This is a genomic window from Ruegeria sp. AB8 (assembly GCF_056542605.1).
In genome coordinates this window covers 112,873-169,735 of sequence record NZ_JBQGAB010000009.1, presented here as the reverse complement: position 1 = coordinate 169,735, position 56,863 = coordinate 112,873, and the positions used below count along the sequence as shown (strand labels likewise).

Below are 56,863 nucleotides of genomic sequence, written 5' to 3'. Positions count from 1 at the left end.
TGATCGTCGGTTGTACGGATATATGCCTTTTTGACGCCGGCGTATCTTGCGGACAGAGCCAAAGGGGTGTCCTGAGGCCGGATTGGCTGAGGGCACATTCGTGCCAGCGCATATTGGGTCGTGCCGGTCGGGCAGTCGTGATAAAACAGATCCTGCACCCGGTCGGGATGGACGGTGTAGGACAGGCCGTCGGCAGATTTGTCCACGGCATCTACAATCAGTTGCCGGGGCGCGCGTTTTCGCATCTCGACCATCGACAAACCGTCGTGCGGCACATACGCGCAAAGATAGATCAGGCCCTGCATCGCGTTTGGCTGAGCCTCGGCGGCGGCGCTGATCGGATATCCGCCCCAGGAATGCCCGACGATGAGTGTTTCCGGTGTTGTGGCCGCCAGAACAGCGTCCCGACACCCGTCCAGCGTAACGTCGCAGATGCGGGTCGGGTCGGAACCGTGGCTGGGCAGATCGATGGCATGGGCGGAATGCCCCAGACGTTCAAGTGCGGGTATTAGATCGCGCCAGCACCATGCGCCATGACAGGACCCGTGGATCAGCAAAAAATCCGCCACAGTCGTCTCTCCTTCAGATATGTCCGACATCGGACAGGAAGCGTCGCAACAAGGCGGCGTATTGCTTGGGGTGTTCGACACAGGGCAGATGTCCCGCCTTGCGCATCAGTTCAAACCGGGAGCCGGGGATCAGGTTGACTGTTTCTCTGACCAGGTCGGGCGGGGTCGAGCCGTCCTCGCTGCCGGCGATGCCCAATGTGGGCAGGCGCAATCCGCTGGTCGGCGTATAGAAATCGGTGCCCGATATGGCGGCGCAGCACCCCAGATAACCTTCGACCGGTTGGCGAACCATCATGTTGCGCCACAGCAGATGATCCGCCGATGTGCGATAGGCCTTCGAAAACCACCGTTCCATCGTTGCATCGGCCAGCGCTTCGATTCCGCCAGTTCGCACCGCAGCCATGCGGCCCTGCCAGATGGCGGGGGTCGCAATCTTGGCGGCGGTGTTTGAAAGAACCAGCGCGCGGACCTGATCCATCCTTTTGACCGCCAGGCCTTGGGCGATCATACCGCCGATGGACAGGCCCACGAATACGCAATCCCGGACACCAATATGGTCCAGAAGGGCCTCGGTATCCCTTATCAAGGCGCCCATCGAATACGGGCCGGGAGGCTGCGAAGACAATCCGTGACCTCGCTTGTCGAAACGGATGATCCGCAGGCCATCCGGCAGATGCGGCAGGACGCTGTCCCAAAGGCGCAGATCGGTCCCAAGGGAATTGGCAAACACGATTGGTGCCCCGTCCGGGTTGCCGTCCGTGCGGTAATGCAGTTGCACGTCACCAAGATCGGCGATTTGCATGATTTCGGTCCCTGTCGATTCAGAGTTCGGGGTCAACTTGCACGGATTGCCGCCCGCTGTCAGGTCAGGAATTCCAACGCCTGGCCAAAAACTTGCGGATCGGCATTTCCGCCGGATGCCACCACAATCACCGCGTCGCCCTGGATCTCGTCCTTTCGGAACAGGGCTGCCGCCAGCGACACGGCCCCGCCCGGTTCCAGCGCGATCTTGAGGCGCAAAAACGCCTGCGCCATTGCCCGCAGGGCTTCTTCCTCGGATACCACTAGCCCGGGACCGCACAAACGCTGAAGGATCGGAAAGGTGATCTGGCCGGGTTGGGGGGTCAGGATTGCATCGCACAGATTGCCCGCTGCCGCCGTGTTCTTTTCGATGCGGCCGCTTTCCAACGATCGTTTGACATCATCAAAGCCTTCCGGCTCGCACGGGCGAACCCGCAGGTCAGGCGCGTGTTTTTCCAAAGCCAAGGCAATGCCCGATGACAGGCCGCCGCCGCCGCAACACACCAGAACGTCCGCATTGGCAACCCCGGCTTCGGCCGCCTGACGCGCAATCTCAAGCCCCGTGGTGCCCTGTCCGGCGATTACTTGCGGTTCGTCGTAGGGCCGGATCAGCGTCAACCCACGCTCCTGCGCCAGACCTTCTCCGATCTCCTCGCGGCTTTCGGTTGTGCGGTCGTAGAGAACAACCTCGGCCCCCAATGCGCGGGTGTTTTCGATCTTCAGCCGTGGCGCGCCTGAGGGCATGATGATGACCGATGATATTCCGTGCCGGGACGCGGCCAGCGCAACCCCCTGCGCATGGTTGCCCGAGGAATAGGCGATGACGCCGCGCTGCCGGTCACTTTCTTCCAGCGCCGAGATTGCCGACCATGCGCCGCGAAACTTGAAGCTGCCGGTATGTTGCAGGCATTCGGGTTTCACCAGCACACGCCGGCCTGCGATTTCGTCCAGAAAGGGCGAGGTCAGGATCGGTGTTTCCCGCACATGTCCCCGCAGTCGGGTGGCGGCGGCTTCGATCAGATCAATGGTGCTCATGCGGCGTCCAGTACTTTGCGAATGACGGTCAGCGAAGGGGGCTCGTCCAGAAAGGGAACATGCCCGCGATCCGGCACCTCAGCCACGATAAGCCCGGGGTGACGAGTTTGCATTTGGGTAAGTGTTTCCCTTCCCAGAATGTCCGAGTTTGCGCCACGGATGACACCAACCGGCAAATCGCGCAAGGCCTCGAACAACGGCCACAAATCCGGCGCCACCCCGGCAGCGGCCTGTTCGATCAGCGCGGTCCGCAAGGCGGGGTCGTAGCGCAACGACAGATGCCCGCCCTGATCTTCGTACTGAAACTCGGCCTGCCGTCGCCAGATGCTCAGAGGGACACTGGGGAAATGAGGGTCCATAGCCTGTTTCAGTTGCCGTGCCGCCTGATCCAGTGTTCTGGAAACCGGCGGTTTGCCAACGTATTCCATGATCTTGGCAATGCCTGCAGGTTCAATGACCGGGCCGACATCGTTCAGGATAACGCCGGCCAGCAGGTGGCGATGGCTGATTGCCAGCGCCATCGCGATCAAACCGCCGCGGGACGTCCCCAGAATGACCACCCGGTCGAGGGCCAGATGATCCAGCAATTCGATTGCGTCCAGCGCCTCGCGCTGGATGTTGTAGTTCGCGTGGTCCGGGTCATGATCGGAACGACCGCGCCCGCGATAATCCATCGTGATCATGCGGCAATCGGCCATATGGGGCGCAAGGAAAGAAAAATCCCGACCATTGCGCGTCAATCCGGCCAGACACAGGACCTGAGCGCCTGTGCCGTTGTCCTCATAGTAAATGCGCTTGTTGTCCGAGGTCGTGAAAAACGCCATCAAAGACCGGCCAGCTTTGGGATCGAAGTCAAGTCGAACAGAATATGAGCAGGAGCCCACGGCAATCGGTCCTGGGGTTCGCCTGCACGGTTGACCCAGGCAGTCACGAACCCGTATCCGCTGGCGCCGGCGGCGTCCCAGCCATTGGAGCTGACGAACAGGACCTGATCGCGTTCACAGCCAAAGCGTTGCTGCACAAGATCGTAGACTTTCGCATGTGGTTTGAAGACACCAACAGTTTCGACCGACAGAACGTCGTCCAGCAGATCGCCAACGCCGGCCGACTGCACGGCACCTTCCAGCATCGGCGGAGATCCGTTGGACAGGATGGCGGTCTGTAAACCACCCGCTTTCAATGCCTTCAGCATCTCGGGCACTTCCGGATAGGCCTGCAGTTGCCAGTACAAATCTAGTAGCCTCTGTCGCAGGGCGGCATTGCCATCTAGCCCCGTGGCTTCCAATGCCCAATCAAGCCCGTCCTGCGTCACGTCCCAAAAATCGGCATGCGCGCCTGTTATCGCCCGCAACCAGGTATATTGCAGTTGTTTCAGGCGCCAGAAATTGGCCAGCTCGGGCCATTTCTGCTGTAGCGCCTCGAACTCCGGTTCACCTGCGGCCAGCCTTGCGGCGGCGGTGACATCGAACAACGTACCATAGGCATCAAAAACACAGGTGGAAATTGCCATCGGACCCTCACTGCCATTCGGCGGCAGGTTGGCACAGGAGTTTTGTGGGTTAAAGGGGCAAGGGTTTACATTATCGTGTCATACCCTAGGTTGACCGGTTCATTCCTTACGCGGTCGGAGTTCAATATGACTGAAATCAAACAAGGCGACACAGTGCGCATCCATTATACCGGCACCTTGCTGGACGGATCCGTCTTCGACAGTTCCGAGGGGCGCGATCCGCTTGAGTTCGTCGTTGGCTCGGGCCAGATCATTCCCGGCCTCGACACGGCCATGCCGGGTCTGGCGGCAGGCGACAAAAAACGGGTCGAAATCGCCTGTGTGGAAGCCTATGGGCCGATCAACCCGGCGATGCGTCAGGCCATCCCGCGCGAAGGCATCCCGGATGATATTCCGCTGGAGCCTGGTACTCAGCTGCAGATGCAGACGCCTGACGGGCAAGCCTTGCCTGTTACCGTTGTGGATGCAGATGAGGCCACCGTTACTCTTGACGGGAACCATCCCCTGGCGGGACAGGACCTGATCTTTGAGATTGAGGTGGTTTCGGTAAACTGACCGGAAAAGGCGAAAAGACCGTCAGCCTGCAATCATGCCGATAAGGCGATCCACAGCTTCACGCACCGGTGACTGAGTCAAAAAGACAAACAGCACCAGAAGGGATGTCAGCGTCAGTAACATGACACGACCCCGATTGGTCAGGAGTCCCGACTTGCGCCGGACCTGAGGTCCGCGCGCGTTGTTTGCTATGATCTGGTCTAGCTTGCTCATAAGCCAATCCCTGCCGCCGAAAGATGGTCAAATCTAGGCGTCGGCAGGGAAAGATATGGTCACATCGCCTCGGGCTGCGGCATTCCAAGGATATGGAAACCGCCATCGACACGGATGATCTCACCTGATGTGCAGGACCCGGCGTCCGACGCCAGATAAACCGCAGTGCCGCCCACGGCCTCAAGCGTCGCGTTCGATCGCATCGGCGCGTTCTGATCGCAGAACTTGTAGGTCTTGCGCGCGCCGCCAATTGCGGCCCCGGCCAGCGTTTTCATCGGCCCGGGAGAGATTGCGTTGACGCGAATACCATCAGGGCCGAGATCATTGGCCAGGTAGCGGGTCGCCGATTCCAGTGCCGCCTTGGCCACACCCATCACGTTGTAGTTGGGAACAACCTTGTTAGACCCCTGATAGGTCAGGGTCAGCAAGGTGCCGCCATTGTCCCTCATAAGCGGATATGCCCGGCGCGCGACCTCGATAAAGGAATAGGCCGAGACATCCAGCGAGTGTTTGAAGTTCGCGCGGGTCGTGTTCAGAAACCGGCCGGTCAGTTCGTTCTTGTCGGAATAGGCGATGGCGTGCACGACGAAATCGATGGTCGGCCATCGCTCACCCAGCTCGCCAAAAGCGCGGTCCAGCGAGGCGTCGTCGGTGACGTCCGCATCTACCATGAAATCGCTGCCGAGGCTTTGTGCCAGCGGCTCCAGACGCTTTCCGAACGCGTCACCCTGATAGGTGAACGCCAGTTCGGCCCCGGCCTCATGCATCGCCTTGGCAATGCCCCACGCAATCGAGCGGTCATTTGCCACGCCCATGATCAGGCCGCGTTTGCCCTTGAGAAGATCCGACATCATAGTCACCCGTTATACCTGGACAGGATCATGGAGCCGTTGGTGCCGCCAAAGCCGAAGCTGTTGGTCATGACAGAGTCCAAACCTGCGTTTTCAACCACTTGAGTTGCAATTTCACCGGGCAGGATGCCGTCGGAAAGTGTGTCGACATTGATCGACGGAGTAATAAAGTCATTTTGCAGCATCAAAAGGCAGAAAATCGCCTCAAGCGCGCCGGCTGCGCCTTGCGCATGGCCCGTCATCGATTTGGTCGACGAAATCGGCGGTACGCTGCCCTCACCGAAGATACGGCGAACGGCCTCAACCTCGCCCACATCGCCGACCGGGGTCGAGGTGCCGTGGGCGTTGATGTAATCGACCTTACGGCCTTCGGGCAGGGTGGACAGGGCCAGGCGCATCGCACGCTCGCCGCCTTCACCGGACGGTGCAACCATGTCATGTCCGTCGGATGTCGCGGCATAACCCGTGACCTCGGCATAGATCTTGGCGCCGCGTGCCAGTGCGTGTTCCAGGTCTTCCAGAACGACGATGCCGCCGCCGCCGGAAATCACGAAACCGTCACGGTTCTGATCGAATGCACGCGAGGCTTTTTCGGGGGAGTCGTTGTATTTGGAGGACATCGCACCCATCGCGTCGAACAGACAGGACAGGGTCCAGTCCAGTTCCTCGCCGCCGCCTGCAAACATCACATCCTGCTTGCCCAGCATGATCTGCTCCGCCGCGTTGCCGATACAATGCAGCGACGTCGAGCAGGCCGACGTGATGGAATAGTTGATACCCTTGATTTTGAACGCTGTCGCAAGGTTCGCCGAAATTGTCGAGCACATGCATTTCGGCACTGCAAAGGGGCCGATCCGCTTTGTCGCACCGTTTTTCAGCACAGTCTGATGCGCCGTCAGCATGGCGCTGGTCGATGGTCCACCGGAGCCTGCGACAAGACCCGTACGCGGGTTGACGACCTGGTCTTCGGTCAGGCCGGCGTCTTCAATCGCCTGGCTCATGGCGATGTGCGCGTATGCGGCGCCGGGGCCCATGAAACGAAGGGTACGCTTGTCCACATGCTCGGCCACGTCGATCTTGAGCGTTCCGGCGATCTGGCTGCGAAATCCGTGTTCGACCATCTGTTCGTTGGCTTCGATCCCGGATTTACCTGCCTTGAGCGAGGCGAGGACCTCTTCGGCATTGTTGCCGATCGAGGAAACGACCCCCAGACCGGTGACGACGACGCGACGCATATGCGTACTCCTGTATTCCGTTCCTTGTTACCAGTCCGTCAGCCGCGTTCAGCTTTCAGACAGCGCAACCTTCATGTCCTTGACCTGATAAATCACTTCGCCGTCGGCTTCGACCCGGCCATCCGCCACACCCATGGTCAGACGGCGGGTTTGCACGGCTTTGGTGAAATCCACATAATATGTCAGCATCTTGCGGTCGGGGCGCACCATTCCGGTCAGCTTGACCTCGCCCACGCCCAATGCGTATCCGCGCCCCTGCCAGCCGCGCCAGCCCAGATTGAAGCCGGTCAGCTGCCACAGCCCGTCCAGACCCAGACAGCCTGGCATGATCGGGTTGCCGGGGAAATGGCAGTCAAAGAACCACAGGTCAGGATTGATGTCGAATTCTGCCACCACATGGCCTTTGCCATGTTCGCCGCCATCGCCGGAAATGTCGGTGATCCGGTCCATCATCAGCATCGGTGGGGCAGGTAATTGCGCGTTTCCGGGGCCGAATAATTCGCCACGGGCGCATTTCAGCAGATCATCCTTGTCAAAACTGCTCGGGAATTGGGCCATTCTGCCGCCTCTCCTGCCAGGGGTCCGTTCGTTATATCTGGCCTCGTCTAGCACCCGTTTGCAAGGGCCTGCAAGAGTTGTGGTCCATATCATGTCGCGCTCAGCCCATTCTTTGCGAATGAATTTCATTTGAAATTGTGGGGGCGAAGCACTTATATGTAAGACAGCCAGAATTGCGGGTATCGGAAATCATGACACCTCAAAGCCAGAACAGAGCCACGACTTGGCTTGTAGACGCCGGATTGCGCCCGACGCGCCAGCGTGTTGCTTTGGCCGAGCTGCTTGTTGGCGACGGAAGACACCGTCACGTCACCGCCGAAAGCCTGTTTGATGCGGCCAAGAAAAATGGCGACGCGGTGTCGCTGGCGACCGTGTACAACACGCTGCGCGCCTTTTGCGACGCCGGTGTTCTGCAGGAAATCACCGTGGACGGGTCAAAAAGCTATTTTGACACCAACACGCATGACCACCCGCACTTCTTCTGGGAAGACGAAGGCCGGCTGAGCGATGCGCCCTCGGATCAGCTGGTGATCCAGCGTCTTCCCGAAGCGCCTGAAGGGGTCGAGATCGCGTCGGTTGACGTTGTTATCCGCCTTCGCAAAACGCAGTAACACCTCTTAACCGCCGAGTTCAGCCAGAGCCTGTTCCGCCTTTTGAACATTGCTGTCCGCCGGACCTATTCCGTGACGTGCCAGAACCACGGGTTCTGCCGCTTCCGGGTTGGATATCGGCTTGCTGGTCAGCGGTCGCCCGTCATAGCTGAAATTGCTGTGCGGGATGGCGTAGCTGATTGCGATTCCCTCGCCGTGGGCGGCAAGGCTGCGCTGGATTTCCAGCGAGGCCGCGCGGTGCGCGACGGTGGGCGACAACCCGTTTTGCCGGAACAGGCCCAGCACATGCTGCGCCGACAAACCCTCCTGAGACAGGATTAGGGGGTGCGATTCCAATTCCTTCAGTGAAATTGTGTCGTTGCCCGTCAGAATATGCTCGGGCGGCATCACCGCGTGGGGGATGTTGTCGAACAGGATGCGCCGCGAGAAACCGGCATCCATGCTCAGCCCATAGGTCAGGGCAATGTCAATGCGCCCGTCTATCATTCCCGAAATCAGCCCCTCGAATCCGTCCACCTGATAAGTGATCGCGACGTCAGGCAGGGCATTCCGAAGTAGGTGCAAGGCCGGAGCCATCAGGAAAGGGGCCAGGTCCACGAAACACCCGATCCGCAGCGTCGCCGCGCCGGTGTTGGTCTGGTCCGACGATTCCAGCCGCGCGGCACGGTCCAGCAGCGCCTCAGCCTCGCCGATAAACCGGCGGCCTTGTGGCGTGACGGCCATCGCGGCGCCTCGTTTGCGGGCAAAAAGCGGATACCCCAATTGCGACTCGACCCGCGTCAGGGCGGTGGACAACGCAGGTTGCGAGACATTGAGTTGCTGAGCCGCCGCGGACAGGCTGCCGTAGCGGCCAATTGCGCAGATATATTCATAATGTCGGAGCGTAACGTATAACATACCATTAATTCTAGGTTCGAAAGATATTATTTGAATAGAATTAATTTTCATGTGCAGATCGGGCAGGGAACGCACGGAGACCGAGATGACACACCCCCTTGTTACACAGGAAATGATTGACACCTTTCAGGAAGACGGCGTGGTCCTGATCAAAGGGCTATTTGCCGATCACGTAGAGGCTCTGCGCGACGGGGTGGCCGCAAACATGGCCGAGCCTGGACCGTATGCGTCCGACAATCGTAAACAGGGCGAGACCGGACTGTTTTTCGACGATTACTGCAACTGGTCGCGAATCGGGCAGTTTGAAGATGTGATCCGCAACTCGCCGGCTGCCGAGGTGGCTGCAGACCTGATGCAGTCGCGCAGTGTTCAGATGTTTCATGATCACGTGCTGGTCAAGGAACCGGGAACCTCGATGGCGACCCCATGGCACCAGGATGGTCCCTATTACTTTGTTGATGGCCAGCAAACGATCAGCTTCTGGTCGCCACTTGATCCGGTCAAGCAGGCAACCTTGCGCTGCGTTGCCGGGTCGCACCGGTGGGAAAAAGAAGTCCTGCCGACACGATGGGTTTCCGAGGAAGGGTTCTTTGCGGATGAAGGCCAGTACATCCCCGTGCCCGATCCGGATGCCGAAGGCATGCGGGTCGTCGAATTCGAGATGAAGCCGGGAGATGCGGTGGCGTTCAACTACCGCACATTGCATGGTGCGCGGGGCAATCAGTCGGACAGCCGCCGCCGGGCATTTTCGTTGCGGCTGGTCGGTGACGACGCACGCTATGTCGAGCGCCCGGGCCGGACTTCGCCGCCGTTCCCGGGGCATGACATGCAGCCCGGGCAACGTCTGCGCGAAGACTGGTTTCCGGTCTTGTTGCAGCGGTAGGGGACACTGCCCCCATCGCAACAATGCCGCGCTTCCACCGCGGCATTTTCAAACAGACGAAAAGCTTGTCAGAACCACTGTCCCGATTCCATCAGGCCCAGATCGAGCAATTGTTGCGAGGTCCATTCAAACGGCACTGAATTCTGCCAGCGGAAGGTCGGGATATCGAATGTGGAACCGGCATTGCTTTTAAGGGCCTTGGCGGCGCGGAAAGAACAGATCGCGGCCGTCAGGTTATGATGCCAGGGGCACGAATACGTGTTGTATTCCGCCTCGTTAAAGCTGTGGTCCGGCTTCAGCGTCAGGGTCTTTTGCGCCTTGAACAGGGAAATCCTGTCAATGCGGCGGCGTTCGTAGGGGATGTGATCCTCGAACCGCCATCGTAGGCCACCTGACATGTCCAGCTGGCGCTCAAGCGGATGTCCGTCGGCATCGTGGCGGGCGTGCGCGTAGTATCCGGTTCGGTCCAGCATGGCGTGATCAGGGGCGACACCGTTGGGATATACGGTCAGGTCTTCGGCATAAAGGTCGATCACGTGGCACAGCATCGCATTGCGGCGCTCTTCGGTATGGAACGTCAGCATCTCGCCGATGCTTCGGGTCTCGCAAAACGGAAAGAACAGGTACTCGGCGTTGTAGCAGTAGTACAGCCACAACCCCGGCGCGGCCTGGATGATCCGGTTTAGTGCGTCAAAGACCACGGTTCGTGGCGCGCAGGTCTGATCTACCCGGTGAACGCGTTCGGACAGTTCCGGATCCAGATTAAACTCCAGCGGCATCAAAGCGATCAGAGATTTGAAGCCAAGGTTCAGATGGTGGCGGATGGTTCCGTCAAGTTCGACGTCGTCCTCGGCGATGACCAGGGCAACGGGTCCCTTGGCGAGGGCGGCGCTGCCGGATTGCAGAAAAGTGTCGAGGGTCTTGTAGTGCATCGCCTGTCTTGATCCGCCGTGCTGGAATTGCCGGCCAAAATCGGTTAATCGCGTCGGCATTGCAAGCGGCGTTCTATGGGTATAGACGACGCCGATCCCGCGAATGCAAAGGCCGTTTTCATGTCAGAACCCAAGAAGCTGTACATCAAGACCTATGGTTGCCAGATGAACGTCTACGACAGCGAGCGTATGGCCGAAACTCTGGGTGGGAAGGGCTATGTCGAAACCAAAAGCCCGGATGACGCGGATATGATCCTGCTGAACACCTGCCATATCCGGGAAAAAGCCGCCGAAAAGGTCTATTCCGAATTGGGCCGGTTCAAGGGGTTGAAGGCCGAAAAACCCGATCTCAAGATTGGCGTTGCGGGCTGTGTCGCCCAGGCAGAGGGTGAAGAAATCATGCGCCGCCAGCCTCTGGTCGATCTGGTTGTGGGGCCACAAAGCTATCACCGCCTGCCCGAGATGGAGGCGAAGACCCGCGCGGGCGAAAAGGCGTTGGATACGGATTTTCCGGAAGAGGACAAGTTCGAGAAGCTCAAGAACCGTCCAAAGGCCAGCCGTGGGCCAACCGCATTTCTGACCGTTCAGGAAGGTTGCGACAAGTTCTGTGCCTTCTGCGTTGTTCCCTACACGCGGGGGGCCGAAGTCAGCCGTCCTGCCGACCGTATCATCCGCGAGGCGCAGGATCTGGTTGACCGCGGCGTGCGCGAAATCACCCTGCTGGGACAGAACGTCAATGCGTATCACGGTGCGGGCCCGAACGGGGATGTGTCGCTTGCCGGCCTGATCTGGGAGTTGAACAAGGTCGACGGGCTGGAGCGTATTCGCTTTACCACATCTCACCCCAATGACATGGCGGATGACCTGATCGAGGCGCATGGAACCTGCGAAAAGCTGATGCCGTATCTGCACCTGCCAGTGCAGTCGGGATCGGACAGGATCCTCAAGCGCATGAACCGCAGCCATACCGCCGAAAGCTATCTGCGCCTGATCGAACGTATCCGGGCTGCGCGGCCGGATATCGTCATGTCCGGCGATTTCATCGTGGGCTTTCCGGAGGAAACCGAACAGGATTTCCAGGAGACTATGGAGCTCGTCGAGCAGGTCCGGTATGGATATGCCTATTCGTTCAAGTATTCGACGCGCCCCGGCACACCGGCCGCCGAGCGGCAACAGGTCGACCCGCAAGCGGCGGATGATCGTCTGCAGCGTCTGCAGGCGCTGATCACCCGCCATCAGCGCGAGATCCAGGATGACATGGTCGGCAGAAAAGTACGGGTTTTGTTTGAAAAACCAGGGCGTTTGCCGGGCCAGATGGTCGGAAAATCCGAGTATCTGCATTCGGTTCACGTTACGGGCACCGATATTGTGGCGGGCGATCTGAGGGACGTGCTGATCACCGAATCCGGTGCAAACTCGCTTGCGGGCGAAGTGATCTGAGGCTGTCGTTATCCATGGCGCAGACACCATAACTGGTGTTTGTTTCCAAAATTTACCCTTGATTTATCGTTGCGAACTATGGTCGAGGAAACCCAGTCTTTCCTTGGGGCGGTTCCCACGCGCCTTTTTGGAGCGGATATGCGTTGGTCCGATGGTCCGTTCGGCGCAAAGGAGGGTACGAGTGAAAAAGCGAGCACATTCGGTTTCACCCAGGTTTTGGGCAGCATTGCCTTTGGCCCTTTTGATGGTGTTTCAAGCCGGTTCCAGCCCCGCCAGCGATCGCAACGGCGATGTTGCTGATGCTGAAGTGATCAGCGCAAAACGGTACGGCGATGATGTCAGCGCGTTCTACCTCGGGCTCAGCGCCGGATACGGGGGCGAGGGGGATGACAGGTTTGGCCTCAGAACTCCTGCCGGCACCACGACTGTCGGCGATCTCACCCTGAGCGGCTCATATGGCGGAATTCGGGGCGGATGGCGCGGCAGCCTGCCTATCAGCGGTCGGCGCAACTATGTCTACGGGTTAGAGCTTGGGTACGATTTCGGATCATTGGAAGACAGTGTTTCCACTCAAGTTGGGTCCGTTGCCGTCACGGGCAGCTCCGAAATATCCGATATCCTGTCGGTCCGGTTTCGTAATGGCGTGACAAACCGGGGCGGAAATATTCTGTATTTCGTGTCCCTCGGGTACGTGCAGGGCGATGTGACCACCTCCAACAGCTTTGGCCCCGTATCCCGCATTCAGTCCTTTGAGGAAAGCGACCAGCGCGGCGGGTTCTCGGTCAGTGTCGGGGCAGAGCACTTCCTGTCCGATAACTGGTCGATTACCGGTGAATATGAATTTGTTCAGTTCCAGTCGAAAGACGTGACGTTCGACTCGGGCTTTTCCACAAAATCCACGCCCAAGTACCAAGGGCTTCGGTTCGGTCTGAATTACCGGTTCTGAGGGCGCATTCCACCAAACGCGACCCAAGGCGCAAGGGGACGGTCGGCGGCGCTTTTGCAATGCGTGGGGGAAAATTTGAAACTCTGTCTTGCGCCCGACAAGAATTGTTGTCTACGCTGATTTTGAAACGCCAAGACAGGAGAACGGATTGGCCATCGGTGCCCTGAACCCACCGCAAAATGACATGCCCCGTAACGAGGCGCTTGTTGAATTTCCCAACAACCGACTGTTGATTGATCTATGCGGCGAATATGACCGCAATCTGGCCGATATCGAACAGAAGCTATCTGTTCAGATCGTGCGCCGGGGAAATCAACTGGTCGTGATGGGCGATGAGGACGCGCAAAAGCAGGCCCTCGAGGTGCTGCAGGCCCTGTACACCCGGTTGGAAGGCGGGCGCGAGGTCATGCCGGCCGATGTCGACAGGGAATTGCGCATGGGCAATTCCGAGGCCGAGACCGGAACGCGCGACGGCGATCAGCTTGAAATGTTCAAAGGCGGCACTGTCGAGATCAAGACGCGCAAAAAGCTGGTCGAACCGCGCACTGATGCCCAAAAAGCCTATGTCCGCTCGTTGTTCAACAACGAATTGGCCTTTGGAATCGGGCCTGCGGGAACCGGCAAGACATACCTTGCTGTCGCCGCCGGGGTGTCGATGTTCATTGGTGGGCAGGTCGACCGGATCATCCTCAGCCGACCCGCAGTCGAGGCCGGTGAAAAGCTGGGCTATCTGCCGGGCGACATGAAGGACAAGGTCGATCCTTACATGCAGCCTCTGTACGACGCGCTGAATGATTTCCTGCCCGGCAAGCAACTGGCCAAGCTGATCGAGGAAAAGCGAATCGAAATCGCGCCGCTGGCGTTCATGCGGGGGCGTACCTTGGCCAATGCCTTTGTGGTGCTGGACGAGGCGCAGAACGCGACCACCATGCAGATGAAGATGTTTTTGACCCGACTGGGTGAAGGCAGCCGCATGGTTATCACAGGGGACCGGTCTCAGGTGGACCTGCCGCGCGGTGTTCAGTCGGGTTTGCGGGATGCGGAACGGCTGCTCAAGTCGATTCCCAACATCAGTTTCAACTATTTCACTTCCAAGGACGTTGTCCGCCACCCGCTTGTCGCCGCCATCATCGAAGCGTATGAGGCCGACGCGGGCCGGGACACAGAGTGACCTAGGTGCCCGCTGCACAGGCATTGGGTGAAAGGCATGAACCTGGAAATAACGGTCGAAGACGTACGCTGGTCAGGGCTGGAGCCTTTGGCCCAAAGGGCGATCATTGGCGCTCTGACCCATTGCGGGCTTGAGTCCGATGAGTGTGAAATCAGCCTGCTGGGATGTGATGACGCCCGAATTGCCGATCTGAATTCGGAATTTCGGGGAAAGCCTGTGCCGACAAACGTGCTGAGCTGGCCCGCCGAGGATCTTTCACCGGCGGACCCAGGCGGAATCCCCGCGCAACCAAGTCCGGACTTCACGGGTGAGATCGTGCTGGGGGATATCGCCATAGCCTTCGAGACCTGCCAGCGCGAGGCCGCAGAGGCGGGCAAACCCATGGGTGACCACGTGACACATCTGATCGTTCACGGTGTGTTGCATTTGCTGGGGTATGATCACATTCGTGACCCTGACGCCACTTTGATGGAGGCGGTCGAGGTCGAGATACTTGGCAAAATGGGTATTGATGACCCATATAATGTATGAATGGGGCCTCGGGCCCGCACAGTTGGAACAGGATAATGGGCGATACAGACGGCAGTTCTATGGCGGCGCAAAGCGCGCAACCAGAGGATGGCAACATTGAAAGTAAAGATAAATCCGGACTTTTTTCCCGGATCGTTGATGCATTTACATCGCAGAGTGACGACACCGCTAGCGTGGCCAACGGACATGACACCGACATGATTCAGCCCCGCGGCATGATCAACCTTCGCCGTATGCGGGTCGAGGATGTTGCAATCCCGTCTGCGGATATCGTCGCGGTCCCGTCAACGATCAGCAAGGATGAACTGGCGCAGCTGTTTCGTGACAGCGGCTTGTCACGGATACCGGTTTACGACGGGACCTTGGATACGCCCTTGGGGTTTGTGCACCTCAAGGATTTTGCTCTGACCCACGGGTTCAATGGCGGATCGGCTGAATTTGACCTTGTTTCGATGCTGCGCACGCTTCTTTTTGTGCCGCCATCGATGCCGATCGGGGTTTTGCTGACAAAGATGCAGACAGAGCGACGCCATATGGCGCTGGTGATCGACGAATACGGTGGGGTTGATGGCCTGCTGACCATCGAAGACCTGATCGAACAGGTTGTGGGTGAGATCGCCGACGAACATGATGCCGATGAAAGTCAGTTGTGGGTTCAGGAGAAGCCCGGCTGCTATGTCGTTCAGGCGAAGGTCCCGCTTGAGGATTTCGAGGCCGAAATCGGACGTTCGCTGACCAGCCACGAAGATGTCGATGAAGAAGAGATCGATACGCTGGGCGGTCTGGTCTTCATGTTGTCCGGGCGCGTCCCGACGAGGGGAGAGGTCGTACTGCACCCCGAAGGCCCCGAGTTCGAAGTCATCGACGCCGATCCCCGGCGCATCAAGCGATTGCGTATCATGTTGCCGGATCAGGTTGCATGAACCCTGCCAAAGGCTGGCCCTTCCTGTTGAGGGTGGCGCTGGCCGGGTTGCTTGGGGCGCTGGCTGCGTTTGGCCTGGCGCCGTTCGGATATTGGCTGGCAACTCTGGTCGCCCTGGTATTGATCGCGCCCTTGTTTCTGACAACAGAAACAAGGGCGCGCGCAGGTTGGTTGGGATGGGCCTTTGCAACCGGCTATTTCGCGCACGCGCTGTCCTGGATTGTCGAGCCGTTTCAGGTTGACGCCGCGCGCCACGCCTGGATGGCGCCCTTTGCGCTGGTATTCCTGGCCGGCGGGCTGGCGTTGTTCTGGGCTTTGGCGTTTCGTGTCTCGCGGCACCCCGGCGCTCCGGCGATTTTGCAGGCGTGTTTGCTGGCGACCGCAATTTCATTGGTTGAACTGGCACGCGGATATGTGTTCACAGGTTTTCCCTGGGCAGGGCTGGCGCAGATCTGGGTCGGTACACCTGTGGCGCAACTGCTGTCGCTGATCGGGCCTTACGGCTTGGGCGCGATGACTCTTTTTGCCACCCTGCCTTTGGGCGCGGGCCTGACCAAGCGCGAAGACACTCGGGACCTGGCAATGCCAATCGCGATGACGGCTGGGCTTGCGATTCTGGCCGGGGTATATGCGCTCAGCAGGCCCAATGTGACTGACACCGATCACGTCGTGCGTTTGGTGCAGCCCAATGCACCGCAACACCAGAAATGGGATCCGGATTTCACGCCGCTGTTTTTTGCGCGGCAGGTAGAATATACCGCCGCTGAACCGCGTCCCGATCTGATTGTCTGGCCCGAAACATCCGTACCGGCGTGGCTGAGCGGGGCGCAACCTTATCTGAACGCCATCGCGGATGCCGCCCAGGGTGTTCCGGTTGTTCTGGGTATCCAACGCAGTGATGGTGCCCGTATCTACAATTCCATGATCTTGCTGGATCAAGATGCCCAGCAGCAGGAGCTGTATGACAAGCATCACCTTGCGCCATTCGGGGAATATGTGCCTTTCGGGAATCTGATGGTTCGTTTCGGAGTTCACGGCATGGCCACGACTACGGGCAACGGTTTCAGTTCCGGACCCGGGCCAGCCCTGATGGATACGGGCATGCTCGGCCGGGCGTTGCCGCTTATCTGTTACGAGGCGGTGTTTACTCAGGACGTCCTGTCGGCCCCCGGGCGCGCGGATTACCTGCTGCAAATCACCAATGACGCGTGGTTCGGAACACGATCCGGCCCTTACCAGCATCTGGCGCAGGCCCAGATGCGCGCGATTGAGATGGGTCTGCCGATGATGCGGTCGGCCAACACCGGAGTATCGGCCATGATTGACCCGCTGGGGCGCATCACAAGCGCATTGCCCTTGGGGCAGGCAGGCTACGTGGATGCACAGCTTCCGGCCCCCCTGACGGAAACTTTTTATTCGCGCATTGGGGATAGTCCGATGCTTTTGGCTTTATTGGCCATGTTTTTGGTGTCCTGGCTGCTTGCTAGGCGGGCCGGATCATAAATGCGGATTGACCCTTCTGGCCAGGCGATTTATGCATCCTGATGCCTGTCACAACGGCTTCCTGGCGTGATGGGAAAACCATAATGGAGCACTTTCATGTCCCGACAAAACTATACCTTTACTTCGGAGTCCGTTTCCGAAGGGCACCCGGACAAGGTCTGCGACCGCATCTCCGATGCTGTGCTTGATGCATTTCTGAACGAAGAACCCGAAGCGCGTGTCGCCTGCGAGACATTCGCGACGACCAATCGCGTTGTAATCGGAGGCGAGGTCGGTCTTTCAGATCAGGACCGGTTGCACGAATATATGCGCCGTATCGACGAGATCGCGCGCGCCTGCGTAAAGGATATCGGGTACGAGCAGGACAAGTTTCACCACGAAACGGTCGAAGTCACCAACCTGCTGCACGAACAATCCGCGCATATCGCACAAGGCGTGGATGCGTCGGGCAACAAGGATGAAGGTGCCGGCGATCAGGGGATCATGTTCGGTTATGCCACCACCGAAACGCCTGCGCTGATGCCTGCACCGATCCAGTACTCGCACGCGATCCTGCGTCGTCTTGCGGAGGTTCGTAAAAATGGCACCGAGCCTGCGCTTGGGCCGGATGCAAAATCACAATTGTCTGTGATTTATCGCGACGGCCAGCCTGTCGGCGTCAGTTCCATCGTTTTGTCGACACAGCACCTGAACGAGGCGCTGTCCTCGAACGACATCCGCGCCATCGTCGAACCTTACATCCGGGAAACCTTGCCCGAGGGCTGGTTGTCGGCTGACACAGAATGGCACGTTAACCCCACGGGTAAATTCGTCATCGGTGGACCGGACGGTGATGCGGGGCTGACGGGTCGCAAGATTATTGTGGACACCTATGGCGGCGCCGCGCCGCATGGGGGCGGGGCGTTTTCGGGCAAGGATCCGACCAAGGTCGACCGCTCGGCAGCCTATGCCGCGCGCTATCTGGCCAAAAACGTCGTTGCCGCCGGAATGGCCGAGCGCTGCACAATCCAGTTGAGCTATGCGATCGGTGTTTCAAAACCCCTGTCTATCTATGCCGATACTCACGGCACTGGCGAGATCGAGGATGTAGCGATCGAAAATGCCGTCGGGCAGGTCATGGACCTGACGCCACGCGGTATCCGGACGCATCTGGAACTGAACAAACCGATCTACCAGCGCACTGCGGCCTACGGCCATTTCGGGCGCGAGCCGGAAGCGGATGGCGGTTTCAGTTGGGAACGCACCGACCTGGTGGATGCGCTGAAAGCCGCGGTCTGACCGGAAATTACCGGGGGACGCGCCCATCAGGGCGCGTTCCTTTTTGTTTGAAGACACCTCGGGTTTGTGGGGGCTGGTCCTCTGGCCTCTGCCACTTGCAATGCCCGGGCGCGGGCAGTATGGGCACCGCCATGAGCACCGAGACCCCGCAACGCCCGCGCAGAAACTTCTATGGCCGCTTCAAGGGCAAGACCCTGAAGCCCAGCCAAAAGACCTATCTGAATGAAGACCTCGCAGCATTGTCACCTGGTGTGGTTGACTGGGACACCAACCCCGAACGGAACCCTCTGGACTTGCAGGCGCTGTTTGGCGGCCGGGATGTCTGGCTAGAAGTCGGATTTGGCGGCGGTGAACACCTGGTTCATCAGGCCCAAAACAACCCCGGTGTCGGCATCATCGGGGCCGAGCCCTACATTAACGGCGTTGCCATGCTGCTGGGGAAAATTCGCCGGGCCGAGGTTGAGAATCTCGCCATCCATCCCGGCGATGCGCGTGATCTGTTCGATGTGCTGCCCGAGGCAAGCATCTCGCGCGCCTTTCTGCTTTACCCGGACCCGTGGCCGAAAACCCGGCACCATCGTCGCCGCTTCGTCACGCATGAACATCTGGAGCCCTTGGCGCGCACCCTCAAGCCGGGGTCGATTTTTCGCGTGGCGACTGACATTCCGGACTATGTGCGGCAGACACTCGAGGAAGTTCCGCGCGCCGGTTTCGAATGGCTGGCGGAACGCCCGCAGGACTGGCGTATGCCATGGGACGACTGGATTTCCACCCGGTATGAACAAAAAGCCCTGCGCGAGGGGCGTACACCGCATTATTTGACGTTCCGCAAGACCTGAGCGCTAAGGCGCGGGGTCCCGCAGGTTGGGAAAGGCCCTGCCTTTGGCAAACCACGCCAGCCCGAACGCCCAAAGCGCGATGGATTCCACAAAGAAGGTCAGATTGTGGGACTTCCACCCTCTCTGGGCGCCTTCGCCGGAAAACGCGACGATTCCCAGCACAAGAACGCACAACAGGATCGTGATGCCGCACAACGTATACAACGTGTTGCGCCGTCTTTTTGTCTCGATCAATTGACCGTTTTTGATGTGACGCTCGGGAACCACGCGGCGCAGAACAAACAGACAATAAAGGCCCAGATAGATAAACAAGATACCGGCAGACCAGGCATGCAAATGCGGGGCACCGGAAAACAGCGTGAAAAATGCTTCGGGATCGGGGTCAGACAAGACCGGTGGCGGTGTTTGATTCACATCGGCAAAAATACGCGACTGGAAGCTGACCGGTTCTTCGCAGCCAGACCCGCTTGTCGGGAATACCGCAACAAAGCAGGCACCTAATCCGGCAATAAAGGACCCAAGATCCTCAAGCCAGTGGTCACCGGTATAAGCGATCAGAAAACCACCGATGAATATCAGTAATCCGACAAAAATCGCCCCCAGAAACTGGGCGTAATAAAAGTGGCTGATGCTGTCACGAAAACAGCTGCCGCCAAATATTGCGCCACTGGCAAGAATTATTGGCAGGCCGAAGGCGACCAACCCGACCAAAAAGGCCAGGCGCATCTGCAGAACACTGTCAGTCTTCAAGGGGTCTTCGGGCTGAAAGTAGGTTTCGGTTCCCTTGGAAAGCATGGATCGAAGTTGTGACATGATTAGACCTCGGAGTGATTTGTGTGAATCAAAACGAATGCGTCCTAAATGTCGCCATAATAGCCTGAAACCTGCTGATGCCCCAAATTCTGTTCAATCTTGCGGTCGCTTTGCCGCTGGACCAACCGGCCCCAATTCGCTAATCGGCTTGAGCACTGATAGCGCAAAAGGAGCCCCCATGTCCGGACACGGAACGCCCATCCCGATGACGTCGCATCCCTGCGGCCCGCTGACCGGCACGGCAGAGGTGCCCGGCGACAAGTCGATCTCGCATCGGTCGCTGATTCTGGGCGCGATGGCGGTTGGCGAAACAAGAATTTCGGGTTTGCTGGAGGGCGAGGATGTTCTGGACACCGCCAAGGCCATGCGGGCCTTTGGGGCCGAAGTCACGGATCACGGCGGCGGCGAATGGACCGTGCATGGCGTCGGGGTTGGCGGCTTTGCCGAGCCCGATCAGGTGATCGACTGTGGCAACTCGGGCACCGGAGTGCGCCTGATCATGGGGGCGATGGCGACGTCGCCTATCACCGCGACCTTTACTGGCGACGCCAGCCTGAACAAGCGCCCCATGGCGCGGGTCACCGATCCGCTGGCGCTGTTTGGCACGCAATCTGTCGGTCGTTCCGGCGGGCGTCTGCCGATGACAATCGTGGGCGCGGCCGAGCCAGTGCCGGTTCGCTACGAAGTTCCCGTCCCCTCGGCTCAGGTCAAGTCGGCCGTCCTGCTGGCCGGTCTGAACGCACCGGGCAAGACCGTGGTTATCGAAAAAGAAGCCACCCGCGACCATTCCGAGCGGATGCTGGCCGGTTTCGGAGCGGAGATCACGGTTGAGGACACGGACGAGGGTCGCGTGATCACGTTGACCGGTCGCCCCGAGTTGAAGCCGCAGGTTATTGCCGTTCCGCGGGATCCGTCCAGCGCGGCCTTCCCGGTTTGTGCGGCGCTGATCACGCCCGGTTCTGACGTGCTGGTTCCCAGTATCGGTCTGAACCCGACCCGCGCAGGGCTGTTCACGACGTTGCGCGAGATGGGCGCAGACCTGACATATGAGAATGAGCGCGAAGAGGGCGGCGAACCAGTCGCTGATCTGCGCGCCAAATATTCACCCAACATGAAGGGCATCAACGTGCCACCGGAACGCGCGGCCTCGATGATCGACGAATACCCGGTGCTGTCTGTGGTAGCGGCCAATGCCACCGGCACCATGATGATGGGCGGCGTTAAGGAACTGCGCGTCAAGGAAAGCGATCGCATCGACGCTATGGCGCGCGGGCTGCGCGCCAATGGCGTGACAGTGGACGAGGGCGACGACTGGTGGTCGGTCGAGGGCCTCGGCATCGGTAACATCCCAGGTGGCGGCACGTGTGAGAGCTTTCTCGACCACCGCATTGCCATGTCTTTTATGGTCATGGGCATGGGTGCGAAATTACCGGTATCTGTCGATGACGGCGGCCCGATTGCAACTTCGTTCCCGATTTTCGAACCACTGATGGCGGCCTTGGGGGCGAAGGTCGAGCGTACATGAGTTTTACGGTCGCCATAGACGGTCCTGCGGCGGCGGGTAAGGGCACGATTTCCAAGGGTGTCGCCGCACATTTCGGCTTTGCGCATCTGGACACGGGGCTGCTGTATCGTGCCGTGGGCAGGCACACACTGGTTGGTGTGGACCCGGTTGCGGCGGCGCTTGCGTTGACCGCTGAAGAACTGGCTCAGGGTGATCTGCGAACGGCCGAGATTGCACAGGCGGCCTCGATAATTGCGGTGATCCCCGAAGTGCGCGCCGCGTTGGTGGATTTCCAGCGCACCTTTGCCCGTCGGGCGGGGGGGGCCGTGCTTGACGGTCGCGATATCGGAACCGTGATATGTCCGGCGGCGGAAGTGAAACTGTTCGTCACCGCCAGTGCCGAGGTGCGCGCAGAACGTCGCTATCTTGAACTCAATGCGAAAGGGGCTGATGTCACACGCGATCAGGTCCTGACGGATGTACGGGAGCGTGACGCGCGGGATGCGGAACGCAGCGCGGCGCCGATGAAGCCCGCAGATGACGCGGTTCTGCTCGATACCTCTGATCTGAGTATCGAAGCTGCATTGGAACAGGCCATAGGGGTCATCAAACAAAAACGACCCGCGACACCGTAGTGCAGCGGGTTGCCTGATTACAGTTCGCCGACGGCAATGCTTTTGATGCTTGCCCACTGGTCGTCAGCCGTTTTTGCCGTGGTGGGGACGTCCTTCAGGAACGCAGCGCGGGTATCGGCGTTCAGGAACAGGTACAGTTTTCCATCAGCCACCAGATACTGATCCGGGTCGCCGTCGAACTTCTTGCCCACGGACACGCCATACGAGCAGAATCCGCCATGCTGCGGCAGATAGGCGGCCGGGTTGGCCTCGAACGCTTCGCGGTTCGCGGCACTGGTGAAGTAGTACGACGCCCCGTCATAGGTGGCGGAATGGGTTGCAAAACCCTCTACCGGGTTGCCGTCATTGACCAGCGCGACCAGATCGACGCCATGGGCCGCCAAAGGCGCGCCCGCTGCCGATATGCCGTTCGAAACGTTGATTTCATCGGCGGCAAAGGCCGGGGCAGCGATCAGCGGCAGGGTTGCGATCAGGGTGGTCAGGACCAGATTTTTCATTGCATTTCCTTTCGTGTTCAGGTTCGGGCTGGCTGGTGCGCCAACCGCTGAAACAAAGATAGGCGGCTGTTCTTGTACGAACTATCGCAGGAAGGCCGTCAGGTTTTGCAGATCGTTCAAAGATGGGGCTTGCCGGGAATACTCTTCACCAAGCTTTGTTTGGCCAGTGAGAAGGTGGCTTTCTATTGTGAAGGAATAGCCTGCAGGAGAAATGCCATGATCCGACTAGCCGTATTGCTGATTTTTCTGGCCGGAGGACTGGCGGCTCAAGACGGGCAGGCACCCGAGCCGGCAATGGATTACGAGCGTCTGGGCAAGATCATCTTTGCGCTCGACCCGGAAGCACAACCGCAGGGCCCCGGGTTTCAGATGACGGTTGCGGATTATCCGATGTTGGTGGTGACAGACATTAATGCCGACCGGATGCGCGCCATGGTCCCGATCCGCAGTGCCGAGGGGCTGTCGGATGATGATCTGCGGCGCATGATGCAGGCCAATTTCGACAGTACGCTGGATGCGCGTTACGCGATCGCCAATGGCACTTTGTGGGCTGCGTTCGTCCACCCGTTGTCTTCACTGAGAAAAGACCAGTTGATCTCGGGGCTGGCCCAGACCGTGAACATCGCCGCGACCTACGGCACCCTTTACACCGGTGGTGCGGCAGAGTTTGGAGGCGGCGACAGTACCGACCTGCAGCGCGCCCTGATCGAAGAGCTTTTGAAGAAGGGCGAGGAAATCTGATCCGCGCCCGAAACTGGAGTTTTTCCTGATACTGCCCTGTTTCGCAGGGACCCACGTTCTGAAGACGATGTACAGCACCGTGACGACTGGCGCGCCATGGTTTCATGTGGTGCCGGGAGCAAAGCGATGAGTGTTTTCTGTTGCGATTTCGGACGCATGGACGGGTCTGAATGCCATATTTTCATAGGCTCTAGCTGAAAGCAGGAAAACTGCTATAGTTTCCCGCAGCGAAAAGGGAAGGCTGCCACACAAGCCCAAAAACAAAAAAAGGGCAGGCAGCCAAGAAATCCCCCAAGCCAACAGGGACAGAAATACATGAATAATCGTTTGAGTAAAATCACCATCGTAGGTGGTGGTACGGCTGGTTGGATGACCGCCTTGATTCTGGAAATGGTGCTTTCACGCACGTCAGCACCCAAGGATCGCCCGCGTATCTGCCTGATCGAAAGCCCGAATATCGCCACCGTTGGAGTTGGCGAAGCCACGGTTCCGCGCATGCCCGTCACGCTCCGGCAGGCAGGCATATCAGAGCGGGATTTTTTCCGCGAGACCAACGCATCGTTCAAGCTGGGTGTGAAATTCTGCAACTGGAACAAGGACGCCAAAGGCAATCGCATCGACTACGTGAACCCTTTTGCCCATGGCCAGATGCTGGAGGGGTTGGAGGCCGCCGAATATTTCCTGCGCTTTGGCAATGGGGATCGGGACTTCACGCAATCAATCTCGCCACACGATGATCTGGCGCGATTGTGTAAAGGCGCACGGCAACTGGGTCAGCCCGAATTTGAACAGCGCTTTGGCTATGCGTATCATCTGGATGCCGTAAAGTTCGCAGGCATGCTGACCAAGGTCTGCACCAAGCGCGGTGTGGAGCATATCCAGGATGAAGTGCAGTCAGTAGAGCTGGATGAACAGGGCAATGTCAGCCACCTGATGTTGGACCGCAAAGGCCGCCATGACGTCGAGATGGTGGTCGATTGTACCGGTTTTCGCGGGTTGGTCATCAACAAGGCACTTGGCGAGCCGTTTATGGATTATTCGGATTATCTGCCTAACGACCGCGCCATGGCGTTGCAGATCGAGCATCCCAACCCGGAAAAGATCGAAAGCGTTACGCGGTCTACCGCACTGGGCGCAGGGTGGACATGGCGGGTGCCGCTTTATAACCGTGTGGGCACCGGTTATGTGTTCTCGTCGGCACACCGCACGGATGATCAGGCGGCGGATGAATACCTCGAATGGCTGGGGGACAGCGGCAAGGGGGCGACGCCACGCGTGATCCCCATGCGCATCGGTCGTGTGCGCAACGCCTGGGTCAAGAACTGTGTGGCGATCGGTCTGTCCGGTGGTTTTATTGAGCCTTTGGAAAGTACCGCGATCCATATGATTGATCATGCAGTGCGTTGGTTCGCCGAACACCTGCCCACACGTGACATGGAGCCGTCCTTGCGCGCCAGATATAATCGGCAGATGGACAAGCTTTATGGCGAAGTTCTGGAATTCATCTGTCTGCATTACCAACTGGGCAACCGCACGGACGACCAATACTGGATCGATGCACGCACCGAGATGAAAGTACCGGATCGGTTGGCCGAGAACCTGGAATTGTGGCAGCACCGGCTTCCGATGCAGCACGATGTCGAGTTTGCAACGCTGTTTGACCACCGGGTCTATCAGACGGTTCTTTTGGGCAAGCAGGTCTATGATACGGGTTATGGTGAGGGTATCCGTGATCGGTTGCGACCGTTGAACCGACCGATTTGGTTCCAGTGGTGGAAGGGCGCGAAGGGGCACCTTGCACAGATCCTCAAAACGATGCCGGATCACAAGACGCTGCTGCGCGATATCCGGGGAGAACTGGAGAGACCAGCCTTTGGCAAGGCGGCTGCAATGAAACCCACAGTGGCCATGCCGGGTGCGGTCCCTGCTCCGGCGGTGATCCACAACATGCCCAATTTCGCGGAAATCCAAAGCGGCGCGAAGGATTTGCAGCTGTTCTAAAGTTCCCCGCCTCTCAGAAAGAGGGGTTGGAAGAACTTATCAGGGGCAGAGCTTCGAAACTCTGCCCCTGTTGCGGTCACTCGGGTGTTATTAGGACCTCCGTAGTCGGGGCCGCGGAGCGAAGTGATCTGACGCTATAGCGCGGATCCCTCGCGCAACTCGTCCTGTTCGGTCGGCGTCGGCGTATGGTTGAAGACGAAGGCCGTGCGGCAAGCGTCTTCCCCTCCCAGCGCTTCGATCTTGCGGCGCTGGTCGGCAAAAGCACGGGCGTTGACTTCTTCCGGATCGCAGATTTCGCGCAAGCGGCGCTCACCCTCAGCCAGCGCGGCGGCAACGTCGGGGTCGTCTACCCGATCCACCGCGCGGTTCACCAGTTCGTGCGGGTCGGTTTCCAGATCGAATAACTGGGGTGGTTGACCAACGTAGTGGACATATTTCCAGCGGCCCCAGCGCACCATGAAACTGCCGGTTTTTGAACCGCCATCATGGTACTCACTGAAACCGGTACGGTTCGGGTCGTCTGGCGCATTGGCGATGGTACGCAGCGACAGACCGGGCTGTCCGGCGTTCCCTTCGTCATCGGCAACACCACAGACCTCGCGGGCGGTGGCGGCTATATCGGTCAGGTTTGTGCAGGTCGAAACAGTGCGGCCTGCGGGAATTCCGGGACCGGCAGCAATCATAGGCACACCGGCGCTGGCTTCGTACATGACCATCTTGGTCCAGAATCCCTGATCCCCCATCATGTCGCCATGGTCCGACACATATAGGATAACGGTATTGTCCAATTGTCCGCTGGCATCCAGCGCGGCAACCACGCGGCCGACGCAATGATCCATGAACGAGGTCAGGCCGTAATAGGCAACCTTTGCTTCGCGCATCTTCCGTTCATCGAAATAGTCCTCGTAGTTGAAGAAGGCGGCGATATTGCGCAGCTCTCCATGTTCGGGCAGGCCTTCGCCGTAACCGACCGGCAGGTCCATGTCGGCGGGGTCGTAAAGGTTGTACCATTCCTCAGGGCAGGTCAGCGGGTAATGCGGGCTGACCAGCGAAACAAAGGCGGCCCAGGGTTGCTCCAGGCGCTTGGGATCCGCCAGCCAAGCCTCGGTGGCATTTGAGATGGCCTTGTCGTAGTCGGTATAGGTGCTGCTGCCAGCACCCACGTCACCTGCCAGTTCAGCGGCTGAATCGTAGGGCGGTGGGTTTTCCCGCAGCAGACCGACGGGCCATCCGACGCCGCCGACCACGTGCATTGGAATGATTTCTTCCGAAAACCCGTTGTCATCGTCGGCCGACCGAAAATGAAGTTTGCCGATGGAAACCACTTCGCGCCCGGCGTCGCGCAGCTGCCGCATCCAGCTGCGAGGCTCTCCGGCGTAGGGCGAGGCGCTGTCCCAATTGCCGGTGCGGTGCACCCATTCACCGGTGGCCAGCGCTGCGCGGGTCGGGACACACATTGGCGACGGCGTGTAGGCGGCCTGGAACATCGTGCCCCGTGCGGCCAGCGCATCCAGATGCGGAGTTTTCACGATCGGGTGCCCTGCGCAACCCATGGCATCCTTGCGATGTTCGTCCGAAATGATGACAAGAAAATTCGTATTTTGCTGAGTCATGGGGTCCTCCGCCTCACTTCATACCGTCGGGTCGGGCCTGGTCGCAGGTTTGATTGCGACATTCCGGGAAAGTGATTTGGTGTCATTTGCGCGGTTGTGTCCTTCTGCATGAAATGTAATGTCATAACATATCTATTTGTTTTTGAGCAAAGGCGGAAATATGGGCGCGACTTCCTCTGGGGGTGTCAGCCGGGGCAGGCACAGGCGGCGAAATCAAAACACCAGTCTCCATCCCAGGATAAGAGGCGGTTCACCAATGCGGGCTTACGACGCGCTGCCGCCTGAATTGCGTCAATGGCTTGCAGCCGCCTGCCTTCCGTGGAGCCCGGCTTCCGCAAAACGAATCTAGATTCGTGCAGGCGGAACCCATAATCCGGAAGCGGCGAAAACCCGGCTGGATGCAATTGAACGGGCAATGCTGAAGCGGGACGCCCGGATCTGGAGGCCAAAATTCGATCAGCCGGAGCGGCAGGATCGCGCCCAATAGGCCATTTACCTTGGAAATATGGGCTTTCCACTTGCACCGGTCAGCAAATCCGCCTATACGCGCGCTGTCTGAACAAGGGCGGTCAACGTCCGGATGACGTATCTGAGCAGGGCCGGGTCACCTCGGCCCTTTGTGTTTGTGTAATCGGATGCGCCCCGGATCACGCCAGAAGACATCATGAAACAAGACCGGCGGAGACAACCGCTCGGCCAGTAAAAACGTAAGTAAAGGAAAACAACGCCACATGGCTAACGCATCCATGGAGGAATTCGAAGCCCTCCTTAATGAAAGCTTCGAAATGGACACACCCGAAGAGGGTTCTGTTGTCAAAGGCAAGATTCTGGCGATTGAAGCCGGTCAGGCCATCATCGACGTCGGCTACAAAATGGAAGGCCGCGTTGATCTGAAAGAATTCGCAAATCCCGGCGAAGCTCCTGAAATCGCTGTTGGTGACGAGGTCGAAGTATACCTGCGTGCTGCAGAAAACGCCCGTGGCGAAGCCGTCATCTCGCGCGAGATGGCCCGCCGTGAAGAGGCATGGGACCGTCTGGAAAAAGCATATGCCGACGACCAGCGCGTCGAAGGTGCAATCTTCGGTCGCGTCAAAGGTGGCTTCACCGTCGATCTGGGTGGCGCAGTTGCGTTCCTGCCCGGCTCGCAGGTTGACGTTCGCCCTGTGCGCGACGCTGGCCCGCTGATGGGTCTGAAGCAGCCGTTCCAGATTCTGAAAATGGACCGCCGCCGTGGCAACATCGTTGTTTCGCGCCGCGCTATCCTGGAAGAATCGCGTGCCGAACAGCGTGCCGAAGTCATCGGCAACCTGTCCGAAGGTCAGACCGTCGAGGGTGTCGTCAAGAACATCACCGAATACGGTGCATTTGTTGACCTGGGCGGCGTTGACGGCCTGCTGCACGTCACCGACATGGCATGGCGCCGTGTGAACCACCCGTCCGAGATCCTGACGATCGGCGAAACCATCAAGGTTCAGGTCATCAAGATCAACAAAGAGACCCACCGCATCAGCCTGGGTATGAAGCAGCTGCAGGAAGATCCGTGGGATCTGGTTGCTGCAAAATACCCGCTGGGCTCGGTCCATCAGGGTCGCGTCACCAACATCACCGACTACGGCGCGTTCGTCGAGCTGGAAGCCGGCGTCGAAGGTCTGGTGCACGTGTCCGAGATGTCCTGGACCAAGAAAAACGTCCACCCCGGCAAGATCGTTTCGACCAGCCAGGAAGTCGACGTTATGGTTTTGGAAATCGACGGCGCCAAGCGTCGCGTGTCTCTGGGCCTGAAGCAGACTCAGCGCAACCCGTGGGAAGTGTTTGCAGAAACACACCCCGAGGGCACCGAGGTCGAAGGCGAAGTCAAGAACATCACCGAATTCGGTCTGTTCATTGGCCTCGAAGGCGACATCGACGGCATGGTTCACCTCAGCGACCTGTCCTGGGACGAGCGTGGCGAGGATGCGATCCAGAACTACCGCAAAGGCGACATGGTTTCGGCCGTCGTTTCGGAAGTTGACGTTGAAAAAGAGCGTATCTCGCTGTCGATCAAAGCCCTGGGCGGTGACAAGTTCGCCGAAGCCGTGGGCGGCGTGAAGCGTGGCTCGGTCATCACCGTTGAAGTCACCGCGATCGAAGATGGCGGCATCGAGGTCGAATACGAAGGCATGAAGTCGTTCATCCGTCGTTCGGACCTGTCGCGTGACCGTGCCGAGCAGCGCCCCGAGCGTTTCTCGACCGGTGACAAGGTTGACGTCCGCGTCACCAACGTCGACAGCAAGACTCGCCGTCTGGGCCTGTCGATCAAAGCACGCGAGATCGCCGAAGAGAAAGAGGCCGTGGAACAGTACGGTTCCTCCGACTCGGGCGCATCGCTGGGCGATATCCTGGGTGCAGCGCTGAAATCCGGCGACTAAACCTCAGGCTGTCCGAAGCAGTCGAATTTCGGCCCCGCACGTCAGTGCGGGGCCGTTTTTGTTGCGAATCAATATGTTCTGATTTCCCGGCCCAACTCGGGCAACAGGTGTTCTTTGGAGCCCGGAATCAGGCCCGCAGGCAAAAAATTGCGTGAGAATATGGCAAAATGATGCCTCGGCACGCGTAGTTTGCGTTCCCCCGTTCCGCGTTTTTTCTTATACTGTCCAAAACAATAGACATGGTAATCCGGTCGCCTGGGAGGGTAATGCCTATGATCCGTTCAGAATTGATTCAGAAAATCGCCGACGAGAACCCGCATCTTTATCAGCGTGACGTTGAACGGATCGTGAATACCGTTTTCGAGGAAGTGACCGATGCTATGGCCCGCGGCGACCGGGTCGAACTGCGCGGATTTGGCGCTTTTTCTGTCAAACAGCGGGACGCACGCGTCGGCCGCAATCCCAGAACCGGTGAGACCGTGCAGGTCGAGGAAAAATGTGTACCGTTTTTCAAGACAGGCAAGTTGCTAAGGGACCGTTTGAACGGTAAAGCCTGACCTTATGATGCGCTACATTCGATATGCTTTTCTTGCGGTCCTCGGGATCACCCTGATCTCGATTTCGCTGGCCAATCGCGAAATGGTTGAACTCAAGCTTATGCCGGATGCCTTGTCCGAGCTGGCTGGCTTCAACCTCAGCACCTCGTTGCCGCTGTTCCTAGTTGTTCTTGGGGGCGTGGTTGCCGGGCTGGTCATAGGCTTTCTTTGGGAGTGGCTGCGCGAACACAAGCACCGCCGCGACGCGACGGCCAGCAAAGGCGAAGTGCGCAAACTTGAGCGTGAGGTCAAGAAGCTCAAGAAAAAGCAGAATCAAGGTCAGGACGAGGTTCTGGCTCTGCTGGACGAGGCCAGCTAAGCGGCATGTCTACTGAAATTAGTGTGAAAATCTGCGGCTTGACCGCACCGGCTCAGGTGCGCGCGGCCGTAGATGCTGGTGCACGATACTTGGGATTCAACTTCTTTCCCAAGTCGCCCCGGTATGTCACGCCCGAACAGGCGGCTGCGTTGATGGCTGACGTGCCGGTTGGCGTGGCCAAGGTGGCCCTGGTCGTGAGCCCCTCAGACGATTTGCTGGACAGTATCACTCAGGCCGCGCCCTTCGATATGTTGCAATTGCACGGCAGCGAAAGTGCCGAGCGTGTGCGCGAGGTCAAGGAACGTTACGGCTTGCCGGTGATGAAGGTCATCGGTGTGGCAGATGCCGAAGATCTGGCCGCAATCGACATCTACAGCGACGTCGCGGACCAGCTTCTGATTGATGCCAAAGCCGCCAAGAACGCGGTCTTGCCGGGCGGTAACGGGCTGGCGTTTGACTGGCGGTTGCTGGCTGGGCGCAAATACTGGCGTAAGCCATGGATGCTGGCCGGCGGTTTGAACCCGGAAAACGTGGCCGAGGCCATTCGGATGACGGGAGCACGACAGGTAGATGTCGCCTCAGGTGTTGAAAGTGCTCCGGGGATCAAGGATTCGGGCCTGATCAACGCCTTTATCGAAGCCACCCGTTGATCTGATCGGGCCGCCATCGCGTATCTCCTGTTAAGGAGTATGAATGGATGCTGGCCGCAATCGGTGGAGTTGCCCTGAAAAACTGGTATCACGCGCCCGAGTTTTTCTGGCGCGCGCGCCAGGCTTATTTGCAAGCCCGTGACGATCCGCTGTGCCTGCGGGTGGAACTGTTCCCACATCAGGGCCTGTATTTTTCGCTGAGCGTCTGGCACGACGCCGAGGCCATGCTGACATTCGCCCAGTCGGGTCCGCATCGGCGCGTTGTGCAGGCGGCCTCCCGGTTGGCGGAGGTGCATGAGTTCCATCATTTCAACTGTATTGCCGTGCCAAGCAGGGACCAGGCTCTGCGGGTTTGGTCTCAGCATGTTCATGCGGCTGAATGATACGTTTTGCCATGGCAAATCCCGCCGCCACCTCCTATGAACAACGGGTACGACGAGGGAGACACCCATGGCCAACGATCTTTTCAATTCCTTCATGTCCGGGCCCGACGAACAGGGCCGTTTCGGCATCTTCGGCGGACGGTTCGTCAGCGAAACGCTGATGCCCCTGATCCTGTCGCTGGAAGAGGAATATGAGAAGGCCAAGGACGATGCGACCTTCTGGGCCGAGATGGACGATCTGTGGGCCAACTATGTTGGCCGCCCGTCGCCGCTGTACTTCGCGGAACGCCTGACCGAACATCTGGGTGGTGCAAAGATTTACCTGAAGCGTGACGAGCTGAACCACACCGGCGCGCATAAGATCAACAACGTGCTGGGCCAGATCATTCTGGCGCGGCGCATGGGCAAGACCCGGATCATCGCTGAAACCGGGGCAGGGCAGCACGGCGTAGCCACCGCCACCGTCTGCGCCAAGTTCGGATTGAAATGCGTGGTCTACATGGGGGCCCATGACGTGCAGCGTCAGGCTCCGAACGTGTTCCGCATGCGCCTGCTGGGGGCCGAGGTGATCCCTGTGACTTCCGGTCGCGGGACACTGAAAGATGCAATGAACGACGCGCTGCGCGACTGGGTGACCAACGTGCGCGATACGTTCTACTGCATTGGAACGGTCGCTGGTCCGCACCCGTATCCGGCGATGGTGCGCGATTTTCAGTCGATCATCGGCAAGGAAGCCAAGGAACAGATGATGAAGGCCGAAGGCCGTCTGCCCGATACGATCATCGCCGCCATCGGTGGTGGGTCGAACGCGATGGGCCTGTTCTACCCATTTCTCGACGACAAGTCCGTGAATATCATCGGCGTCGAGGCGGGCGGTAAAGGCGTGAACGAAAAGATGGAGCATTGCGCCTCTCTGACCGGTGGTCGTCCGGGCGTTTTGCATGGCAACCGAACCTATCTGCTGCAGGATGACGACGGCCAGATTCTTGAAGGCTATTCCATTTCCGCTGGTCTGGACTACCCAGGCATCGGGCCAGAACATTCATGGCTGCACGAGGTAGGGCGTGCGCAATATGTCTCGATCACGGACAAAGAGGCGCTGGAAGCGTTCCAGCTGTGCTGCGCAACCGAAGGCATCATCCCGGCGCTCGAACCCAGCCACGCACTGGCCCATGTGATGAAGATTGCCCCGGAACTGCCCAAAGATCACCTGATCTGCATGAACATGTGCGGACGCGGCGACAAGGATGTTCAGACGGTTGCGAAATACCTGAACTTTGACATGTCCGATACCGAAGGACGCGAGGCAATCTAAGCCTCTGATTTCGCCAGCGTAAGCCAGACAGATGTTGAGCGGCGGTGGGTCCGAGAATCATTTGACCTGCCCCGGTCGCCATGATGCTTTCACTGTCTCGCAATTGCGGAAAATGAAGCGCTTTGGTGCGGATTGTCTGGCTTTTGCCGGGTTAGCTTGCAGTGCCGAAACAGCCCTCCTGTAAGGTCTGGTTAGAAAGCTGCTGTGTTTTCCCAGGATTTTTCCGCCAACCCTCAGAATTATTTGCCAAATAGGTGCCGGGATGACCCTCGCGGCAAGCGCCAGACTCGGCGCATCTGGCAAATTCGATACACGCGAAATAATTGAGATTTGGTGAATCTGTACAGCGTTTTGAATTTGAATAAACTCACTGTCAATTCGCAACTTCTGGTTGCTAATCATAATGTGCCCCGGACGGTGTCAGAACTCAGTTGCGCGTTCGGAATGGCATGTCATAAGGCGCATATCCTTGTGTTATGCCCCTATCGGGTTTGTTGGAGGTTGGGATGGTTAACTCCTTTTTTCGCAGGCTGCTTGGCCTTGTCTGTTTGGTTTCAGTCGTTCTGTTCGGCAGCAGCAAGGAAGGCGCGGCCTTTGGTGGGGCTACCTTCTTCAATACACCCATTGCGTCACCCAATGGCGGTTCCGTCCAGTTTACCAACATCCCCGGCGCAACGACTGCATTTGTCGCCCTCAGCGGCAGCGGCCAGGCACCGGGCGGTGCGATTTACTTTGGTGGCGGGATCACGCCGTCTCCGATCATCACTCCGGCCGGATTGACCAACCTCGGTTGGCTGAACCCAACCATTCTCAGTCAGGACGGCGCAGACAGCACATATGCCGCCGACGGTTACATGGGGATCATTTTCACGGCTCAGGAAACCCCGGGTGGGCCGCTTTACAGATACGAACTGGCCCTATCGGGTGTGACGAACACGCAGATTATCAGCACCCGGACGCTGGTGGATACGACCCAGCCCACGGCTTCGGTCGGGGCGCTGACTGCGACCGGGAACGGCACCTTTACCGCGACAATCACCCTCAGCGAACCCAGTACCGACTTTGTTGCCAGTGATCTTTTGGTGGTGAACGCAACCGCGACCATGACCGGTTCGGGTGTCGATTACGTTGCCACACTGACACCGCAGAACAACGGTACAATCGAGCTTTCCGTTCCGGCCGGAGTTTTCACCGACGCCGCAGGCAATCTCAATCTGGCGTCGAACACTGTGACAACCGTGCAGGCCGCAACAAACACGCAGCGTTTGATTCAGGCCTTTCAGAATGCCCGCGCGAATAGCCTGGTCTCAAACCAGCCCAACCTGACGCGGTTTCTGCAACAGTCCGGCGCGGGGGCATTCGATGCGTCCGTATCTCAGGGCGCCGGGTTCCTGAACTTTGCCAGCGATCCGACCTTGCCCATCTGGCTGAACGTTACAGGCAACTGGAGTTCGCAGGACGACTTTGACAGCAGCTATGCTTTGGCGGTTCTGGGGGCGCACCATCAGGTTAATCAGAACCTGTTGGTCGGTGCGATGCTGCAGCTGGACTATGCCGAAACCGAAAACGGCGCGTCCGAGATTGACGGCACCGGGTGGTTTGTTGGTCCGTATGTCGTGGCGAAACTGCCCGAGCATCCGATCTATTTCGAAGGACGTGCGCTTTACGGGAAAGCTGACAATGAGGTTTCGCCTCTGGGCACATACTCGGACAAATTCGACAGTGACCGCTGGCTGGTGCAGTCGCGGGTCACAGGCGAAATCCAGCGCGGGGCGCTGACCCTGATGCCGCTTCTGGATCTGAGCTATGTCAGCGATGATGCCGAGGCCTATACGGACAGTCTGGGCAATCCGATTTCGGCCCAGGATTTCAGCCTGACGACCGTTCAGTTGGGAATGGATTTCAGCCACCCGATCTCCGTCGCACGTGGCAGCATGACCCTGACGGGCGGACTGTCCGGCGTCTGGAGCAGCACATCAGGCACCGGCACCGTACCGGGCGTCGCCCCGATCGGGGACACCACACGCGGCCGTGTCGATCTGGGTCTTGATTACAGGTTGCAGAACAACAGCCTGCTTGCGGCAGGTGTGTTTTACGACGGCATCGGCGAAAGCGGATTTGAAAGCTACAGCGTCGATCTGACGTGGCAGATCAACTTCTGACCGATTGAATCCTTGAAGTCCCGGATCCGTCCGGGACTTCTTTTTCTCAAAAATAAGCCGAAACGGATTCTAAAGACTGACGAAGGGTCAGGACCCGGCTTTGTGCTGCTGCAGGATGTCCAGCGGCACAATGTCCAATGCGCGCTGATGCGTGGCCTCAAGATAAACCCTTGGGGCGCAGCCCTCGTCATGGGCCTGCAGGAACCGACCCGCACACAGACACCAGCTATCGCCGGGCTTGAGGCCCGCGAAATCGAATTCGGGGCGTGGGGTGCTCAGGTCATTCCCGACATATTTGGAATAGGCGAGGAATTCGGCTGTCATAACAGCGCAAACCGTATGGCTGCCCTGGTCTTCGGGGCAGGTATTGCAGGCCCCGTCCCGGAAGAACCCGGTCAGCGGATCACGCGAACAGGGGGCAAGGACACCCCCCAGCACATTGATACTGTCCTGTTTTTGCATAGAGGCATCCTACAGGGTTTGGGCGATCTTGCGGAACATTTCTATGTTCTGATCGCTGACACCGGGTTCGCGGAACTTGCGATCGGCTCCGGTGGTGACAATCAGGACATCCCGCGGCCGATCGAAATAGATGTATTGCCCATAGACACCGCGCGCCAGAAATTCGCCCTCATGCGCGTTTTTGGGGATCCACCATTGATATCCATAGCCGATCTTGCCGGTTTCGGTCGGGGCACTTGGCCATGTCGACTCGGCAATCCAGTCGGCGGGAACAATCTGCTCGCCGCTTCGGGAACCGTCTTGCAGTATCATCTGTCCGAACCGGGCAAAGTCGCGGGTTGTAAAGTTCAGCCCGCCAAGAACAAACGCGACGCCTGCCCCATCCGTGATGTAATACCCATCGCGTTCCAGCCCCAAAGGCTGAATGATCTTTTCGGTCAACAACTCGGAAACACTGCGCCCGGTCGCGCCGCGAATGACCATACCGATCACATGCGTGTCGATTGATACATATTGCCAGGTGTCACCCGGCGCGGCAAAGCTGTCTTGAAGGGACGCGGCGAAGTCGTCCAACTCCCCGCCCAGCGCCACGACACGGCCCATCCGGTTGATGTCCGAGTTATAATCCAGATAGTCCTCGTCAAAGGTCACCCCGCTGGCCATGTTCAGGACATTGCGGATCGTGGCGCCGTCATAAGCGCTGCCGGCCAGTTTGGGCGCATATTTCACCACGGGGTCGTCCAGCGAGTCGATTGCCCCCTCGGCCAACAGAATGCCGAACAGGGCGGACAGATAGCTTTTGGCGACGGACCACGATATCCGCCGATCGTCCGGGCGGGTGTCCAGATAGTATTCTTCGAACCGGATCTGGCCTTTCTGCATCACCAGCAGGGATGTCACAGCGCGTTCCCCGATCCATTGATCGGTTCCCTCAGGCAGATCAAAGCCCGGTCCATAGGGCAGTTCCCATGTCGGGCCGCTCCCGCGCGGCAGATCGACCGTCAGAAAGGCGTCGCTCATGTGCGAGAAATTGTGAACGATCCGCTCTTCCGAGAACAGGGAATTGACCGCCAGAAGCCGCTCGATCTCTTCCCGTTTCCACAGGCCAACGACGACGGCCGCCAAAACCAGCGCCAGAACAATGCGCAACAGCCATCTGAATACAGTTCTCATTCGTCCCCTCCACCTGATCAACACAATAGAAAAGAGGTCCGGGACCTTTCGCAATCCGAACGTTGCGGCAGCAGGTGATTTACCGAAACTTGTCCAACAGCTTTTGCATCGGTGACCGGTCATCCGGAGCCGGAATAGGCTCAGGGTCGTTCGCGGCTTTTGGTGTGGGCTTTTCCGGTGTCTTTGACGACCGCGCAGGCGCCGTCCGCAAAGCCACGGCATTCATGAATTTCCCGCTTTCCCCTTCGGCAAGATATTGGGCCCCGTCCGAAACGCCCCGCAGGACGTCTTCCAGCCAGTCGGCGTCAGCCTTGGCAAAATCGCTTAGCACATAGGCCGAGACCATTTCCTTGCGCCCCGGATGGCCAATCCCCAGCCGAACCCGGTCATAGGCGGGGCTGATGTGTTCGTGGATTGATCGCAGCCCGTTATGCCCCGCGTGACCACCGCCGGCCTTGACCCGCACCTTGCCGGGGGCCAGGTCGAGTTCATCATGAAAGACGGTCACGTCAACCGACTCGAGCTTGTAGAACCGCATCGCTTCACCAACGGACTGGCCGGACCGGTTCATGAAGGTTTGCGGTTTCAGCAGCAGAATTTTGTCCGTGCCCAGACGACCTTCGCAGACCTCGGCCTGAAACTTTGAACGCCAGGGACCAAACCCGTGATCCTCGGCGATGCGGTCCAGTGCCATGAAGCCGATGTTGTGACGGTTTCCAGCGTATTTTGAACCGGGATTCCCCAGGCCGACAAACAGCTTCATCATTTCGTCCTTACATGTCGCGGGCCAATACCTGAATACGTATCAGGTTCATTGCACGGTTCGCCACCGCCTTTCCAGTCCCGCCCGGCCAAAAGAAAAACGGGGCTCTGAAAGAACCCCGTTTCATATCCAGAACCAAAAGGTTCCGAAATTATTCTTCAGCGCCGATTACTTCGACTTCGTCGGCTGCAACTTCGCCCTCTTCGCCGTCTTCATCGTCGCTGGACGACAGACCGGTCGGAGCCGAAATGTTCGCGATCACGAAGTCACGGTCGATGGTCGGCTTGGTGCCGGCCGGCAGATCAACCGACGAAATCGTCACAACGTCGTTGATGTTCAGACCGGTCAGATCGACGGTGATCTTTTCAGGAATGTCACCCGCGGTGCACATCAGTTCGACTTCCGGACGAACAACGGTCAGAACGCCGCCCTTCTTGATGCCGGGCGCTTCTTCTTCGTTGATGAACTCAACCGGGATGAACAGCGCGATCTTGGTGGTCCGGCGCAGGCGCATCAGGTCCAGGTGGGTCGGCAGGTCTTTGACGACGTCCCGCTGAACGTCGCGGCAGATGACGCGAACGTCTTCGTGGCCTTCAACCTTCAGGTTCCACAGGGTCGACTTGAACCGGCCTGCTTTCAGGCGCTTGAACAGGACGTTGAACGGGATCTGGATCGGCAGCGGCTCTTTGTCACCACCAAAAACAATGCCCGGAACCATGCCGTCGCGGCGTGCCTGACGAGCGGCGCCCTTGCCTGTCCCCGTCCGTTCCAGAGCTACGAGATCAGGAATCTCTCCAGCCATGATAATTCTCCAATGTTAGGGCGGGCATCCTCCAAGGCTGTATGCCCGCGTGAAGCCGCGTCCTTAGCTTGATTCATTGGGTTTGGAAAGGGGTTTTTGACGGATTGTCATTTTGCGAGGCTCTGCCTCGCGCTCCGGGATATTTGGGGCCAGATGAAAAACGGATCCGGTCTTCATCTGGCTAAAAATATCCCGGGGGAGACGCCCGTAGGGCGGCGGGGGCAGAGCCCCTGACAACAGCGGCTCTCTCAGTTCTGCCAGCGACCACCGAAGTCTTCTGGGATCAGCAGGTTGTGGCGCCCCAGATCGCCAACATTGCGTTCGCCGCAGAGCGCCATGGTGGTGTCCAGTTCCTTGTGGATGACGTCCAGCGCCGTGGTTACGCCTTTCTGACCCATCGCCCCAAGGCCATAGACAAACGCGCGGCCGATATATGTACCCTTGGCCCCCAGCGCCAGTGCTTTCAGAACGTCCTGACCCGAACGGATGCCACTGTCCATATGCACTTCGACGCCTCCGCCAACGGCGTCCATGATCTGCGGCAGCATTCGGATGGAACTGAGCGCACCATCCAACTGGCGACCGCCGTGGTTCGAGACCACAATGGCATCCGCCCCCAGCTTTGCGGCCATTTTCGCGTCTTCGGCGTCCAGAATACCTTTCAGGATAACCTTACCGCCCCATTGCTCCATCAGCTTTTCGACCTTGCCCCAATCAAGGCTTGGGTCGAATTGTTCGGCAGTCCAGGCCCCCAGCGAGGATGCGTCAGAAACGCCGTGCGCATGTCCGACGATATTGCCGAACTCGCGTCGGCTGGCACCCAGCATCTCGATTCCCCAAGCCCATTTCGTCATCAGGTTGGCGATTGTTTTGGCCGTCAATTTCGGCGGGGCGGACAACCCGTTCTTGAGGTCCTTGTGCCGCTGGCCGAGGATTTGCAGGTCGAGTGTGATCACCAATGCCGAACATTTGGCGCCCTTGGCCCGCTGGATCAGGCGATTGATGTAGTCCTGATCCTTCATCGTATAAAGCTGGAACCAGAACGGCTTGCCCGTGTTCTCGGCCACATCTTCGATGGAATTGATTGACATTGTCGACAGGGTGAAGGGTACGCCGAAATCTTCCGCTGCCTTGGCCGCTTTTATCTCGCCATCTGCGTGTTGCATGCCGGTCAGCCCCACCGGCGCCAGCGCGACCGGCATCGTTACGTCCTGTCCGATCATCTGTGACGCGGTCGAACGCCCGGACATGTCTACTGCAACCCGTTGGCGCAGGCGGATGTTCTCGAAATCCGAGGTGTTTTCGCGAAAGGTCTGCTCGGTCCAGCTGCCGCTTTCGGCGTAGTCGTAGAACATCCGTGGCACGCGGCGTTCATAGATGCGTCTGAGGTCTTCAATCGTTGTAATGACTGGCATGATTCCGGGCCTCGGTAGCTTTGGTTAATTTTATTTACCAATTTCTCTTGCGCTCTGCAACGTATCTCTGGCAGCAAAAAAACCGCAGCTCGCAAAGGCGGGCTGCGGTTGACGCATGAGACGAGTTTTGTCGGCGGATCAGGCCGAATGTGCACCGTCCGCCAGTGACCGGACGAAGCTCAGGATCTGGCCGACCGGCTTTCCCTCGGCAATCTGGCTGACAATGGCTGAACCGACCACGGCGCCATCAGCTATGCTTGCGATTGCCTTCGACTTTTCGGGTGTATTGATGCCAAAGCCCACGATAACCGGCAGATCGGTCTCCGACTTGATCCGAGCTACCTCCGGGCCGACATTGGTGGCCTGCGCCTCGGCAGCGCCGGTGATGCCGGTGATCGAGACGTAATACACAAAGCCCGATGTATTCTGAAGGACGCGGGGCAGGCGCTTATCGTCGGTTGTGGGCGTTGCAAGCCGGATAAAGTTCAGGCCGGCGGCCTGCGCGGGCAGGCACAGTTCGGCATCCTCTTCCGGGGGCAGGTCTACAACGATCAGGCCATCGATTCCGGCGGATTTAGCCTCGGCCAGAAAGTCGTCGACACCTCGGCTGTAGATCGGGTTGTAATATCCCATCAGGACAATCGGGGTCGTATCATCTGTTTCACGGAAAGCCCGCGCCAGATCCAGAGTGCGCTGCAGGGTCATTCCCCCGTCCAGCGCGCGCTGGCCTGCAGCCTGAATCGTAGGGCCATCAGCCATCGGGTCCGTGAAAGGCAGGCCCAGTTCGATCACGTCGACACCGGCGCCCGGCAGACCTTTCACGATCTCAAGCGAGGTGTCGAAATCGGGATCCCCGGCCATGACGTAGGAAACAAAGGCCTTCCTGCCTTCGGCCTTGAGGGCGGCGAACTTGGCGTCGATACGGGTCATCTTCTGTCCTTGCATTCAGGTTTGAACCTGATGTGCAGAAACTTTGCCCGGAAATCAATCCCGCCAAGGCTGAATGGTTCAGAACGCGTAATGATATCTGACCAGGGCCGAGTTGACACCCGGGTTGTCGTCATGGGTGCTGGCGTTGGATTTGTGGGTAATCGCGAAGGACAGTTTGTTGCCATTGTTCAACGTATATCCAAGGCCAACAAGGCTGCGGATCTGGAACTCTCCGCCCAGATCGTTCAACGAGTCGCCTTCGGAAAAGTACCCTGGCATGACGCTGCCTTCGACGAACCATCGGTCGGCGAAGGTGTAGAACCCGATCAACCCGATCCCGATATGAACATCACCAGCCGTATCCACCGTCAGGGCGCTGCCCCAGGTGGCGGACACGCGGGTGGCTTCATAAAAGGGGCGGTGCTGGTACTCGAGCGAGAAAGCGGCTTCATCGTCTGCGTCGCTGTCGGAGAAATCCGAATACCCAGCGCCAAAGATGATGGTTTGAGCGTACGCTGCTGGAGCGGCCATTATCAGCACAAGGGCTGCAACAAAACTCTTCATAACTGTTGATCACTATCTGGTTGTTTGCAACGTCTTACATGGTGAGCTTAGAGCGCAGGATTCAATGCCGGCAATATCACGGATGTCGAACGATTTCGTGATGTTGCATTTTGGACCGGGCCGCCATCTTTCGCTCTGGCTTGCGCATTGACCCGGACCTGCATAGAAGCACCCCTCGAATGGCATCAGGAGACCGTCATGGGCTTTAAAATGGGAATCGTGGGTTTGCCGAATGTGGGTAAGTCGACCCTCTTCAACGCGCTGACCAAAACCGCGGCTGCACAGGCGGCGAATTTCCCGTTCTGCACGATCGAACCCAACGTGGGTGATGTGGCCGTGCCCGATGATCGGCTGGACAAGCTGGCGGCGATTGCAAGCTCGAAACAGATCATCCCGACGCGGATGACGTTCGTTGACATCGCCGGTCTGGTTAAGGGAGCCTCGAAAGGCGAGGGGCTTGGAAACCAGTTTCTGGCCAACATTCGGGAAACCGACGCCATTGCCCATGTGCTGCGCTGTTTCGAAGACGGAGATGTGACCCATGTGGATGGCCGTGTCGATCCGGTAGCTGATGCGGACACGATTGAGACCGAGCTGATGCTGGCCGATCTGGAAAGCATCGAAAAGCGCCGCGCCAATCTGGTGCGCAAGCTGAAAGGCAGTGACAAAGAGGCACAGCAACAGGACCGCTTGCTGGCCCAAGCGCAAGCGATGCTGGAAAGCGGCAAGCCCGCGCGTCTGGTTGAAGTGTCAGACGAAGATGCCAAGGCCTGGAAGATGCTGCAACTGCTGACCACCAAGCCGGTGCTCTATGTTTGCAACGTGTCCGAAGAAGAAGCTGCCGAAGGTAATGAGTACTCGGCGAAGGTGGCCGAAATGGCCGCTGCTCAGGGTAATGCTCACGTTATCATCAGCGCCAAGATCGAAGAAGAGATCAGCCTGCTGGAAGCGGACGAAGCCCAGATGTTCCTTGAAGAGATGGGCCTGGAAGAACCCGGTCTCGATCGTCTGATCCGAGCAGGTTACGACCTGCTGAAACTGGAAACCTATTTCACCGTCGGCCCGAAAGAGGCCCGCGCCTGGACCATCCGCACCGGCACCGCCGCGCCGCAGGCCGCTGGCGTGATCCATGGGGATTTCGAAAAGGGCTTCATCCGCGCCGAGACCATCGCCTATGACGACTACATCGCTGCCAATGGCGAACAGGGTGCGAAAGAAGCAGGCAAGATGCGGGCCGAGGGCAAGGGCTACATCGTCAAGGACGGCGATGTGATGCACTTTTTGTTTAATACTTAGCGCCTGATCATTGACACTGCGCAAGGCGGAAATTTCGGATGCGTCCAGGATCGCGGCAATCTCGATTGAGGTGTGGATCGGTACCTACCTCAAGCGCGGGGTGAATTCGAAATTTGCCGACTTTGCTTTGCAGGAATTCACGCCGTCCAAAATCGGACAGCTTATCCGCGACCCGAATGAGTTCATTCTGGTGTCTGACAATGATGAGGGGATCGACGGGTTCATCCGCCTGTCATCGGAGCGCAACGCGCCTATTGTCGGCTGGTCGGGCATGGAAATCTCGACCTTCTACGTTCAGCCGCGCCATCATGGGAAAGGCATAGGTAAACATTTGCTGAAAGCGGCGCTCCAGTGCTGCCATGACCATAGGGCCGGTCTGGTCTGGCTGACGACAAACGCAGAAAACGACCCGGCCATTGCGTTTTACCTTGCTCAGGGGTTTGAACAGATCGGCGAGACCTTTTTCCATATTGGGGATGAGGGATATTTGAACAACGTTTACGCCCTGCGCCTGAGCTGAGGTTTTCATCAGGCTCTTTCCCCTGTTGAAAATACCGCTAATCTGGGCCTCTCTCCAGACTTTGGGCGCCGCCACATGATCGAAATCCGCGACCTGCAATTGCTCAGCGCTCTGGCGCGGCAACGCCATTTCGCCAAGGCGGCCGAGGAATGTGGGATTTCTCAACCCGCGTTTTCCATGCGCATCCGCAATCTCGAAGATCGGCTGGGCGTTTCAATTGTCCGCCGGGCCAACCGGTTTCAGGGCCTGACCGAAGAGGGCGAGATGATCGTCCGCCGCGCGCGGCGTATCCTCGATGACGCCAAGGCGCTGGAACAGCAGGTGCTGGCCGCGCGGGGTGAGATTACGGGCACGTTGATTCTGGGCGTGATCCCAACCGCGATTGCCTTTACGGGACGGCTGGTCAAGCGACTGCATCAGGCGCATCCACGTGTTGTCACACGGATCGAAACCATGTCGGCCTCGGCCATTCAGCACCGGCTGGACGAAGGCAGTCTGGATGCAGGCATCACCTATGGCGACAGTATCGGCACTGACTTACGGCAGGTGCAGCCGCTTTATGAAGAAACCTATGTGCTGCTGGTCCCGTCCCACATGACCGAGGAAACCGGCCCTATTCCATGGGCTCGGGTGGCTGAATTTCCGATCAGCCTTCTGGAGCCGCAGATGCAGAACCGACGTATTCTAGACCGGATTTTCGCCGAACAGCGCCTGCATCCCCACGTCGTCGCCGAAACCAGTGGCTTTACCGCATCGATGGTGATGGCGCGCGAGGGGCTGGCAGCTACGGTTGTTCCTCGCGTTCTGATCCGGGCGTTGGGTGATCTGAAGGGAACCAAAGTGCTGCCCTTGGTCGATCCCGTTGTCAGCAAACCGATTTGTCTGGCGACCCTCAGTCGTGACCCGGAATTGCCAACGGTCGAGGCTTTGCGTGCCGTAGTGACGTCTTTACGGTGATAAACTGTCGTTATCGTGCGATTGAATTTGGCGATTTGACGATATGCTATTCTGATGAGACACGGAGCCTCAATCGGAGGGCATCATGGCACCATTAGACACCAAGCCATCAGGCGCACCCAAGGGCGTCTGGAAGTCAGGTAAAGGCAAAGGGCGGCACACGCCCAAAGGCCGTCAGTTCACGGATGAGGCGCAGGCGGAAATTCATCGCCTGCTGGGCGACCGCTCGCGCCGCCGCGACCTGCTGATCGAATTTCTGCATTTGATTCAGGACGAACACGGCCATATCAGCGCCGATCACATTGCCGCGCTTGCAGTTGAGATGCGGATCGGACAGGCCGAGATTTATGAGACGGCGACCTTCTACGCCCATTTCGACGTTGTGAAAGAAGGCGAGACCCCTCCGCCTGCGCTCACGATCCGTGTCTGTGATTCTCTGTCCTGCGAAATGGCCGGTGCCCAGCTGCTGCAGAAGGCGCTGGAAGACGGTCTGGACCCGGCAGAGGTGCGTGTGGTGCGTGCGCCTTGTATGGGCCGTTGTGATACCGCTCCGGTACTTGAGATTGGCCACAACCATATCGACCATGCGACCCCCGAAAAGGTGCAGGCTGCGATTGCTGTGGGCGACACTCACGCCCATCTGCCCGACTATGAGACCTTTGCCGCCTATGAGGCCAATGGCGGCTACGCCAAGCTGAAAGAGCTGCGCGACGGTGGTGACTGGGAGAAGGTGCAGGAAGACATCCTGTCCTCGGGCCTGCGCGGCCTGGGTGGTGCTGGCTTCCCATCCGGCAAAAAGTGGGGCTTTGTTCGAATGAACGAGGGCACACGCTATCTGGCCGTGAACGGCGACGAGGGCGAACCCGGCACCTTCAAGGACCGCTACTATCTGGAGCGTGCGCCGCATGTCTTTCTTGAGGGCATGCTGATCGCCGCCTGGGCGGTCGAGGCCGAGACCTGCTTTATCTACATGCGCGACGAGTATCCGGCGGTACTGGAAATCCTGGCCCGCGAGATTGCCGCGCTGGAACAGGCCGGGATCGTCGAAACAGGCTATATCGATCTTCGCCGCGGTGCTGGCGCATACATCTGCGGTGAAGAATCCGCGATGATCGAGTCGATTGAGGGCAAGAAGGGCCTGCCGCGTCACCGTCCTCCGTTCGTGGCGCAGGTTGGGGTCTTTAACCGCCCAACGCTCGTGCACAATGTTGAGACGCTCTATTGGGTCTCGAAGATCTGCCGCGAGGGGCCGCAGATTCTGAATTCAGTTGAAAAGAATGGCCGCAAGGGCTTGCGCAGCTATTCGGTCTCGGGCCGGGTTGCGAAGCCGGGTGTTTACCTGCTGCCCGCGGGTTCGACCATTCTTGACGTGATTGATGCCGCCGGCGGCATGGCCGAAGGTCATGCGTTCAAGGCGTATCAACCGGGCGGGCCGTCGTCAGGTCTTCTCCCCTCCAGTATCGACGACGTCCCGCTCGACTTTGACACACTGCAGCCGCTGGGCACCTTCATCGGGTCTGCCGCTGTGGTGGTTCTGTCCGATCAGGACACTGCGCGCGATGCGGCACTGAACATGCTGCGGTTTTTCGAAGACGAAAGCTGCGGTCAGTGTACGCCCTGCCGGGCCGGCTGTGAAAAGGCGGTGAAGTTGATGCAGGCCGACAAGTGGGATCAGGACCTGCTCGAAGATCTGTGCCAGGTCATGGGCGACGCGTCCATCTGCGGTCTGGGGCAAGCGGCCCCGAACCCGATCCGCCTGGTCATGAAACATTTCGCTGACGAAATCTGAGGGAGACAGAGCCATGCTTGATGCAAGCCCAAACAAGACCGTCACCTTCAACCTGAACGGCGAAGACGTCACCGTGCCCGAGGGCTGGACCATCTGGGAAGCCGCCAAGGGGCAGGGATTCACTATCCCGCACCTGTGCCACAAGCCGCAGCCAGGCTATCGTCCGGACGGCAACTGCCGCGCCTGTATGGTCGAGGTGGAAGGCGAGCGCACTCTGGTCGCCTCGTGCATCCGTCCCGCAGCGGACGGTATGGTGGTCAAGACCGACAGCGAACGTGCCGAGAAGTCACGCGCCATGGTCATGGAACTGCTGGTGGCCGACCAGCCCGAGGAAGCGCACGATACCTCCAGCCATTTCTGGGACATGGCCAAGCTGAACGATGTCAGCGACAGCCGTTTCCCTGCGAAAGAGGCCGAGAAAATCCCGCTGCTGGATGACAGCCACGTTGCGATGCGCGTCAATCTGGACGCCTGCATCAACTGCAACCTCTGCGTCCGGGCCTGTCGCGAAGTGCAGGTGAATGACGTGATCGGCATGGCCGGTCGTGGCCATACGGCGCAGGTAGTGTTCGATCAGAACGACCCGATGGGCGCGTCGACCTGTGTGGCGTGTGGCGAATGCGTTCAGGCCTGCCCAACCGGGGCGCTGATGCCCGCGACCGTGCTGGACGATCAGCAGCACGGCGACAGTAAAGACTACGATAGCGAAACCGAAAGCGTCTGCCCGTTCTGCGGTGTGGGCTGTAAAGTCTCGCTGAAGGTCAAGGACGGTAAGGTCAAGTATGTCGAGGGCATCAACGGCCCGGCAAACGAAGGCCGTTTGTGCGTCAAAGGGCGGTTCGGCTTTGACTACATCCACCACCCGCACCGTCTGACCAAGCCGCTGATCCGCCGCGAAGACGCCCCCGAGAAGGGCCTGAACGTCGATCCCGGCGATCTAAGTACCCATTTCCGCGAAGCGACTTGGGAAGAGGCGATGGATCTTGCCGCCACCAAGTTGAAGGCGCTTCGCGACGAAGACCCGCGCAGCGTTGCAGGCTTTGGTTCGGCCAAATGCACCAATGAAGAAGCCTATCTGTTCCAGAAATTCATCCGCCAGGGTTTCAAACACAACAACGTCGACCACTGCACCCGATTGTGCCACGCGTCCTCCGTTGCGGCGCTGATCGAGAATGTTGGTTCAGGTGCTGTGACCGCGACCTTCAACGAGATCGAAAACGCGGATGTGGCGATCATCATCGGTTCGAACCCGATCGAGAACCACCCGGTTGCGGCAACCTACTTCAAGCAGTTCGCCAAGCGCGGCGGCAAGCTGATCGTGATGGACCCGCGCGGCGTTGGTATGCGCAAGTTCGCAGACGAAATGCTGCAGTTCCGTCCGGGTGCTGATGTTTCGATGCTGAACGCGATCATGAACGTGATCGTCGAGGAAGAGCTGTATGACAGCCAGTACATCCACCGCTGGACCGAGAACTGGGAAGCCGAGAAAGAGCATTTGCGCCAGTTCACGCCCGAGGCGATGTCGCCGATTTGCGGCATCGAGCCCGATCAGCTGCGCCGTGTCGCGCGCACCTTTGCGCAGGCCAAGGCCGGCCTGATCTTCTGGGGCATGGGCGTCAGCCAGCACATCCACGGCACAGACAACTCTCGCTGCCTGATCTCGTTGGCTCTGATGACCGGCAACGTCGGTAAACCCGGCGCGGGTCTGCACCCGCTGCGCGGTCAGAACAACGTGCAGGGTGCATCCGATGCGGGCCTGATCCCGATGTTCCTGCCGGATTACCAGACCGTGACGGACGATGGCATTCGCGCCAAGTTCAACGAGGTCTGGAACTCGGACGACTTCTCGAACGAGAAGGGCCTGACCGTTACCGAGATCATCGACCAGATTTATGCGCGCAACATCAAGGGCATGTATATTCTGGGCGAAAACCCGGCCATGTCCGACCCGGATGTGAATCACGCGCGTGACGCGCTGGCCAAGCTGGACCTGATGATCGTGCAGGACATCTTCCTGACCGAAACGGCGAACTATGCTGACATCATCCTGCCCGCCTCGGCGCTGTATGAAAAGAACGGCACTGTGTCGAACACCAACCGTCAGGTGCAGCGGGTGCGGCCTGCTGTGACACCTCCGGGCGAGGCGCGCGAGGACTGGAAGATCACCGTCGATCTGGCGCAGCGGATCGGGCTGAACTGGGATTACACGGACGTGTCTCAGGTGTTCCATGAAATGAAGCTGACCATGGCGTCGCTTGACAACATCACGTGGGAGAGGCTTGAGACCGAAACCATCACCTATCCGTCGCTCAGCGAGACCGATCCGGGGCAGGCGATTGTGTTCGGTGACGGATTCCCGCGCGCGGATGGCCGAGCCCGGTTCACTCCGGCCAGCGTCATCCCGCCGGATGAAGCGCCGGATGACGAGTACCCGATGATCGCCACCACCGGCCGTCAGTTGGAACACTGGCACACCGGGTCGATGACCCGCCGTTCTAATGTTCTCGACGCTGTTGAGCCGGAAGCGAACTGTTCGATGAACCCCCGCACGCTCAAGCTGATGGGGATCGAACCGGGTGAGATGATCCGGCTGACCACCCGGCGCGGGACGATAGACATCATGGTTCGAGCCGATCGGGCGATCGCTGAAGACATGGTCTTCATTCCGTTTGCCTATGTCGAAGCGGCGGCGAACATTCTGACCAACTCGGCGATCGACCCCTATGGGAAAATCCCCGAGTTTAAATTCTCGGCCATTCGCGTTGAAAAGATCGGGGATGCCATCGCAGCGGAGTAGGCGCCGCGCACGACAAAAATTCAGGGGCGGTTCTGATCAGAGCCGCCCTTTCGCGTTTCACACCATCCTGTGCCGGTCATGCCTGTCCAAAACTGTGCAGCGTCAGTTGCGCCTCAACGCGCCGCATTCGCCAGAGAGCTAGGCAGGCAGACAAAAAACGCGCTTTGGTACAGGACAAAACAATCTTACACACCTGTCCCGATGGTTCTGGAACCGCAACTGGCCCTAGTAGTCGCGTTCGAAAAAGACACCCAAACCTGTTTCACCACGCCCGTCGACCGTGCCACGCACGGTGAAACTGTCGGTGACATCCAGATTCAGGTTCACTTCGGTGTCGCCTTCAGTGTTGACCGTGAAATCAGTGTAGAGGTTGTCGCTCAGATAAGCACCTGCGCCCAGACGGCCCGCACCGCCCTCCGAGGCGCCAATATCGACGGTATCCACGCCCGTCGCATCGCGCAGCCCTTTGGTTGCGTCCCCGCCTGCACCGCTGAGTTGCGCCAGCGACGCCGCCATTTGCGCGATCACAAAGGGTGAAAGTTCGGAAAAGCGATTACCGAACAACAATATCGCCAGGGCCTCTTCCGCAGGGCGTTCAGGGTCGGAAAATATGTCGACCTGAGGCGCATCCAATGGCCCCGCAATTTCAATCGTGGAGGTGCCGTCCGATGTGCTGGTTGAGGATTCGAACTCGATATAGGGTGTCAGATCGCCCTGAAGTGTCACGACACCCTTGGTCAGCGCCAGCCTGCGCCCCAGAATGTCGAAGTTGCCCCGGATCAGCTCAATCTGACCGGACGGCACGATGGATGCCGTGGTTCCACCGATATTGATTCTGCCCCCAAGTTCAGCGTTTACACCGCGGCCGCGCACAAACACGGCTTTGGGGGCCAGCAGGCTGACGTCCAGCGCAATCCGGGAATCGCTTTTGGCTTTGTCCCCGGTCACGACTAGCTGCGCGCGTTCCCGGGTCAGGAAACCGGCCGCGCTTTCGTTCACATGCGTGATGTTGGGGATGGGTGCCGCGCCCACCGCGCCGGATGCTGCGGCGAGGTTGATGTTGGTCTCGTCGAATGTGATCTGCCCGGCGATCGAGCTGTTGCCCGCCAAAGCGCCGGTCATGGCGATCTGGCCGTTCAGCGTCGTTTCATATAGCAGCCTGTCAGTCAGCACGAGGCTGTTGAGAACGGTCGTGATGTTGGCATTGAAGGGTGGCGTCAGGTCTATTGGGCCGTTGACCGTAAAGGACCCGCCAGCCTGCATCCCGCCGTTCAGCGCGACGGTAGCGCGGCTTTGCGCCAGGTCGACCGAACCGCTGATCCCCGTCACGGTCTGTCCAGCCGCGGGAATGGCCAGAGCTGTACCGGAGGTTGTAACCGTTCCGCTTAAGGCCGCCAGTGACGGCGCGCCGTTCAAAGCAAGATCAAACCGCGCCTGACCATCGATCTTGTTGGGTGTGATAAACACATTGGCGATGCCCAGGTTCAAACCACCTTGCGCGGTCAGGTCGGCCTGACCGGTGGTCTCGCTAAATGTCCCCGAGACATCGCCGCTGATTTCCGCAGGTCCATCGGCCTTGGCGCTGACGGTCCAGACGCCGTTGTCGCGTTTTGCCGTACCCTTGGCCGCAATAGTCCCCGGAAACTCGGGCACAAACCGCTCGATTTTGTTGAATCGCGCGTCAAATTCCAGATCGGCGTTTCCGTCCAGTCCAACATTGCCGTCCAGACTGGCATAGGAGCTGTCAGGGCCTTGCAGGCTGACGGTGCCTTCCAGACCTGATCCATCGGGTGCTACATTGCCGGTCAGGGTCAAAGGACCGGAAAGGGTATTCGCCAACCTGGCCAGATCATCCAGTCTGACGTTGAAGGTCAGCCCCCCGTTTTCGCGGTTTAGTTCACCGGACGCGTCCGCGGACAAGGCCGTTCCCTGCAGACGGAATGCCCGGATATCGACGGTTTCCTCGGTTTTCTCGGCGTCCACCGTCAAAGTCGTGCGGCCCTGAATCAGTTTGTCCAGCGCTTCGATGCCGGTCTGGATGTCGCGTGCATCCAGATCGCCCTTGATGTCAAAAGTCCGGTTGGCCAGCGCGGCGGTCCCATTGGCGTCGGCCCGCACCGAACCCGCCAGATCGCGTTTGGCCAGGCCGGAGAACAGCGACAGATCCGGCGCGTTCAATTGCGCCTGTCCGTCAACGGACAGATCCCCTGTCGGATCCTGCACAATCGCCGAGACCTGCGCGTTCAGTGCGGTGCCGTTTACCGTGGCGTTACGGATATCAATTTTGTCGGCGGTCCGGGCGCCATCCCACTCAATAGTGGTCCGACCGGTCAAAAGCGGGTCGATGTCCGAAAGTCCGGTTGTGATGTCTTGTCCGATTACGCTGGCCGTTCCGTCAAACTCCAGCGTTTGCGCGGTTCCCTGACCGTCGAGGGTGGCCTGAACTGCGCCGCTCAGTTCGCGCTTTGCCAGACCCGAAAAGACGGAAAGATCCTGCGCGTTGACGCTGGCCTGACCGTCGATGGTCAGGTTTCCGTTCGGTGTCGTGACCTCACCGCTCGCAGCCGCCTGCAAGGTTTCGCCGTTTACTGTGAGGTCACGGATGGTGACGCCGTCCGTGTCGCGCTTTGCATCCACCAGAATGGTCGTTTCGCCGGCAATCACCGGATCGATATCGTCCCGGCCCGTCAACAGATCGCGGGCCTCGACGTTCAGCTTGCCGTCAAAGCTGCCTTCCAGCGGTGATCCGTTTCCCTCGACCCGGGCCGAGACCTGTCCGCCCAGATCAAGCTTGGCCAGTTCCGAGAACCGGGACAGGTCCGTTGCGTCCAGGGTCGCCGTTCCGTCAATCGTCAGACCGCCGGCCAAACCGCTTATCAATGCGTCTGCCCCAAGCGTATAGTCTGAACCCACCAGTTCCACACCCGACAGGGTCAACGACTGATCGCTGCCGTAGCTGAACAATCCGTCCAGTGTGATGCGATCGCCCAGTGCCGCGTTCAGCCCGGCATCGGCCAGATCGATCCCGTCCAGCGCGGCTTGAATGTCACCTTCGAATTGTAAGGATGCACCTTGTTCCAGTGTTCCCTGGCCGGTGATCTGTGCCCGCTGCAACCCGATTTGCGGCGATTTGAAAGCGTTGGTTGTCAGGCTCAAATCCCAGAGGTTGCCGTTCTTCTGATCGAACAGCGCTGAAATCTGAGCCGCTTCGATAGATGTTTGACCGCCTGAGACTGGCAGCACGACAGTTTCGCCATCCGGTGGAGTTATCCGCCCTTGCAGGGCCGCCAGTTGCAGTACACCGCCAGGGGCAAGCTGCAGCTCTCCCTTCAGCTTCAGCGCCTGCGAGGAAAACTCGAGATCGGAAATGTCCAGCGCGCCGTCCGGCTGCGTCCGGCCATCGACAAACAGACGCGTGTCAGGGCCAAAGAACGTGTCCATGTTTTGCGCCAGAAATGGCGTCAGGTCGCCTTTCAGATCGGTTGTAAAGGCGATGCCGTCACTTGACGCGCCACCTGCCTCCGTGGCCGACCGCAACCGGACCTGTCCTGCGACACGCTGCTGGTTGTCACTGCTCAGGCCGATATCCGCTGTGAAATCCGTAAGGGGACCTGACCCGGTGGCGGTCAGACCGATCGGTGGGCTGTCGGGTATCTTCAGCGCCGTCGAGATCAGCCCGCCCGAATCCTCGACCACTTTCAGGTCCAGACGGATTTCACTGCTCGCGTTCTCAAACCCGGCGGACAGGCTGATCTGGTCGCCGGCCTGGTCCAGTCGCGTGACATCCAGTTTGGTATCCAGCGTGCCGTCTGCCAGCGACAGATTTCCGTTCACGGCGAGCTCGGCCGCGACCCCGATCAGGGGTTGGCCCAGCGACAGCTCGTCTACCCGGATTTCGCTGATTTGGATGGCAACGGGCAATTCAGGCAGCTGAAACGGCTTGGTTTCAGCCGAAGGCGCGGGGGTGTCCTTGGTGGTTGCCCCAGGCGCGCGGGCGATGTCGATTTCCTGCGCAGTCAGGGCGTTGACCGAAAAACGGCCGCGGATCAATGCAAGCCGGTTCCAGTCCAGCACTGCATCCTTGATGGTCAGCCAGACGCCTTCGTCATCGGCCACGGTGATTTCTTCGATGGTCGCCCGTGAACTCAGCGCGCCCTGAAGGCCCTTGACCCGGACGTTCTGGTCGTCGCCGGACAAGGTGTCCTGCAGGAAATTCTCCAGCATGCTGCCGCCGCCATCTTCCTGCGCGGTCACGGGCGATGTGATCAGCACCGCGCCGATCAGCACCGGATATGAAAGCCGCCGGATCAAAATGCCTGTCCAATCCCGATATAGAACTGCAACCCGCTGCCGGTGTCGCCCTGAACCGGCCATGCCAGATCAACGCGCAACGGGCCGAACCCACCTAGATCGTATCTGGCACCGATACCGGCACCGGCATGATACTCGGCACCGCTGCCGATGAAGGATGACGTGTCGACCGTGCCATAGTCGTAGAACCCGACCAGAGACAGTGAGTCGGTGACCTTGCCGCGTACCTCTCCGGACAGGCCGAGAAAGGACTTGCCGCCCGCCACGCCGGTTCCCACCGGGATGCCGAGGCTTTCAAAAGGTTGTCCGCGCACGGTTCCCGCGCCGCCCGAGAAGAACAGAAAATCCGGTGTCACCCCGTCCGGTGACGGCCCCAGAACCGACCCCAGCTGCACGCGGCCGGCCAGCACCAGCCTGCCGCCGGTTCCGAAACTGGTATAGCCGCGCCCGTCCACAAAAATGCGCAGGCCGGACTCGGTCTCGGACAGTCCGGCAAAAGGCATGGCATTCGCATCAAGATAGAACCCCCGCGTGGCGCTGACCTTGCTGTCGCGCTGGTCCCATTCCGACCGGAAGGGGAGGATGAAATACCTGAATTTGCGCCCGGAGCCGTAGGCATCATCCGCATCCGAATACTGGAACCCTGCTGATGCCTCGGCATAAAGCTGGTCCGAGAAGGTGCGCCTCGCACCATATGCCACTGAGGCCACGGTAACGTTGTAGTTTTCGGTGTCGCGCCGCTCCAGCAGGGCGCTCCAAAAGGTGCTGTCGTCGGGGCCCAGCCTGTCTGGCTGATCCAGTCGCAGGCCAATCCGCCCATCGATATTCTCGGCCCCGCCAATGTTGCGGATCGCGGCCTCGAACCTCAGCCGCTGCGCGCGCCTGAACACATTTCGATGGGTCCATGTCGCGGTCAGATCAAGACCATCGCGCGAGGCAAGCTCGCCCCCGAGTGTTATGCGACGCGGGGGCAGATCCTCGAACGTGGCATCAAAATCCAGCGAGCCATCAGGGTTGGGTTTTTCCCGCTCCTTGATCGAGACAACATTGAACGTCCCGGTGCGGCGCAGACGGGTTCCGACTTTCTGAACTTTTTGCGGGGAGTAGACTTCGCCCGTGGGAAATCCAGCGATCTTTTCTATCGATCTGTGCCGCACGGTGGTGTCGCCGTCGATGAACATCCTTCCGAATGTCAGGCGCGGGCCGGGCGCCAGATCGATCTCGGCATCCAGCTTGGATTGTTTGTGCCGGGCGACGACCTTTTGTCCAGCAACGTCCGCCTTTGCGTGCCCAGCGTCTTTCCATGCCTGAACACCTGTGGACGTGGCCTGCTGGATCGCGCCTGTTGTCGCACGTTTGCCGGTGGCAAATTCCTGGGGCAATACGGTCAGCGGGGCCAACGGCTGCACAAGCGCTGTTCCGAATGTAAAGACCGGGCCCGTGTTCACAGTGATGACAGCGCGCTTGATCTGGCTTGGAACGCTCAGCGAACTGAGATCGGCCGCTTCCTGTCCATCCAGTTTGATGCTGACGACCGGGCTGAAATACCCCTCGTCATACAGGATCTGGACGATGGTGCGGTAATCCGAAAGAGCCGCGGACAGAATTTCCAGCGGAGTGTCCAGCCCGCGCGATTTGGCTGTTGTTACCGAAGAGTTTTCCTTGAGGCGGTCCACCACTTCTTTCGGCGCTCCGGGCGCCGTCAACGTGGTTTCCAGCGCCGCCAATGTGGTCGGCGCGATGGCCACGACAACGCCAAACAGCCAGCACTTAAGAATGGCGCGCGGCCTTCTTCCCTGCATCAAATGGCTCCAACTGCCCCAACTCGAAATCACTTTGGCCGCCTTGTACGGTTCGGCGGCTGTTCGACTTCATGTTAGACCATCTGATGGGGTGCAGGAAAAGGGAAATGACGTGCGAATTGCGATTTGTGGCAATCTTTTGTGGGGTCAAAGACCCGCATTGCGGAACCAGCGGATCAGGGCGTCGCGGTCCTCGGGCTCCATGAAGGTGACATTTGCAGGCGGCATCGCATGACTGACGCCTGCCTGCAGATAGATCTGCTTTGCGTTTCTTGCGATGTCGCCTTCGGTTTCCAATAGCACGCCCTTGGGTGCCCACAGGATACCCTCCCAGACCGGTTCGCGAGCGTGGCACATGGAGCAGCGGCCCAGCACGATGTCATGCGCCTCTTCGAACCCGTCTGCGGCGGCGAATTTTTGTTCATAAGGCGTCAGCGGCTGCGCTTCGGCCTCTTCCAGCGGCTTGTACATCGGCGCGGTCGACAGCCACATGATGGCGATGAACAGCAGGGCGGTGACCAGCCAGGTCCAGGTCGGATTACCGGCACGGGCATGGCGGGTGTTGAAATAGTGCCGGATGGTGACACCCATCAGAAAGACCAGCGCCGCGATGATCCAGTTGTATTCGGTCGCAAAGGCCAGCGGATAGTGATTCGACAGCATCAGGAACACGACCGGCAGCGTCAGGTAGTTGTTGTGCGTGGACCGCAGCTTGGCGATTTTGCCGTATTTCGGGTCCGGTGTGCGCCCGTTCTTCAGGTCATCCACCACGATGCGCTGGTTGGGCATGATTATGAAGAACACGTTCGCCGTCATGATTGTGGCCGTGAAGGCCCCCAGATGCAGCATCATTGCACGGCCGGTGAAGATCTGGTTGTACCCCCAACCCATTGCCACCAGCAGCACGAACAGCAGTACCATCAAAAGGGTGGGGCGTTCGCCAAGACCTGATTTGCACAGGTAGTCATAGGCCAGCCAGCCCACGGTCAGCGAGGCGGCCGAGATCAAAATCCCCTGCCACAGCGCCAGATCGGCCTTTTGCGCGTCGATCAGATACAACTCGCCGCCGACCCAATAGACGATCATCAAAAGCGCCGCCCCGCTGAGCCAGGTCGCATAGCTTTCCCATTTGAACCAGGTCAGGTGGTCCGGCATCCGCTCGGGCGCGACCAGGTATTTCTGAATGTGGTAGAAGCCACCACCATGCACCTGCCATTCCTCGCCATCGGCGGGGCCGGGGATGTCGCGGTTCAGCCCAAGATCCAACGCTATGAAATAAAAGGATGATCCGATCCACGCGATGGCAGTGATCACGTGCAGCCAGCGCACAGCAAAGGCTATCCAGTCCCAGAACACGGCGAGGTCATACATGCAAGAAGTCTCCGATTGCTTGCCGTCACACTAGGCAAAAGGGATTTTCTTCGGTATTCCCGTATATTGTCAAACTGTATCAAAAAAATCGATAAGATGTCCTATCTCGAGAACATCCGTACCTTTGTCCGTGTCTATGATCTGGGCAGCATGTCCGCTGCGGGTCGAGACCTGCGGATCTCCCCTGCCGTAACCTCGGCCCGGATTTCGCAGCTTGAGGATCATCTGGGCGTGCGTCTGTTTCAACGCACCACGCGAAACCTCAGTCCGACCGAACAGGGTCGCGCCTTTTATCCCGGTGCGGTCGCGGTTCTGGATGCGGTGGATGAGGCCGAGGCGCAGGTTGTCCATCTGACCGAAGCGCCAAGGGGATCGCTATTCGTTGCGGCGCCGTTGGGGGTTGGCCGCCGGTTGCTGGCTCCGCATGTGCCTGATTTTCTGTCTGAATACCCGGAGATTGACGTGCGCCTGCGGCTGACGGACAGGTCGGTTGATCTGACCACCGAGGGCCTGGATCTGGCATTTTTCATTGGCCAGCCAGAGGACAGCACCCTGCGGATCAGAAAGATCGCGGATTGCCAGCGGGTTCTATGCGCCGCGCCGGATTACGTGGAACGCAGGGGCATGCCGCAGACCGGCGCGGACCTGGTTTCGGACAAGCATGAATGTCTGAACCTTCGTTTCCCCGGCGCGACAGAGTTCCAATGGCTGCTGGAAACACCCGAGGGCCCGAAGCGATACGCTGTATCAGGTCGCTTCGAATGCGATGACGGCGATGTTTTGACCGATTGGGCGTTGTCCGGGCAGGGGATTGCGATGAAACCCGCCTTTGAAGTGGCGGAGCATCTGAAAGCGGGCCGTTTGGTGGCCGTTGCGACGCAGACGCCGCCGGTGCCTGTGCAGATGGCATGCCTCTATACCCATCGCCGCCATCAGGACCCCAAGGCGCGGTTGTTTATGGATTTCATGATCTCGCGTATCGGTAAGGTCGTGC

53 protein-coding genes and 1 riboswitch (2 of these 54 running past the window's edge) are annotated in these 56,863 nt (G+C 59.0%); of the genes, 29 read left to right on the top strand and 24 right to left on the bottom strand.

Annotation, left to right across the window (positions count from 1 at the left end; genetic code table 11):
- The 5 genes in view from ACR0CG_RS11525 to ACR0CG_RS11505 are tightly spaced (at most 59 nt apart) and all read right to left on the bottom strand, a layout consistent with a single transcriptional unit that may run on beyond the window.
- Positions 1-569: the 5' portion of an alpha/beta fold hydrolase gene (locus ACR0CG_RS11525; RefSeq protein ID WP_480524949.1), read on the bottom strand. 145 nt of this gene lie to the left of the window's left edge; the window shows 569 of its 714 coding nt (coding positions 1-569); its start codon is at positions 567-569; its stop codon lies off the left edge, out of view.
- A gap of 13 nt (positions 570-582) precedes the next feature.
- Positions 583-1,371 (bottom strand): 3-oxoadipate enol-lactonase, encoded by a 789-nt coding sequence (pcaD, locus tag ACR0CG_RS11520; RefSeq protein ID WP_480524947.1) that lies wholly within the window; start codon positions 1,369-1,371, stop codon positions 583-585.
- Positions 1,372-1,430: 59 nt separating this feature from the next.
- Positions 1,431-2,405 (bottom strand): threonine ammonia-lyase, encoded by a 975-nt coding sequence (locus tag ACR0CG_RS11515; RefSeq protein WP_480524945.1) that lies wholly within the window; start codon positions 2,403-2,405, stop codon positions 1,431-1,433.
- Positions 2,402-3,229 carry an alpha/beta fold hydrolase gene (locus ACR0CG_RS11510; RefSeq protein WP_480524944.1) on the bottom strand — a complete coding sequence of 276 codons (828 nt, stop codon included), beginning with the start codon at positions 3,227-3,229 and terminating at the stop codon, positions 2,402-2,404. The genes ACR0CG_RS11515 and ACR0CG_RS11510 overlap by 4 nt, the downstream gene beginning before the upstream one ends.
- On the bottom strand, positions 3,229-3,915 hold the full coding sequence (locus ACR0CG_RS11505; RefSeq protein ID WP_480524942.1) for a haloacid dehalogenase type II: 687 nt from the start codon (positions 3,913-3,915) through the stop codon (positions 3,229-3,231). Before ACR0CG_RS11505 ends, ACR0CG_RS11510 begins: the two co-directional genes overlap by 1 nt.
- Before the next feature lie 126 nt (positions 3,916-4,041).
- Here ACR0CG_RS11505 and ACR0CG_RS11500 point away from each other — a divergent pair, with 126 nt between their 5' ends.
- Positions 4,042-4,470: an FKBP-type peptidyl-prolyl cis-trans isomerase gene (locus ACR0CG_RS11500; RefSeq protein WP_170678317.1), complete on the top strand. Its 429-nt coding sequence runs from the start codon at positions 4,042-4,044 to the stop codon at positions 4,468-4,470.
- 21 nt (positions 4,471-4,491) lie between these two features.
- On the opposite strand, the gene ACR0CG_RS11495 is transcribed toward ACR0CG_RS11500, so the two are convergent.
- Genes ACR0CG_RS11495 through fabA form a run of 4 tightly spaced genes read right to left on the bottom strand, consistent with a single transcriptional unit; the run spans position 4,492 to position 7,327 of the window.
- Positions 4,492-4,683 (bottom strand): hypothetical protein, encoded by a 192-nt coding sequence (locus tag ACR0CG_RS11495; RefSeq protein ID WP_480524939.1) that lies wholly within the window; start codon positions 4,681-4,683, stop codon positions 4,492-4,494.
- A 59-nt stretch (positions 4,684-4,742) separates the two neighbouring features.
- Positions 4,743-5,534, bottom strand: coding sequence for an enoyl-ACP reductase FabI (locus ACR0CG_RS11490; protein ID WP_480524937.1), 792 nt, complete (start codon positions 5,532-5,534; stop codon positions 4,743-4,745).
- Between the two features lie 5 nt (positions 5,535-5,539).
- On the bottom strand, positions 5,540-6,769 hold the full coding sequence (fabB, locus tag ACR0CG_RS11485; RefSeq protein ID WP_480524935.1) for a beta-ketoacyl-ACP synthase I: 1,230 nt from the start codon (positions 6,767-6,769) through the stop codon (positions 5,540-5,542).
- Between the two features lie 48 nt (positions 6,770-6,817).
- Positions 6,818-7,327, bottom strand: coding sequence for a bifunctional 3-hydroxydecanoyl-ACP dehydratase/trans-2-decenoyl-ACP isomerase (gene fabA, locus ACR0CG_RS11480; RefSeq protein ID WP_170807690.1), 510 nt, complete (start codon positions 7,325-7,327; stop codon positions 6,818-6,820).
- A 191-nt stretch (positions 7,328-7,518) separates the two neighbouring features.
- Here fabA and irrA point away from each other — a divergent pair, with 191 nt between their 5' ends.
- Positions 7,519-7,938, top strand: coding sequence for an iron response transcriptional regulator IrrA (gene irrA, locus ACR0CG_RS11475; RefSeq protein WP_480524934.1), 420 nt, complete (start codon positions 7,519-7,521; stop codon positions 7,936-7,938).
- A 6-nt stretch (positions 7,939-7,944) separates the two neighbouring features.
- Here the strand turns inward: irrA and ACR0CG_RS11470 are convergent, their stop codons facing one another.
- Positions 7,945-8,835 (bottom strand): LysR family transcriptional regulator, encoded by an 891-nt coding sequence (locus tag ACR0CG_RS11470; protein ID WP_480524932.1) that lies wholly within the window; start codon positions 8,833-8,835, stop codon positions 7,945-7,947.
- An 85-nt stretch (positions 8,836-8,920) separates the two neighbouring features.
- On the opposite strand from ACR0CG_RS11470, the gene ACR0CG_RS11465 reads away from it, so the two are divergent.
- Complete coding sequence (locus tag ACR0CG_RS11465; protein WP_480524930.1) at positions 8,921-9,718, top strand: phytanoyl-CoA dioxygenase family protein; 798 nt, start codon at positions 8,921-8,923, stop codon at positions 9,716-9,718.
- A 68-nt stretch (positions 9,719-9,786) separates the two neighbouring features.
- Here the strand turns inward: ACR0CG_RS11465 and ACR0CG_RS11460 are convergent, their stop codons facing one another.
- Entirely contained in the window at positions 9,787-10,650 is an 864-nt protein-coding gene (locus ACR0CG_RS11460; protein ID WP_480524928.1) for a hypothetical protein, read from the bottom strand.
- A gap of 120 nt (positions 10,651-10,770) precedes the next feature.
- On the opposite strand from ACR0CG_RS11460, the gene miaB reads away from it, so the two are divergent.
- The 8 genes from miaB (at position 10,771) to trmB (ending at position 19,280) form a co-directional block, all read left to right on the top strand.
- Positions 10,771-12,090, top strand: coding sequence for a tRNA (N6-isopentenyl adenosine(37)-C2)-methylthiotransferase MiaB (gene miaB, locus ACR0CG_RS11455; RefSeq protein WP_480525028.1), 1,320 nt, complete (start codon positions 10,771-10,773; stop codon positions 12,088-12,090).
- A 181-nt stretch (positions 12,091-12,271) separates the two neighbouring features.
- A complete protein-coding gene (locus ACR0CG_RS11450; RefSeq protein WP_480524926.1) occupies positions 12,272-13,036 on the top strand; it encodes an outer membrane protein in 765 nt (254 codons plus the stop codon).
- A gap of 148 nt (positions 13,037-13,184) precedes the next feature.
- On the top strand, positions 13,185-14,207 hold the full coding sequence (locus ACR0CG_RS11445) for a PhoH family protein (protein ID WP_480524925.1): 1,023 nt from the start codon (positions 13,185-13,187) through the stop codon (positions 14,205-14,207).
- A 36-nt stretch (positions 14,208-14,243) separates the two neighbouring features.
- The gene (gene ybeY / locus ACR0CG_RS11440) at positions 14,244-14,738 is read left to right on the top strand and encodes an rRNA maturation RNase YbeY (protein WP_480524923.1); all 495 of its coding nucleotides are present in this window, start codon (positions 14,244-14,246) and stop codon (positions 14,736-14,738) included.
- A 35-nt stretch (positions 14,739-14,773) separates the two neighbouring features.
- The gene (locus ACR0CG_RS11435; protein WP_480524922.1) at positions 14,774-15,661 is read left to right on the top strand and encodes a hemolysin family protein; all 888 of its coding nucleotides are present in this window, start codon (positions 14,774-14,776) and stop codon (positions 15,659-15,661) included.
- Positions 15,658-17,163, top strand: a complete 1,506-nt coding sequence (lnt, locus tag ACR0CG_RS11430) for an apolipoprotein N-acyltransferase (RefSeq protein ID WP_480524920.1) — start codon at positions 15,658-15,660, stop codon at positions 17,161-17,163. The genes ACR0CG_RS11435 and lnt overlap by 4 nt, the downstream gene beginning before the upstream one ends.
- A gap of 42 nt (positions 17,164-17,205) precedes the next feature.
- A riboswitch (SAM-SAH riboswitch) is annotated at positions 17,206-17,254 on the top strand.
- Between the two features lie 5 nt (positions 17,255-17,259).
- Entirely contained in the window at positions 17,260-18,441 is a 1,182-nt protein-coding gene (gene metK, locus ACR0CG_RS11425; RefSeq protein WP_480524918.1) for a methionine adenosyltransferase, read from the top strand.
- Between the two features lie 131 nt (positions 18,442-18,572).
- On the top strand, positions 18,573-19,280 hold the full coding sequence (trmB, locus tag ACR0CG_RS11420) for a tRNA (guanine(46)-N(7))-methyltransferase TrmB (protein WP_480524917.1): 708 nt from the start codon (positions 18,573-18,575) through the stop codon (positions 19,278-19,280).
- Between the two features lie 3 nt (positions 19,281-19,283).
- Here trmB and ACR0CG_RS11415 read toward each other — a convergent pair whose 3' ends face one another.
- Entirely contained in the window at positions 19,284-20,093 is an 810-nt protein-coding gene (locus ACR0CG_RS11415) for a hypothetical protein (RefSeq protein WP_480524915.1), read from the bottom strand.
- Between the two features lie 178 nt (positions 20,094-20,271).
- Here ACR0CG_RS11415 and aroA point away from each other — a divergent pair, with 178 nt between their 5' ends.
- Both aroA and cmk read left to right on the top strand, forming a co-directional pair.
- Positions 20,272-21,618, top strand: a complete 1,347-nt coding sequence (gene aroA / locus ACR0CG_RS11410) for a 3-phosphoshikimate 1-carboxyvinyltransferase (protein ID WP_480524913.1) — start codon at positions 20,272-20,274, stop codon at positions 21,616-21,618.
- Positions 21,615-22,232 carry a (d)CMP kinase gene (gene cmk, locus ACR0CG_RS11405; RefSeq protein ID WP_480524911.1) on the top strand — a complete coding sequence of 206 codons (618 nt, stop codon included), beginning with the start codon at positions 21,615-21,617 and terminating at the stop codon, positions 22,230-22,232. Before aroA ends, cmk begins: the two co-directional genes overlap by 4 nt.
- A 17-nt stretch (positions 22,233-22,249) precedes the next feature.
- Here the strand turns inward: cmk and ACR0CG_RS11400 are convergent, their stop codons facing one another.
- The gene (locus tag ACR0CG_RS11400) at positions 22,250-22,729 is read right to left on the bottom strand and encodes a YHS domain-containing (seleno)protein (protein ID WP_170816780.1); all 480 of its coding nucleotides are present in this window, start codon (positions 22,727-22,729) and stop codon (positions 22,250-22,252) included.
- 216 nt (positions 22,730-22,945) lie between these two features.
- Between ACR0CG_RS11400 and ACR0CG_RS11395 the strand changes: the two genes are divergently transcribed.
- Positions 22,946-23,470 (top strand): hypothetical protein, encoded by a 525-nt coding sequence (locus ACR0CG_RS11395; protein WP_480524908.1) that lies wholly within the window; start codon positions 22,946-22,948, stop codon positions 23,468-23,470.
- A gap of 315 nt (positions 23,471-23,785) precedes the next feature.
- Entirely contained in the window at positions 23,786-25,471 is a 1,686-nt protein-coding gene (locus ACR0CG_RS11390; protein WP_480524906.1) for a tryptophan halogenase family protein, read from the top strand.
- A 134-nt stretch (positions 25,472-25,605) separates the two neighbouring features.
- Here ACR0CG_RS11390 and ACR0CG_RS11385 read toward each other — a convergent pair whose 3' ends face one another.
- Entirely contained in the window at positions 25,606-27,084 is a 1,479-nt protein-coding gene (locus ACR0CG_RS11385) for a sulfatase-like hydrolase/transferase (protein WP_480524904.1), read from the bottom strand.
- 160 nt (positions 27,085-27,244) lie between these two features.
- Between ACR0CG_RS11385 and ACR0CG_RS11380 the strand changes: the two genes are divergently transcribed.
- The 8 genes from ACR0CG_RS11380 (at position 27,245) to ACR0CG_RS11345 (ending at position 34,917) form a co-directional block, all read left to right on the top strand.
- Positions 27,245-27,433 carry a DUF6525 family protein gene (locus tag ACR0CG_RS11380; RefSeq protein ID WP_480524901.1) on the top strand — a complete coding sequence of 63 codons (189 nt, stop codon included), beginning with the start codon at positions 27,245-27,247 and terminating at the stop codon, positions 27,431-27,433.
- 382 nt (positions 27,434-27,815) lie between these two features.
- On the top strand, positions 27,816-29,492 hold the full coding sequence (gene rpsA, locus ACR0CG_RS11375) for a 30S ribosomal protein S1 (protein ID WP_170613425.1): 1,677 nt from the start codon (positions 27,816-27,818) through the stop codon (positions 29,490-29,492).
- Between the two features lie 272 nt (positions 29,493-29,764).
- Positions 29,765-30,049: an integration host factor subunit beta gene (gene ihfB, locus ACR0CG_RS11370; protein ID WP_037310872.1), complete on the top strand. Its 285-nt coding sequence runs from the start codon at positions 29,765-29,767 to the stop codon at positions 30,047-30,049.
- 7 nt (positions 30,050-30,056) lie between these two features.
- Positions 30,057-30,407 (top strand): LapA family protein, encoded by a 351-nt coding sequence (locus ACR0CG_RS11365; protein WP_170613423.1) that lies wholly within the window; start codon positions 30,057-30,059, stop codon positions 30,405-30,407.
- 5 nt (positions 30,408-30,412) lie between these two features.
- Positions 30,413-31,057 (top strand): phosphoribosylanthranilate isomerase, encoded by a 645-nt coding sequence (locus ACR0CG_RS11360; RefSeq protein WP_480524899.1) that lies wholly within the window; start codon positions 30,413-30,415, stop codon positions 31,055-31,057.
- Positions 31,058-31,104: 47 nt separating this feature from the next.
- A complete protein-coding gene (locus ACR0CG_RS11355) occupies positions 31,105-31,440 on the top strand; it encodes a hypothetical protein (RefSeq protein ID WP_170613420.1) in 336 nt (111 codons plus the stop codon).
- Positions 31,441-31,507: 67 nt separating this feature from the next.
- Entirely contained in the window at positions 31,508-32,755 is a 1,248-nt protein-coding gene (gene trpB, locus ACR0CG_RS11350; RefSeq protein WP_480524897.1) for a tryptophan synthase subunit beta, read from the top strand.
- A 506-nt stretch (positions 32,756-33,261) separates the two neighbouring features.
- Positions 33,262-34,917 (top strand): Ig-like domain-containing protein, encoded by a 1,656-nt coding sequence (locus ACR0CG_RS11345; RefSeq protein WP_480524895.1) that lies wholly within the window; start codon positions 33,262-33,264, stop codon positions 34,915-34,917.
- 87 nt (positions 34,918-35,004) lie between these two features.
- On the opposite strand, the gene ACR0CG_RS11340 is transcribed toward ACR0CG_RS11345, so the two are convergent.
- The 7 genes from ACR0CG_RS11340 to ACR0CG_RS11310 all read right to left on the bottom strand — a co-directional run bounded on the left by ACR0CG_RS11340 (position 35,005) and on the right by ACR0CG_RS11310 (position 41,026).
- On the bottom strand, positions 35,005-35,379 hold the full coding sequence (locus ACR0CG_RS11340; protein ID WP_480524893.1) for a DUF2237 family protein: 375 nt from the start codon (positions 35,377-35,379) through the stop codon (positions 35,005-35,007).
- Positions 35,380-35,388: 9 nt separating this feature from the next.
- Positions 35,389-36,552, bottom strand: a complete 1,164-nt coding sequence (locus tag ACR0CG_RS11335; protein WP_480524891.1) for a serine hydrolase domain-containing protein — start codon at positions 36,550-36,552, stop codon at positions 35,389-35,391.
- Positions 36,553-36,631: 79 nt separating this feature from the next.
- Positions 36,632-37,315 carry an aminoacyl-tRNA hydrolase gene (pth, locus tag ACR0CG_RS11330; protein ID WP_480524889.1) on the bottom strand — a complete coding sequence of 228 codons (684 nt, stop codon included), beginning with the start codon at positions 37,313-37,315 and terminating at the stop codon, positions 36,632-36,634.
- A 151-nt stretch (positions 37,316-37,466) separates the two neighbouring features.
- Positions 37,467-38,117 (bottom strand): 50S ribosomal protein L25/general stress protein Ctc, encoded by a 651-nt coding sequence (locus ACR0CG_RS11325; RefSeq protein WP_170807711.1) that lies wholly within the window; start codon positions 38,115-38,117, stop codon positions 37,467-37,469.
- A 248-nt stretch (positions 38,118-38,365) separates the two neighbouring features.
- Positions 38,366-39,532 (bottom strand): alpha-hydroxy acid oxidase, encoded by a 1,167-nt coding sequence (locus ACR0CG_RS11320; RefSeq protein ID WP_480524887.1) that lies wholly within the window; start codon positions 39,530-39,532, stop codon positions 38,366-38,368.
- Positions 39,533-39,670: 138 nt separating this feature from the next.
- Positions 39,671-40,462 carry a tryptophan synthase subunit alpha gene (trpA, locus tag ACR0CG_RS11315; protein ID WP_170678260.1) on the bottom strand — a complete coding sequence of 264 codons (792 nt, stop codon included), beginning with the start codon at positions 40,460-40,462 and terminating at the stop codon, positions 39,671-39,673.
- A 78-nt stretch (positions 40,463-40,540) separates the two neighbouring features.
- The gene (locus ACR0CG_RS11310; protein WP_321251394.1) at positions 40,541-41,026 is read right to left on the bottom strand and encodes an acyloxyacyl hydrolase; all 486 of its coding nucleotides are present in this window, start codon (positions 41,024-41,026) and stop codon (positions 40,541-40,543) included.
- Between the two features lie 198 nt (positions 41,027-41,224).
- Between ACR0CG_RS11310 and ychF the strand changes: the two genes are divergently transcribed.
- The 5 genes from ychF to fdhF all read left to right on the top strand — a co-directional run bounded on the left by ychF (position 41,225) and on the right by fdhF (position 48,385).
- Complete coding sequence (gene ychF / locus ACR0CG_RS11305; RefSeq protein ID WP_321251396.1) at positions 41,225-42,322, top strand: redox-regulated ATPase YchF; 1,098 nt, start codon at positions 41,225-41,227, stop codon at positions 42,320-42,322.
- A gap of 10 nt (positions 42,323-42,332) precedes the next feature.
- Positions 42,333-42,842, top strand: coding sequence for an N-acetyltransferase family protein (locus ACR0CG_RS11300; RefSeq protein ID WP_480524884.1), 510 nt, complete (start codon positions 42,333-42,335; stop codon positions 42,840-42,842).
- A gap of 75 nt (positions 42,843-42,917) precedes the next feature.
- Positions 42,918-43,799, top strand: coding sequence for a LysR family transcriptional regulator (locus ACR0CG_RS11295; protein WP_480524882.1), 882 nt, complete (start codon positions 42,918-42,920; stop codon positions 43,797-43,799).
- A gap of 85 nt (positions 43,800-43,884) precedes the next feature.
- Entirely contained in the window at positions 43,885-45,588 is a 1,704-nt protein-coding gene (locus ACR0CG_RS11290) for an NAD(P)H-dependent oxidoreductase subunit E (protein ID WP_480524880.1), read from the top strand.
- Positions 45,589-45,601: 13 nt separating this feature from the next.
- Positions 45,602-48,385: a formate dehydrogenase subunit alpha gene (gene fdhF, locus ACR0CG_RS11285; RefSeq protein ID WP_480524878.1), complete on the top strand. Its 2,784-nt coding sequence runs from the start codon at positions 45,602-45,604 to the stop codon at positions 48,383-48,385.
- A gap of 225 nt (positions 48,386-48,610) precedes the next feature.
- Here fdhF and ACR0CG_RS11280 read toward each other — a convergent pair whose 3' ends face one another.
- The 3 genes from ACR0CG_RS11280 to ACR0CG_RS11270 form a co-directional block, all read right to left on the bottom strand.
- A complete protein-coding gene (locus tag ACR0CG_RS11280; protein ID WP_480524876.1) occupies positions 48,611-52,696 on the bottom strand; it encodes a translocation/assembly module TamB domain-containing protein in 4,086 nt (1,361 codons plus the stop codon).
- Complete coding sequence (locus ACR0CG_RS11275; protein ID WP_480524875.1) at positions 52,693-54,498, bottom strand: autotransporter assembly complex protein TamA; 1,806 nt, start codon at positions 54,496-54,498, stop codon at positions 52,693-52,695. The genes ACR0CG_RS11280 and ACR0CG_RS11275 overlap by 4 nt, the downstream gene beginning before the upstream one ends.
- A 147-nt stretch (positions 54,499-54,645) precedes the next feature.
- Positions 54,646-55,869, bottom strand: a complete 1,224-nt coding sequence (locus tag ACR0CG_RS11270; protein ID WP_480524873.1) for a urate hydroxylase PuuD — start codon at positions 55,867-55,869, stop codon at positions 54,646-54,648.
- A gap of 96 nt (positions 55,870-55,965) precedes the next feature.
- On the opposite strand from ACR0CG_RS11270, the gene ACR0CG_RS11265 reads away from it, so the two are divergent.
- A protein-coding gene (locus ACR0CG_RS11265) for a LysR family transcriptional regulator (RefSeq protein ID WP_480524872.1) crosses the window boundary here: on the top strand, positions 55,966-56,863 show its 5' portion. It continues 23 nt past the right edge of the window; only the first 898 of its 921 coding nucleotides appear in the window; its start codon is at positions 55,966-55,968; its stop codon lies beyond the right edge, outside the window.

What these genes read in the sequence shown, in the direction of transcription:
- pcaD (WP_480524947.1), bottom strand. Translation starts at nt 1,371, where the DNA reads ATGCAAATCGCCGATCTTGGTGACGTGCAACTGCATTACCGCACGGAC.
- ACR0CG_RS11465 (WP_480524930.1), top strand. Translation starts at nt 8,921, where the DNA reads ATGACACACCCCCTTGTTACACAGGAAATGATTGACACCTTTCAGGAA.
- ACR0CG_RS11355 (WP_170613420.1), top strand. Translation starts at nt 31,105, where the DNA reads ATGCTGGCCGCAATCGGTGGAGTTGCCCTGAAAAACTGGTATCACGCG.
- ACR0CG_RS11395 (WP_480524908.1), top strand. Translation starts at nt 22,946, where the DNA reads ATGATCCGACTAGCCGTATTGCTGATTTTTCTGGCCGGAGGACTGGCG.
- ACR0CG_RS11335 (WP_480524891.1), bottom strand. Translation starts at nt 36,552, where the DNA reads ATGAGAACTGTATTCAGATGGCTGTTGCGCATTGTTCTGGCGCTGGTT.
- ACR0CG_RS11310 (WP_321251394.1), bottom strand. Translation starts at nt 41,026, where the DNA reads ATGAAGAGTTTTGTTGCAGCCCTTGTGCTGATAATGGCCGCTCCAGCA.
- ACR0CG_RS11510 (WP_480524944.1), bottom strand. Translation starts at nt 3,229, where the DNA reads ATGGCGTTTTTCACGACCTCGGACAACAAGCGCATTTACTATGAGGAC.
- ACR0CG_RS11490 (WP_480524937.1), bottom strand. Translation starts at nt 5,534, where the DNA reads ATGTCGGATCTTCTCAAGGGCAAACGCGGCCTGATCATGGGCGTGGCA.
- ACR0CG_RS11380 (WP_480524901.1), top strand. Translation starts at nt 27,245, where the DNA reads ATGGGCGCGACTTCCTCTGGGGGTGTCAGCCGGGGCAGGCACAGGCGG.
- ACR0CG_RS11365 (WP_170613423.1), top strand. Translation starts at nt 30,057, where the DNA reads ATGCGCTACATTCGATATGCTTTTCTTGCGGTCCTCGGGATCACCCTG.
- aroA (WP_480524913.1), top strand. Translation starts at nt 20,272, where the DNA reads ATGTCCGGACACGGAACGCCCATCCCGATGACGTCGCATCCCTGCGGC.
- ychF (WP_321251396.1), top strand. Translation starts at nt 41,225, where the DNA reads ATGGGCTTTAAAATGGGAATCGTGGGTTTGCCGAATGTGGGTAAGTCG.
- ACR0CG_RS11320 (WP_480524887.1), bottom strand. Translation starts at nt 39,532, where the DNA reads ATGCCAGTCATTACAACGATTGAAGACCTCAGACGCATCTATGAACGC.
- ACR0CG_RS11415 (WP_480524915.1), bottom strand. Translation starts at nt 20,093, where the DNA reads ATGTCACAACTTCGATCCATGCTTTCCAAGGGAACCGAAACCTACTTT.
- fdhF (WP_480524878.1), top strand. Translation starts at nt 45,602, where the DNA reads ATGCTTGATGCAAGCCCAAACAAGACCGTCACCTTCAACCTGAACGGC.
- cmk (WP_480524911.1), top strand. Translation starts at nt 21,615, where the DNA reads ATGAGTTTTACGGTCGCCATAGACGGTCCTGCGGCGGCGGGTAAGGGC.
- irrA (WP_480524934.1), top strand. Translation starts at nt 7,519, where the DNA reads ATGACACCTCAAAGCCAGAACAGAGCCACGACTTGGCTTGTAGACGCC.
- ACR0CG_RS11290 (WP_480524880.1), top strand. Translation starts at nt 43,885, where the DNA reads ATGGCACCATTAGACACCAAGCCATCAGGCGCACCCAAGGGCGTCTGG.
- lnt (WP_480524920.1), top strand. Translation starts at nt 15,658, where the DNA reads ATGAACCCTGCCAAAGGCTGGCCCTTCCTGTTGAGGGTGGCGCTGGCC.
- fabA (WP_170807690.1), bottom strand. Translation starts at nt 7,327, where the DNA reads ATGGCCCAATTCCCGAGCAGTTTTGACAAGGATGATCTGCTGAAATGC.
- trpA (WP_170678260.1), bottom strand. Translation starts at nt 40,462, where the DNA reads ATGACCCGTATCGACGCCAAGTTCGCCGCCCTCAAGGCCGAAGGCAGG.
- miaB (WP_480525028.1), top strand. Translation starts at nt 10,771, where the DNA reads ATGTCAGAACCCAAGAAGCTGTACATCAAGACCTATGGTTGCCAGATG.
- ACR0CG_RS11500 (WP_170678317.1), top strand. Translation starts at nt 4,042, where the DNA reads ATGACTGAAATCAAACAAGGCGACACAGTGCGCATCCATTATACCGGC.
- trmB (WP_480524917.1), top strand. Translation starts at nt 18,573, where the DNA reads ATGAGCACCGAGACCCCGCAACGCCCGCGCAGAAACTTCTATGGCCGC.
- ihfB (WP_037310872.1), top strand. Translation starts at nt 29,765, where the DNA reads ATGATCCGTTCAGAATTGATTCAGAAAATCGCCGACGAGAACCCGCAT.
- ACR0CG_RS11385 (WP_480524904.1), bottom strand. Translation starts at nt 27,084, where the DNA reads ATGACTCAGCAAAATACGAATTTTCTTGTCATCATTTCGGACGAACAT.
- trpB (WP_480524897.1), top strand. Translation starts at nt 31,508, where the DNA reads ATGGCCAACGATCTTTTCAATTCCTTCATGTCCGGGCCCGACGAACAG.
- fabB (WP_480524935.1), bottom strand. Translation starts at nt 6,769, where the DNA reads ATGCGTCGCGTCGTCGTCACCGGTCTGGGGGTCGTTTCCTCGATCGGC.
- ACR0CG_RS11325 (WP_170807711.1), bottom strand. Translation starts at nt 38,117, where the DNA reads ATGGCTGGAGAGATTCCTGATCTCGTAGCTCTGGAACGGACGGGGACA.
- rpsA (WP_170613425.1), top strand. Translation starts at nt 27,816, where the DNA reads ATGGCTAACGCATCCATGGAGGAATTCGAAGCCCTCCTTAATGAAAGC.
- pth (WP_480524889.1), bottom strand. Translation starts at nt 37,315, where the DNA reads ATGAAGCTGTTTGTCGGCCTGGGGAATCCCGGTTCAAAATACGCTGGA.
- ACR0CG_RS11360 (WP_480524899.1), top strand. Translation starts at nt 30,413, where the DNA reads ATGTCTACTGAAATTAGTGTGAAAATCTGCGGCTTGACCGCACCGGCT.
- ybeY (WP_480524923.1), top strand. Translation starts at nt 14,244, where the DNA reads ATGAACCTGGAAATAACGGTCGAAGACGTACGCTGGTCAGGGCTGGAG.
- ACR0CG_RS11345 (WP_480524895.1), top strand. Translation starts at nt 33,262, where the DNA reads ATGGTTAACTCCTTTTTTCGCAGGCTGCTTGGCCTTGTCTGTTTGGTT.
- ACR0CG_RS11400 (WP_170816780.1), bottom strand. Translation starts at nt 22,729, where the DNA reads ATGAAAAATCTGGTCCTGACCACCCTGATCGCAACCCTGCCGCTGATC.
- ACR0CG_RS11295 (WP_480524882.1), top strand. Translation starts at nt 42,918, where the DNA reads ATGATCGAAATCCGCGACCTGCAATTGCTCAGCGCTCTGGCGCGGCAA.
- ACR0CG_RS11505 (WP_480524942.1), bottom strand. Translation starts at nt 3,915, where the DNA reads ATGGCAATTTCCACCTGTGTTTTTGATGCCTATGGTACGTTGTTCGAT.
- ACR0CG_RS11435 (WP_480524922.1), top strand. Translation starts at nt 14,774, where the DNA reads ATGGGCGATACAGACGGCAGTTCTATGGCGGCGCAAAGCGCGCAACCA.
- ACR0CG_RS11275 (WP_480524875.1), bottom strand. Translation starts at nt 54,498, where the DNA reads ATGCAGGGAAGAAGGCCGCGCGCCATTCTTAAGTGCTGGCTGTTTGGC.
- ACR0CG_RS11390 (WP_480524906.1), top strand. Translation starts at nt 23,786, where the DNA reads ATGAATAATCGTTTGAGTAAAATCACCATCGTAGGTGGTGGTACGGCT.
- ACR0CG_RS11270 (WP_480524873.1), bottom strand. Translation starts at nt 55,869, where the DNA reads ATGTATGACCTCGCCGTGTTCTGGGACTGGATAGCCTTTGCTGTGCGC.
- metK (WP_480524918.1), top strand. Translation starts at nt 17,260, where the DNA reads ATGTCCCGACAAAACTATACCTTTACTTCGGAGTCCGTTTCCGAAGGG.
- ACR0CG_RS11460 (WP_480524928.1), bottom strand. Translation starts at nt 10,650, where the DNA reads ATGCACTACAAGACCCTCGACACTTTTCTGCAATCCGGCAGCGCCGCC.
- ACR0CG_RS11495 (WP_480524939.1), bottom strand. Translation starts at nt 4,683, where the DNA reads ATGAGCAAGCTAGACCAGATCATAGCAAACAACGCGCGCGGACCTCAG.
- ACR0CG_RS11470 (WP_480524932.1), bottom strand. Translation starts at nt 8,835, where the DNA reads ATGTTATACGTTACGCTCCGACATTATGAATATATCTGCGCAATTGGC.
- ACR0CG_RS11340 (WP_480524893.1), bottom strand. Translation starts at nt 35,379, where the DNA reads ATGCAAAAACAGGACAGTATCAATGTGCTGGGGGGTGTCCTTGCCCCC.
- ACR0CG_RS11515 (WP_480524945.1), bottom strand. Translation starts at nt 2,405, where the DNA reads ATGAGCACCATTGATCTGATCGAAGCCGCCGCCACCCGACTGCGGGGA.